This is a genomic window from Kitasatospora sp. NPDC096140 (assembly GCF_040303045.1).
Lineage (GTDB): Bacteria > Actinomycetota > Actinomycetes > Streptomycetales > Streptomycetaceae > Kitasatospora.
Genome location: NZ_JBEOUW010000035.1, coordinates 10,709 through 66,831 on the forward strand (window position 1 = coordinate 10,709; position 56,123 = coordinate 66,831).

Annotated in this window: 54 protein-coding genes and 1 pseudogene (1 of these 55 cut by a window edge); 23 read left to right on the forward strand and 32 right to left on the reverse strand. The window is 75.0% G+C overall.

The annotated features are described in order from the left end of the window. Window positions 1-68: 68 nt before the first annotated feature. From ABT048_RS29830 to ABT048_RS29840, 3 genes are all read right to left on the reverse strand, one after another. Window positions 69-1,130, reverse strand: a complete 1,062-nt coding sequence (locus ABT048_RS29830) for an oxygenase MpaB family protein (protein ID WP_350524723.1) — start codon at window positions 1,128-1,130, stop codon at window positions 69-71. A 5-nt stretch (window positions 1,131-1,135) separates the two neighbouring features. Further along, window positions 1,136-2,086 carry a DUF3048 domain-containing protein gene (locus ABT048_RS29835; protein WP_350524639.1) on the reverse strand — a complete coding sequence of 317 codons (951 nt, stop codon included), beginning with the start codon at window positions 2,084-2,086 and terminating at the stop codon, window positions 1,136-1,138. Between the two features lie 358 nt (window positions 2,087-2,444). Further along, window positions 2,445-3,086: a DUF4360 domain-containing protein gene (locus tag ABT048_RS29840; RefSeq protein ID WP_350524640.1), complete on the reverse strand. Its 642-nt coding sequence runs from the start codon at window positions 3,084-3,086 to the stop codon at window positions 2,445-2,447. A 330-nt stretch (window positions 3,087-3,416) separates the two neighbouring features. Here ABT048_RS29840 and ABT048_RS29845 point away from each other — a divergent pair, with 330 nt between their 5' ends. Together ABT048_RS29845 and ABT048_RS29850 are read left to right on the forward strand one after the other, a co-directional pair. Beyond that, window positions 3,417-4,757 (forward strand): aldehyde dehydrogenase family protein, encoded by a 1,341-nt coding sequence (locus ABT048_RS29845; protein ID WP_350524641.1) that lies wholly within the window; start codon window positions 3,417-3,419, stop codon window positions 4,755-4,757. A 224-nt stretch (window positions 4,758-4,981) separates the two neighbouring features. Next, window positions 4,982-5,926: a tetratricopeptide repeat protein gene (locus ABT048_RS29850; protein WP_350524642.1), complete on the forward strand. Its 945-nt coding sequence runs from the start codon at window positions 4,982-4,984 to the stop codon at window positions 5,924-5,926. A gap of 78 nt (window positions 5,927-6,004) precedes the next feature. On the opposite strand, the gene ABT048_RS29855 is transcribed toward ABT048_RS29850, so the two are convergent. Then, window positions 6,005-6,715, reverse strand: coding sequence for a COG4705 family protein (locus ABT048_RS29855; RefSeq protein ID WP_350524643.1), 711 nt, complete (start codon window positions 6,713-6,715; stop codon window positions 6,005-6,007). A 274-nt stretch (window positions 6,716-6,989) separates the two neighbouring features. Beyond that, window positions 6,990-7,607: a hypothetical protein gene (locus ABT048_RS29860; RefSeq protein WP_350524644.1), complete on the reverse strand. Its 618-nt coding sequence runs from the start codon at window positions 7,605-7,607 to the stop codon at window positions 6,990-6,992. Window positions 7,608-7,744: 137 nt separating this feature from the next. Here ABT048_RS29860 and ABT048_RS29865 point away from each other — a divergent pair, with 137 nt between their 5' ends. Together ABT048_RS29865 and ABT048_RS29870 are read left to right on the forward strand one after the other, a co-directional pair. Then, window positions 7,745-8,422 carry a response regulator transcription factor gene (locus tag ABT048_RS29865; protein WP_350524645.1) on the forward strand — a complete coding sequence of 226 codons (678 nt, stop codon included), beginning with the start codon at window positions 7,745-7,747 and terminating at the stop codon, window positions 8,420-8,422. Then, entirely contained in the window at window positions 8,415-9,923 is a 1,509-nt protein-coding gene (locus ABT048_RS29870; RefSeq protein WP_350524646.1) for an ATP-binding protein, read from the forward strand. The genes ABT048_RS29865 and ABT048_RS29870 overlap by 8 nt, the downstream gene beginning before the upstream one ends. Before the next feature lie 23 nt (window positions 9,924-9,946). On the opposite strand, the gene deoC is transcribed toward ABT048_RS29870, so the two are convergent. Further along, window positions 9,947-10,657: a deoxyribose-phosphate aldolase gene (gene deoC, locus ABT048_RS29875; RefSeq protein ID WP_350524647.1), complete on the reverse strand. Its 711-nt coding sequence runs from the start codon at window positions 10,655-10,657 to the stop codon at window positions 9,947-9,949. 254 nt (window positions 10,658-10,911) lie between these two features. Here deoC and ABT048_RS29880 point away from each other — a divergent pair. The 6 genes and pseudogenes from ABT048_RS29880 to ABT048_RS29905 form a co-directional block, all read left to right on the forward strand. Continuing rightward, window positions 10,912-11,106 (forward strand): annotated as a pseudogene (locus tag ABT048_RS29880) (GntR family transcriptional regulator); the annotation flags it as partial. A 66-nt stretch (window positions 11,107-11,172) separates the two neighbouring features. Continuing rightward, on the forward strand, window positions 11,173-11,625 hold the full coding sequence (locus ABT048_RS29885) for a GntR family transcriptional regulator (RefSeq protein ID WP_350524724.1): 453 nt from the start codon (window positions 11,173-11,175) through the stop codon (window positions 11,623-11,625). Between the two features lie 142 nt (window positions 11,626-11,767). Then, the gene (locus ABT048_RS29890) at window positions 11,768-12,988 is read left to right on the forward strand and encodes a zinc-dependent alcohol dehydrogenase (RefSeq protein ID WP_350524648.1); all 1,221 of its coding nucleotides are present in this window, start codon (window positions 11,768-11,770) and stop codon (window positions 12,986-12,988) included. After that, window positions 12,985-14,289 carry an MFS transporter gene (locus tag ABT048_RS29895; protein ID WP_350524649.1) on the forward strand — a complete coding sequence of 435 codons (1,305 nt, stop codon included), beginning with the start codon at window positions 12,985-12,987 and terminating at the stop codon, window positions 14,287-14,289. The genes ABT048_RS29890 and ABT048_RS29895 overlap by 4 nt, the downstream gene beginning before the upstream one ends. Then, a complete protein-coding gene (locus ABT048_RS29900; protein ID WP_350524650.1) occupies window positions 14,276-15,631 on the forward strand; it encodes an amylo-alpha-1,6-glucosidase in 1,356 nt (451 codons plus the stop codon). Before ABT048_RS29895 ends, ABT048_RS29900 begins: the two co-directional genes overlap by 14 nt. Before the next feature lie 2 nt (window positions 15,632-15,633). After that, window positions 15,634-16,608 carry a Gfo/Idh/MocA family protein gene (locus tag ABT048_RS29905; protein WP_350524651.1) on the forward strand — a complete coding sequence of 325 codons (975 nt, stop codon included), beginning with the start codon at window positions 15,634-15,636 and terminating at the stop codon, window positions 16,606-16,608. A gap of 154 nt (window positions 16,609-16,762) precedes the next feature. On the opposite strand, the gene ABT048_RS29910 is transcribed toward ABT048_RS29905, so the two are convergent. Further along, window positions 16,763-17,488 carry a GPR1/FUN34/YaaH family transporter gene (locus tag ABT048_RS29910; protein ID WP_350524652.1) on the reverse strand — a complete coding sequence of 242 codons (726 nt, stop codon included), beginning with the start codon at window positions 17,486-17,488 and terminating at the stop codon, window positions 16,763-16,765. A 363-nt stretch (window positions 17,489-17,851) separates the two neighbouring features. On the opposite strand from ABT048_RS29910, the gene ABT048_RS29915 reads away from it, so the two are divergent. Beyond that, the gene (locus tag ABT048_RS29915) at window positions 17,852-19,195 is read left to right on the forward strand and encodes an MFS transporter (protein WP_350524653.1); all 1,344 of its coding nucleotides are present in this window, start codon (window positions 17,852-17,854) and stop codon (window positions 19,193-19,195) included. A 13-nt stretch (window positions 19,196-19,208) separates the two neighbouring features. Here the strand turns inward: ABT048_RS29915 and ABT048_RS29920 are convergent, their stop codons facing one another. The 7 genes from ABT048_RS29920 to ABT048_RS29950 all read right to left on the reverse strand — a co-directional run bounded on the left by ABT048_RS29920 (window position 19,209) and on the right by ABT048_RS29950 (window position 27,119). Further along, the gene (locus ABT048_RS29920; protein ID WP_350524654.1) at window positions 19,209-20,084 is read right to left on the reverse strand and encodes a helix-turn-helix domain-containing protein; all 876 of its coding nucleotides are present in this window, start codon (window positions 20,082-20,084) and stop codon (window positions 19,209-19,211) included. 114 nt (window positions 20,085-20,198) lie between these two features. Then, window positions 20,199-21,041 carry a class I SAM-dependent methyltransferase gene (locus tag ABT048_RS29925; RefSeq protein ID WP_350524655.1) on the reverse strand — a complete coding sequence of 281 codons (843 nt, stop codon included), beginning with the start codon at window positions 21,039-21,041 and terminating at the stop codon, window positions 20,199-20,201. Next, a complete protein-coding gene (locus ABT048_RS29930) occupies window positions 21,038-22,537 on the reverse strand; it encodes a 4-hydroxyphenylacetate 3-hydroxylase family protein (protein WP_350524656.1) in 1,500 nt (499 codons plus the stop codon). The genes ABT048_RS29925 and ABT048_RS29930 overlap by 4 nt, the downstream gene beginning before the upstream one ends. Further along, entirely contained in the window at window positions 22,534-23,076 is a 543-nt protein-coding gene (locus tag ABT048_RS29935; protein ID WP_350524657.1) for a flavin reductase family protein, read from the reverse strand. The genes ABT048_RS29930 and ABT048_RS29935 overlap by 4 nt, the downstream gene beginning before the upstream one ends. Next, a complete protein-coding gene (gene asnB, locus ABT048_RS29940; protein ID WP_350524658.1) occupies window positions 23,073-24,908 on the reverse strand; it encodes an asparagine synthase (glutamine-hydrolyzing) in 1,836 nt (611 codons plus the stop codon). The genes ABT048_RS29935 and asnB overlap by 4 nt, the downstream gene beginning before the upstream one ends. Window position 24,909: 1 nt before the next feature. Next, window positions 24,910-25,785: a hypothetical protein gene (locus ABT048_RS29945; protein ID WP_350524659.1), complete on the reverse strand. Its 876-nt coding sequence runs from the start codon at window positions 25,783-25,785 to the stop codon at window positions 24,910-24,912. Between the two features lie 356 nt (window positions 25,786-26,141). Then, window positions 26,142-27,119 carry a LuxR C-terminal-related transcriptional regulator gene (locus ABT048_RS29950; protein ID WP_350524660.1) on the reverse strand — a complete coding sequence of 326 codons (978 nt, stop codon included), beginning with the start codon at window positions 27,117-27,119 and terminating at the stop codon, window positions 26,142-26,144. Window positions 27,120-27,759: 640 nt separating this feature from the next. Between ABT048_RS29950 and ABT048_RS29955 the strand changes: the two genes are divergently transcribed. The 7 genes from ABT048_RS29955 (at window position 27,760) to ABT048_RS29985 (ending at window position 35,059) form a co-directional block, all read left to right on the forward strand. After that, window positions 27,760-28,704 carry an ABC transporter permease gene (locus ABT048_RS29955; RefSeq protein WP_350524661.1) on the forward strand — a complete coding sequence of 315 codons (945 nt, stop codon included), beginning with the start codon at window positions 27,760-27,762 and terminating at the stop codon, window positions 28,702-28,704. 1 nt (window position 28,705) lies between these two features. After that, entirely contained in the window at window positions 28,706-29,587 is an 882-nt protein-coding gene (locus tag ABT048_RS29960) for an ABC transporter permease (protein WP_350524662.1), read from the forward strand. Then, window positions 29,584-30,366, forward strand: a complete 783-nt coding sequence (locus ABT048_RS29965) for an ABC transporter ATP-binding protein (RefSeq protein WP_350524663.1) — start codon at window positions 29,584-29,586, stop codon at window positions 30,364-30,366. Before ABT048_RS29960 ends, ABT048_RS29965 begins: the two co-directional genes overlap by 4 nt. Further along, on the forward strand, window positions 30,363-31,184 hold the full coding sequence (locus tag ABT048_RS29970) for an ABC transporter ATP-binding protein (protein WP_350524664.1): 822 nt from the start codon (window positions 30,363-30,365) through the stop codon (window positions 31,182-31,184). The genes ABT048_RS29965 and ABT048_RS29970 overlap by 4 nt, the downstream gene beginning before the upstream one ends. 12 nt (window positions 31,185-31,196) lie before the next feature. Beyond that, window positions 31,197-32,825 (forward strand): ABC transporter substrate-binding protein, encoded by a 1,629-nt coding sequence (locus ABT048_RS29975; protein ID WP_350524665.1) that lies wholly within the window; start codon window positions 31,197-31,199, stop codon window positions 32,823-32,825. Window positions 32,826-32,863: 38 nt separating this feature from the next. Beyond that, complete coding sequence (locus ABT048_RS29980; protein ID WP_350524666.1) at window positions 32,864-33,889, forward strand: LLM class F420-dependent oxidoreductase; 1,026 nt, start codon at window positions 32,864-32,866, stop codon at window positions 33,887-33,889. A gap of 75 nt (window positions 33,890-33,964) precedes the next feature. Further along, window positions 33,965-35,059 carry an LLM class flavin-dependent oxidoreductase gene (locus tag ABT048_RS29985; protein ID WP_350524667.1) on the forward strand — a complete coding sequence of 365 codons (1,095 nt, stop codon included), beginning with the start codon at window positions 33,965-33,967 and terminating at the stop codon, window positions 35,057-35,059. 36 nt (window positions 35,060-35,095) lie between these two features. Here the strand turns inward: ABT048_RS29985 and ABT048_RS29990 are convergent, their stop codons facing one another. Then, window positions 35,096-35,629, reverse strand: coding sequence for a signal peptide protein (locus ABT048_RS29990; protein ID WP_350524668.1), 534 nt, complete (start codon window positions 35,627-35,629; stop codon window positions 35,096-35,098). Window positions 35,630-35,896: 267 nt separating this feature from the next. Between ABT048_RS29990 and ABT048_RS29995 the strand changes: the two genes are divergently transcribed. The 3 genes from ABT048_RS29995 (at window position 35,897) to ABT048_RS30005 (ending at window position 38,263) form a co-directional block, all read left to right on the forward strand. After that, window positions 35,897-36,940 (forward strand): NAD(P)-dependent alcohol dehydrogenase, encoded by a 1,044-nt coding sequence (locus tag ABT048_RS29995; RefSeq protein WP_350524669.1) that lies wholly within the window; start codon window positions 35,897-35,899, stop codon window positions 36,938-36,940. Window positions 36,941-37,056: 116 nt separating this feature from the next. Continuing rightward, the gene (locus tag ABT048_RS30000) at window positions 37,057-37,359 is read left to right on the forward strand and encodes a hypothetical protein (protein WP_350524670.1); all 303 of its coding nucleotides are present in this window, start codon (window positions 37,057-37,059) and stop codon (window positions 37,357-37,359) included. A gap of 70 nt (window positions 37,360-37,429) precedes the next feature. After that, window positions 37,430-38,263, forward strand: a complete 834-nt coding sequence (locus ABT048_RS30005; RefSeq protein ID WP_350524671.1) for an ATP-grasp domain-containing protein — start codon at window positions 37,430-37,432, stop codon at window positions 38,261-38,263. A 32-nt stretch (window positions 38,264-38,295) separates the two neighbouring features. On the opposite strand, the gene ABT048_RS30010 is transcribed toward ABT048_RS30005, so the two are convergent. From ABT048_RS30010 to ABT048_RS30080, 16 genes are all read right to left on the reverse strand, one after another. Continuing rightward, window positions 38,296-39,024: a hypothetical protein gene (locus ABT048_RS30010; RefSeq protein ID WP_350524672.1), complete on the reverse strand. Its 729-nt coding sequence runs from the start codon at window positions 39,022-39,024 to the stop codon at window positions 38,296-38,298. Window positions 39,025-39,339: 315 nt separating this feature from the next. Then, complete coding sequence (gene hypE, locus ABT048_RS30015) at window positions 39,340-40,437, reverse strand: hydrogenase expression/formation protein HypE (RefSeq protein ID WP_350524673.1); 1,098 nt, start codon at window positions 40,435-40,437, stop codon at window positions 39,340-39,342. Next, window positions 40,430-41,554: a hydrogenase formation protein HypD gene (gene hypD, locus ABT048_RS30020; RefSeq protein ID WP_350524674.1), complete on the reverse strand. Its 1,125-nt coding sequence runs from the start codon at window positions 41,552-41,554 to the stop codon at window positions 40,430-40,432. The genes hypE and hypD overlap by 8 nt, the downstream gene beginning before the upstream one ends. Next, window positions 41,551-41,889 (reverse strand): HypC/HybG/HupF family hydrogenase formation chaperone, encoded by a 339-nt coding sequence (locus ABT048_RS30025; protein ID WP_350524675.1) that lies wholly within the window; start codon window positions 41,887-41,889, stop codon window positions 41,551-41,553. The genes hypD and ABT048_RS30025 overlap by 4 nt, the downstream gene beginning before the upstream one ends. Before the next feature lie 6 nt (window positions 41,890-41,895). Beyond that, the gene (hypF, locus tag ABT048_RS30030; protein WP_350524676.1) at window positions 41,896-44,214 is read right to left on the reverse strand and encodes a carbamoyltransferase HypF; all 2,319 of its coding nucleotides are present in this window, start codon (window positions 44,212-44,214) and stop codon (window positions 41,896-41,898) included. Next, window positions 44,211-45,005 (reverse strand): hydrogenase nickel incorporation protein HypB, encoded by a 795-nt coding sequence (gene hypB, locus ABT048_RS30035; protein WP_350524677.1) that lies wholly within the window; start codon window positions 45,003-45,005, stop codon window positions 44,211-44,213. Before hypB ends, hypF begins: the two co-directional genes overlap by 4 nt. Window positions 45,006-45,010: 5 nt before the next feature. Further along, entirely contained in the window at window positions 45,011-45,388 is a 378-nt protein-coding gene (gene hypA, locus ABT048_RS30040) for a hydrogenase maturation nickel metallochaperone HypA (protein WP_350524678.1), read from the reverse strand. 152 nt (window positions 45,389-45,540) lie between these two features. Then, window positions 45,541-45,645 (reverse strand): DUF6893 family small protein, encoded by a 105-nt coding sequence (locus ABT048_RS41740; RefSeq protein ID WP_396546524.1) that lies wholly within the window; start codon window positions 45,643-45,645, stop codon window positions 45,541-45,543. Beyond that, the gene (locus ABT048_RS30045; protein WP_350524679.1) at window positions 45,639-46,145 is read right to left on the reverse strand and encodes a hydrogenase maturation protease; all 507 of its coding nucleotides are present in this window, start codon (window positions 46,143-46,145) and stop codon (window positions 45,639-45,641) included. Before ABT048_RS30045 ends, ABT048_RS41740 begins: the two co-directional genes overlap by 7 nt. After that, complete coding sequence (locus tag ABT048_RS30050) at window positions 46,142-47,530, reverse strand: hypothetical protein (RefSeq protein WP_350524680.1); 1,389 nt, start codon at window positions 47,528-47,530, stop codon at window positions 46,142-46,144. The genes ABT048_RS30045 and ABT048_RS30050 overlap by 4 nt, the downstream gene beginning before the upstream one ends. Then, window positions 47,527-48,171, reverse strand: coding sequence for a DUF6084 family protein (locus tag ABT048_RS30055; protein ID WP_350524681.1), 645 nt, complete (start codon window positions 48,169-48,171; stop codon window positions 47,527-47,529). The genes ABT048_RS30050 and ABT048_RS30055 overlap by 4 nt, the downstream gene beginning before the upstream one ends. Continuing rightward, the gene (locus ABT048_RS30060; RefSeq protein WP_350524682.1) at window positions 48,168-48,815 is read right to left on the reverse strand and encodes a DUF5947 family protein; all 648 of its coding nucleotides are present in this window, start codon (window positions 48,813-48,815) and stop codon (window positions 48,168-48,170) included. Before ABT048_RS30060 ends, ABT048_RS30055 begins: the two co-directional genes overlap by 4 nt. Continuing rightward, entirely contained in the window at window positions 48,812-49,279 is a 468-nt protein-coding gene (locus tag ABT048_RS30065) for a NifU-related iron-sulfur-binding protein (protein WP_350524683.1), read from the reverse strand. The genes ABT048_RS30060 and ABT048_RS30065 overlap by 4 nt, the downstream gene beginning before the upstream one ends. Then, window positions 49,276-51,060 (reverse strand): nickel-dependent hydrogenase large subunit, encoded by a 1,785-nt coding sequence (locus tag ABT048_RS30070; RefSeq protein WP_350524684.1) that lies wholly within the window; start codon window positions 51,058-51,060, stop codon window positions 49,276-49,278. Before ABT048_RS30070 ends, ABT048_RS30065 begins: the two co-directional genes overlap by 4 nt. Window positions 51,061-51,148: 88 nt before the next feature. Next, entirely contained in the window at window positions 51,149-52,195 is a 1,047-nt protein-coding gene (locus ABT048_RS30075; RefSeq protein WP_350524685.1) for an NADH-quinone oxidoreductase subunit B family protein, read from the reverse strand. Window positions 52,196-52,327: 132 nt separating this feature from the next. After that, window positions 52,328-54,019, reverse strand: coding sequence for an enoyl-CoA hydratase-related protein (locus ABT048_RS30080; protein WP_350524686.1), 1,692 nt, complete (start codon window positions 54,017-54,019; stop codon window positions 52,328-52,330). Between the two features lie 381 nt (window positions 54,020-54,400). On the opposite strand from ABT048_RS30080, the gene ABT048_RS30085 reads away from it, so the two are divergent. After that, window positions 54,401-55,363, forward strand: a complete 963-nt coding sequence (locus tag ABT048_RS30085) for a hypothetical protein (protein ID WP_350524687.1) — start codon at window positions 54,401-54,403, stop codon at window positions 55,361-55,363. A 22-nt stretch (window positions 55,364-55,385) separates the two neighbouring features. Here the strand turns inward: ABT048_RS30085 and ABT048_RS30090 are convergent, their stop codons facing one another. After that, window positions 55,386-55,985 carry a hypothetical protein gene (locus ABT048_RS30090; protein WP_350524688.1) on the reverse strand — a complete coding sequence of 200 codons (600 nt, stop codon included), beginning with the start codon at window positions 55,983-55,985 and terminating at the stop codon, window positions 55,386-55,388. 119 nt (window positions 55,986-56,104) lie between these two features. Here ABT048_RS30090 and ABT048_RS30095 point away from each other — a divergent pair, with 119 nt between their 5' ends. After that, window positions 56,105-56,123, forward strand: partial view of an N-acetyltransferase gene (locus ABT048_RS30095; RefSeq protein WP_350524689.1) — the start only. It continues 485 nt past the right edge of the window; 19 of the gene's 504 nt are visible here — the first part of the coding sequence; its start codon is at window positions 56,105-56,107; its stop codon lies beyond the right edge, outside the window.

Below are 56,123 nucleotides of genomic sequence, written 5' to 3' on the forward strand. Positions count from 1 at the left end.
ACCGCGTACGGCTGCCAGCTGCGCAGCACGGCCGACAGCCCCTCGTGGTCGAGGAGGCCTCCCCGGCATCAGTCGGCCTCCTCCGGTACCGCGGTGGCCCGGGCGTACGCGGCGGCGCGGATCGGTGAGGGGCCGCAGGCCCACACCATGATCCGTCCACCGGTCCGCGCCAGCGGGCGGTCCCAGGACGCGCGGACCAACCGGGGCCGCCGGACGGCGAGTTCGGCCCTGGCCCAGGACGGCAGCAGGTCGATCGAGGCGTTCGTCAGCACCCGGACGGCGGCCCGCTCGCGGCGGCTCCGGCCGAAGCCCCGCAGCAACCGGAGCACGTCCAGGGCCGGCGGTGTGACCCGCAGCTCCGGCCGGATCCCGGCCAGATAGGCCGCCACCTCGGCGCGGGACCGCGGTACGTCCCGGGCGCCCAGCCGTTCGGCGACGCACACCGCCTCCGCGTAGTAGCGGTCGCACTCGGCGGGGGACAGCGGGGTGGCGGCGTAGGCCTGGTAGCCGGTCAGGAAGCAGTACACCTCGGCCGTGTGCACCCAGGTGAGCAGCCGCGGATCATCGGCGCGGTAGGGGCGGCCGTCCGGCGCCGTGCCACTGACCCGGGGGTGGATCCGCCGCACGGCCGCGATCGCCTGCTCGGCCGCCGCCGTCGAGCCGAGCGTGGTGGTGGTGACGAACCGGGCCGTGCGGTTGAGCCGCCCGGTCGGGTCGGCGCGGAAGTCCGAGTGCGCGTCGACGGCGGCCATCGCGAGCGGGTGCAGGGACTGCAGCAACAGCGCCGCGAAGCCGCCCACCAGCATCCCGGTCGGGTGCCCGTGCACCCGCCACACCACACTGTCCGGGCCGAACAGACCCGGGTCGCCGGCCGGACGGTCGTAGCGCTCCAGGTGCAGGTCCCGGCCGTGCACGGTCGCGTTGATCTCGGCCAGCAGCCTGGCGCGCAGCGCGGCGAGCGGCGTACGCCGCCCGGTCGACCCGATCCCCGACCCCACCATGCCCACCCCTTCCGCCCCGGCCACCACGGTACCGACGGGGCGGCCGACCTGGACGACCGGGGCGCGTGCGCACCGCTGCTCCGGGCCGGGCTCGTGTTCCGGGCCGGGCTCGTGCTCCGGGCCGGGCATGCCGCTCACGGCACCATGACCATCAGCACGGGCCCGGTGGCGAAGGCCATGGCGCTGCCGTCCGGCAGGGTGAAGGTCGTGCCCGCCGCCGGGTCCGGCCGGGTCCAGCGGGTGCTCCACTCCCGGCCGTCGCGCAGCACCTCCGCCTGGCCCGAGCCGGTGCTCACGGTGAACACCTCGTTGTCGGGGTGCCCGGCGTTGAAGTCGGTGAACAGGCCGGGACGGATGCTGACGTGCTGGGCGACCACCGTCGCCGTGCCGGACCAGGCCGGGCGGCCGTCCACGGCGACGTCATAGGTGCTGCCGTTGTACCGCACGCCGATGGACGCGGCCGGCAGGCGCCAGGTCATGGCGGCGGACGCATCGCCCCCGCCCGGTGCGGCACCGAACGTGAAGCCGGGCGAGCGGGCGGGGACGGACGGGTGCGCGGCGAGGATCCGGTGCGGGTCGATGAAGGTCGGGTCCACGGCGCGGTCGGTGAACACGTCGGGGTCGGTGAACGGGGTGACGTTGCGCAGGTCGGCCCGGTCGAGCAGCGGGATCAGCCCGCTGATGGCGCCGCTGTAGGCGAAGTCGACGTGCCCGTACTGCTGGAGCAGCGGGATGTCGGTCTGCCGGGCCGAGCGCACCGGGCCGATCAGGGCGGGCAGGTGGTTGGCGTCGTACACGGCGAGGAACCGGGACAGACCGCCCTCGACCTCCAGCCAATAGACGATGTCGGCCTCGGCGAGCCCGCGGTGGATCGCCTGCACCCGCGCACCGACGTTGTCGATCTTCACCGCGAGGGCGTCGCCGGCCGTTCCGATGTTGTCCAGCGGATTCGCCGACCGCTCCGGCCGCGCCCCCTGCCCGGACACGTGCGCGCCGCCTCCGCACCCCGCCACCGTGGCGACCCCGGTCACGACCACCGCGAGCACCGTCCCGCCCCGCAGGCCGACCGTACTGTGGGTGTCCACGACGCTGTCCCGCCGTTCCTTCTCGTGCCGTCGAACCGCCCCTCCCCAACCCTCTGCTTGCCCGCCCCGCGCACGGCAAAACCGCCCGGGAGGCCTTCCCCCGCAGCTGTCGTGCGGGCACCAACAATGTGCCCGGCCGGTCGGCCCGCGGGCGGCCGCGCCACCGCCTTCGAAAAGCCCGCGACCGCCACCCCGCACGCGCGGCAGACACAGCGCGTGTTCGGCCTCCGTCGACGGCATGGCCACCCTCCACGAGTCCGCCGCCCGCCCGGTCCGCGATCCCGACGCGCCCGCCCCGGCGGCGCCGAAGCGTCGCCGGGGCGGGGCACCGAGGGGCGGCCGATCGCCGGCCGGTTCGTCAGGGGCAGTGCTTCCAGGCGAGGTGGTAGACGGTGTTGATGTTCCCGTCCGTCGAGTCCATCGTCATGAAGCTGGTGGTCCGGGTCGGGTCCGAGCTGCCGGCCGAGACCCGCAGTTCGGTGTTGATGTTGAAGTTGCGCTCCTCACCGCAGGGGGCCCAGACCAGGGCGGCGACGTCGACGGTGTCGGTCCCCTGCCAGCTGTCGTCGTGCGGGCCGTCGAACCGGTGGGACTGGTAGGCGGTCTGGGCCTGGCCCTGGAAGTAGTAGTTGGCCCGCTCGGTGCCGCTCGCGCCCTTCTCCAGGTGGGCGAAGCCGCGGTAGTCGGCGGAGGCGATGGCGTAGGTGAAGCCCTGGGGCACGTGGACGCGCAGGTCGAGCTGGCAGTTCTTCCGGAAGTCGGTCGGCTTCGACCCCACGCCGACCTGGGCGAGGTACGCGCTGTAGGTGACGGTGAAGGCGGTGTTGTCCGGGGAGACGGCCACGGCGGCCGTTCCGGCCGGGCATCCGGAGCCGTTGACCGTCGCGACGTCGATGACGATCCGGTCGGGCGGGGTCGGGAGCGAGTCGAGGCCGAAGGCGGACGGGCCGGACAGTGACGCGGCGACGGCGGTCGCGGCGGCCAGCACACGGAGCAGCATGGGCTTCCCCTTCGATCGGGCACGGAGTCGGAGCCGGAGGCAGAGGCGGAGTCGGCGCGGTACGGTCCGGGCGCCGGACGCCTCGCGACTTGGCATGCATATGTCAGCACATTCGGAGGGCGCTGCCCAGAGGCTCGACGGCGGAGAACACATCGGCCCGACCCCATCCGCCCCGCGGGCGAACTCCGGCCCCAGGTGGCCGAGTTGATCGCCATAGGAGCGAGGGAGCAGCCGCTCACGACCGGGAACACGGAGCGCCCAATGCTTGACAAACTCAACCTTTCATCCCTAGGGTCGCAATTGTTCATGTAGTGAAAGTTCCATGTGCCAATGCACCCCGAACCCCAGGACCGCGAGATCCCCATGCACGAGAACGTTCCTTCAGTGGTCGCCCGCCTGCGGGCCGAGTTCACCACCGGCCGGACCAGGCCGCTCGCCTGGCGCCTGGACAAGCTGGCCGCCCTGCGCAGCCTGCTCACCGAGCAGACCGAGGTGCTGCAGCAGGCCCTGCACGCCGACCTCGGCAAGGGCGCCACCGAGGCGTACCGCACCGAGATCGGCTTCACCATCAACGAACTCGACCACATCGTGGCGCACCTGGCGCAGTGGCTGGAGCCGAGGCCGGCCGCGGTGCCGGAGTTCTTCCGCCCCGCCGAGGCCCGGGTGGTGCGCGATCCGCTGGGCGTGGTGCTGATCATCGCGCCCTGGAACTACCCGCTCCAGCTCGCCCTGGCGCCGCTGGTCGGCGCGCTGGCCGCCGGGAACACCGCCCTCGTCAAGCCCAGCGAGCTCGCCCCGGCGACCTCCGCGGCCATCGCCGAGCTGCTGCCGCGCTACCTCGGCGAGGAGGCGGTCGCGGTCGTCGAAGGGGCCGTGCCGGAGACCACCGCCCTGCTGGAGGAGCGCTTCGACCACATCTTCTACACCGGCAACGGCGCGGTCGGCCGGATCGTCATGGCCGCCGCCGCCAAGCACCTGACCCCGGTCACCCTGGAGCTCGGCGGCAAGAGCCCGGTCGTGGTCGAGCCCGGCGCCGACCTCGCCGTCACCGCCCGGCGGATCGCCCGCAGCAAGTTCCTCAACGCCGGACAGACCTGCGTCGCCCCCGACTACGTCCTCGCCATCGGCGACACCGCGGCCGGCCTGGAGGAGGAACTGGCGGCTGCCGTACGGGAGTTGTTCGGCGACGACCCGGCCGGGAGCACGGACTACGGGCGGATCGTCAACGATCGCCACTTCGACCGGCTCACCGCACTGCTCGACGACGGACGGACCGTCATCGGCGGCGACCACGACCGCGCCGCGCGCTACCTCGCCCCGACCGTCCTCGCCGACGTCCCGGCGACCGCCCCGGTGATGCAGGCCGAGATCTTCGGCCCGGTCCTGCCCGTCCTGACCGTCCCCGACCTCGACGCGGCGATCGCGTTCATCAACGAGCGCGACAAGCCGCTCGCCCTGTACGCCTTCACGGAGTCCGCGGACACCAAGCGGCGGCTGACCGAGGAGACCTCCTCCGGCGCACTCAGCTTCGGACTGCCGGTCTCGCACCTGGCGATGCCCGAGCTGCCGTTCGGCGGCGTCGGCGAGAGCGGCATGGGCCGCTACCACGGCGAGTACTCGATCGACACGTTCAGCCACACCAAGGCCGTCGTCGACAAGCCGCTCGCCTGAAACCGGGGACGCCGCCGGCGCCGCGTCCGAGCAAGGGGGGGGCGGAAATCACGGGGCCTCCGGGGCCGGTGGCATTCCCGCGGGCGACATACCCGAATCGGCATTCCGGCTATTACCGCAGGCCGATCGCCGTACGGAGCGGTACGGTCACCGCCTTCACCGGGATCGGAAAATTTCATTCCGGGGTCTGTCCGAAAATCGCCCATGGGCCTAGGCTGCGGCGCGTGTCGCTCTTCCGAAGAAACCGCGCCTCCGGCCCTGGCCTGCGCCCCGAGCTCGGCGACGCCGAGCTCGGCCGCGTACGGCGGCAGCTCAAGTCCCCTGGCCTGCCGGGCCAGAACGCCATCCAGGTCGACCAGGTCGAACGGTTGCTACGGGAGACCGGCCCCGACTGGGACCGGCGCGGGCACCGATTCGCCGTGCTCGCCGAAACCGCCGCGCCTTCCTCCCTGGCGCGAAACTGGCGGTTGCGTCGTGCCCAGAATGCGGACGCGCTGATATTCGAGGCGTGGGTCGAACTCGTCCGAGGCCGGTTCGCGGGCCGGATGGACGATGCCCGCGCGGCCGCGGACAACTGTTACACCGCGGCCGACCTCGCGCCCGAGGACCCGACGCCGTGGGTGGTGCTGCTCGGCATCCTGCGCGTGATGCGTGCCGACTCGCGCGAGCTGATCGCCGTCTGGCACGAGGTCGCCGAGCGCGACCCGTGGAACCGCGAGGCCCACCTGCAGATGCTGCGGTACCTCTCGCCGGAGGAGTGCGGGTCGCGCAGCGCCCAGCTCAACTTCGTCGACACGGTCCGGAGTTCGGCACCGCCTACCGCGCCGACCGCCGGGGTGGAACTGACCGCGCTGGTGGACGAGCACGCCCGCACGACCGCCGGGGGCGGCGTCGAGGCGCTGCTGGTCCGCCGCCAGTGGACGCACAACCGGGCGGTCAACGCGCTCGACACCGCCCTGCACGGGTGGTCCCGCCTCGGCGGCCTGCAGCACGCGGCGGCCGCCGCCGACCTCAACCTGCTGGCCTTCGCCCTGATCCAGTCGGGCCGCGTGGGCGAGAGCGGCGGCACGTTCCGGCTGATCGACAACGCGGTCACCGCCTGGCCCTGGTCGCTCATCGGCGATCCGCTCCAGGAGTTCACGTACTGGCAGTCGCGCGCGACGGCCTGACCCCGGGCGTGCCGGCGGGCCGTGACGATCCCGTCGTCACGGCCCGCTGGCATGCCCGGCGGACCGCCGGGCGGGAGGTCAGGCCGACCCGCGGGACGCCCGCCGCCCGGCGACGCCCAGCCACCCCACGGCCGCCAGGATGACCACCGCGAGGACGAGGCTGACCGGACCGGTGCCCAGATCCAGCCCGCCCCGTGCGCGGCTTACGCCGGCCCAGTCGGCGAAGCAGGCGCCGAGCGGCCGGGTCAGGACGTAGGCCCACCAGAAGGTCAGGACCGGCGACAGGCCCGAGAACCGGTGAGCGAGCGCGGGCACCGCGATCAGGGCCGCGAACAGCAGCCCCGAGGGGAGGTAGCCCCAGCCCAGGGTGGCCGCGGTCAGATCACCGACGGCCGTGCCGAGGGCGAAGGTGGCCATCACCGCGCACCAGTAGAAGACCTCGCGGCGCCCGCCCGCGACCGCCTCCACCGCGAGCGTGCCCTCCGTCCGCCGCCACACCGCGAACACCACGGCGAGCAGCCCGGCGAACGCGAGCGCGGAGGCGGCGTACGGCACCCCGAGGGCGACGTGCGCGACGTCGGCCGCCATGGTGCCGAACACGCTCACCATGATCACCGCCGTCCAGTACACCGCCGGGACGTAGCGACGGGAACGGGCCTGGACGACCAGCGCGGCGACGAGCAGCAGCCCGGCCGAACCGACCGCCGGGACCGGCCCCAGCACCGTGGCGAGGTAGTCGGAGGTGGTCTCGCCCATCCCGGTGGTGAGGATCTTGACGACCCAGAACACGGCCGTGACCTGCGGGACCTTGCTCAGGACGGACCCCGCGGGGGCCGCCGGGCGTCGGTGGCCCGAACCGGAGGTTGTCGCGGCGGGGGTTTCCGCGGCAGGGCTTGTCGTGGCGGGGGTTGTCGTGGCGCCCATGACGGACGGCGCTCCCTTCTCTGCGTCACTGTGTCTCTACGTCACTGCGTCATTGCGGCATTGCGTCACTGCGGCATTGCGTCACTGCGGCATTGCGTCTCTGCGGCAGGCACGGCGCGGGCCGCGCCCGGTCGGTGCGTCAGCCGCCCAGCACGGTGTTGCCGGTGACCGCGGCGGTGGCACCGTCCACGGTCACGGCGTGCCGCACGCCGTCCGGGCCGACGACCACGGCCCGCCAGGCGCGGCCACCGCCCTGTTCGGCCACCGTGGACAGGGACTCGACCCTGCCGCCCGCGACGGCCGCCGCGGCCTTCGCCAGCGCGTCGGCGGCGTCGGTCGACGGCAGCGGCGCCGGCGCAGCGGACCCGGCCGGGCCGTCCCCGTTCTCGTTCCCGTTCCCGTGTCCGTGTCCGTGTCCGGGAGCCGTGCGGCCCTGGTGGCCCTGGTGACCCCGACCGGCGTCCCGGCCGTCGCCCTGCGCCCAGCCGTGGCCGTCGCCGTGGCCCTCGCCCCGGCCGTCGTGGTGCTCCTGCTCACCCGCCGCCCACCGGCCGTCGCCGTGGCCCTCGTGCTCGTGGTGGAGCGCCGCCGCGGCCGCGCCGCCGCCGATCACCACCACGGCCGCGCCGGCCGCGACCCAGCGCACCGACCGGCCGCGCACCCAGCGCCGGGCCCGCCCGAGGCCGACCCGCGCCCTGTTCGGGCGGCTCGCCGCGTGGTCCTGCTGGGGCTGCACGCCTTCTCCGGGCTCGCTCACGTTCCGCACCACTCCTCGTCACGGCCCGGGCCTTCCCCGGGCGACCGCGCCAGGATGGCCGGGCCTTGCTGAAGATCGGCTGAAGACCGGGGGGCACCGTCGGCCGGCCCCGCCGACGACCTGCGACCCTGGTGGGCATGCGCGTACTGGTGGTGGAGGACGAACGTCGGCTGGCCCTGGCCCTGCAGCACGGGCTGACGGCCGAGGGGTTCACCGTGGACACGGCCCACGACGGCCCGTCCGGCCTCGCCAGGGCCATGGACCACGCCTACGACGTGATCGTCCTCGACATCATGCTGCCCGGCCTCAACGGCTACCGGGTGTGCTCGCGGCTGCGGGCCTCCGGCAGCGACGTCGGCATCCTCATGCTCACCGCGAAGGACGGCGAGTGGGACGAGGCCGAGGCGCTGGACACCGGCGCCGACGACTACCTGTCCAAGCCGTTCTCGTTCGTCGTGCTGGTGGCCCGGCTCAGGGCGCTGGCCCGGCGGATCGGCAGCCGTGCGCCCCGGCGCACCGTCCTGGGCGACCTGGTGGTCGACTCCGCGGCCCGCACCTGCACGCGGGCGGACACCGCCGTCGCCCTCACCCCCCGCGAGTTCGCCATCCTCGACCACCTCGCCCGCCGGGCCGGCGAGGCCGTCTCCAAGCGGGAGATCCTCGACGCGGTCTGGGACGGCGGCCCCGACAGCGATCCGAACACCGTCGAGGTCCACGTCAGCGCGCTCCGACGCAAGATCGACTCCCCGTTCGGACGGGCCGCGGTGCAGACCGTCCGCGGCACCGGCTACCGCCTGGCGGCCGACGGTGGCTGACCCGACCGCCGCCCGCCGGATCCGCGCGGCACTGCACCGGCGCCTTGCCCGCCACCCGGGGGTCGCGGCCCTCGTCGACCGGCTCACGCCGCGCTCGGTCCGGGCCCGCACCACCCTCGCCGCCTGCGTCAGCGTCGCCGTCGTCCTCGTCACCGCCTCGGCCGCCGTCGCGGTGCTGCTGCACGCCAACCTGGAACGCACCGTCGAAGCCGGCGCCCGCGAGCAGGCCCAGGCCGTCGCCCGCCTCGCCGAGGACGGGCGCCTGCCCGGCCTGCTCCCCCTCGACCACGGCACCGACTTCATCCAGGTCGTCGACGCGCACGGCACGGTGGTCGCCACCAGCCAGAACCTGACCGGCCACCCCTCGATCGCGCCCACCGGTCACCGGGACGGCCACACCACCTTCGACGTCCGCACCCTGGGCGACCAGCACCACCAGCGCGTCACCACGATCACCACCGCCACCCCGGCCGGGCCCGTCACCGTCCACGTCGGTGCGTCGCTGCGCACCGTCGACGCCGCCGAGGACCTCACCACCGCCGCGTTCGCCGCGCTGAGCACCGTCCTGCTGATCACCGTCGGCGTCCTCACCTGGCGTGCGACCGGCCGGGCCCTGCGGCCCGTCGAGGCCATCCGTGCCGAGGTCGCCGCCATCGGCGACCGCGACCTGGACCGCCGCGTCCCCGAGCCCCACAGCGACGACGAGATCGCCCGGCTCGCCGGCACCATGAACGCCATGCTCGGACGCCTCGAAGCCGCGGGCACCCGCCAGCGCCGCTTCATCGCCGACGCCTCCCACGAGCTGCGCAGCCCCCTCACGGTCCTGCGCACCCAGCTCGAAGTGGCCCTCGCCCACCCCGACCACGCCGTGCGCGCCGACCTGGTGACCGGCGCGCTGGAGGACACCGAGCGCCTCCAGGCCCTCGCCGCCGACCTCCTGCTGCTCGCCCGCCTCGACGCCGCCGGGCGCGACCGGCCCGGTGAGGCCGTCGACCTCGCCGAGCTGGTGCACACCACGGTCGCGGCCCGCGGCGCCGGGGCCAACCCCGTCGCCGTGCACACGGACTCCGCCGTCACGGTGGTCGGCAACCGCCTGTGGCTGGGCCGGCTCCTCACCAACCTGCTCGACAACGCCCACCGGCACGCCCGGCAGCACGTCACCGTCCGCCTCGACAGCGACCGGTCCACCGGCCACGCGGTCCTCGACGTGGCCAACGACGGGCCGCCGATCGAACCCGCCGACCGCGAACGGATCTTCGAGCGCTTCACCCGGCTGGACGACGCCCGCAGCCGCGACGACGGCGGCGCCGGGCTGGGCCTGCCGATCGCCCGCGACATCGCCGCGATCCACGGCGGCAGCCTCACCGTCCTCGCCGCGCCCGGGCCGACCACCTTCCGCACCCGGCTGCCGGCCGACCCGGACCACGCCGCCGACCCCGACCACGCTGCCGGCTCGGACCGCCCTGACCGGCCGGACCGCCCTGCCGCCCCGGCCTCCTGAAGGCCGGGGCGGGGGACGGGAGTTCAGCCGGCGGCCCGGCGGGCGGCCAGATCGTCCAGGATGGTGGCGGTGGCGGTCGCCCCGAAGCGTTCGGCGCCGGCGGCCACGAACTCCAGCATCCGGTCGAGGGTGCGCACCCCGCCCGCCGCCTTGACCCTCATGTGCGCGGGGACGTTCGCACGCATCAGCCGGACGTCCGCCAGGGTCGCGCCCCCGGGCGCGAAGCCGGTCGAGGTCTTCACGAAGTCCGCGCCCGCCAGGGTGCTGAGGCGACAGGCGCGCAGCTTCTCCTGGTCGTCGAGGTAGGCGTTCTCGAAGATCACCTTGGTGAGGGCGGTGCCCCTCGCCACATCGGCCACCGCCGCGATGTCCGCCCGCACCGCGTCGTCCTCCCCGCTGCGCAGCAGGCCGATGTTGAGCACCATGTCGAGTTCGGTCGCCCCCGCCGCCAGGGCGTCCACGGCTTCGCCCGCCTTGACCGCGGTGGTGGAGCCGCCGTGCGGGAAGCCGATGACGGTGCCGACCGCGACCGCGGTGCCGGCGAGGGCCTTGACCGCGAGGACGGTGTCGGCGGGGCGCACGCAGACGGAGGCCACGTCGTAGGCCGCGGCGAGCTCGCAGCCGCGCAGGACCTCGGTGGTGGTCAGTTCGGGCCGCAGGAGCGAGTGGTCGATCATCTTGGCGAGCTCCCGGACGGCGATGCCGGTGGGGTCGTCGATGCCGGTGTGGTCCATGAGCCTGTCCTAGGGGTGAGGCGTTCCGCGTCCCGCCGACCGGGGGAGACGCGCGGACAGTCCGACGATAACTTCGGGCCGTCTAGCCGTCTATACAGCTGTCCCGCCCGCCGACCGGGGCCGGGTGTGACGGGGATCACGATGCACGCCTCTTGCCCTTGGCGCATTTCACCGGGAAATGTCCCGCTCTGTACTGGTCTACGCTGGTTGACTAGACAGCCGGACGGCGTAGTCTCAATTTCGGAGGCCCCCTTTTGGAAACGGATTTCGCGCCCAGGTACCACCGGATCGAACAGGCCCTGAGAAACCGGATCGCCAAGCACCGGCCGCATGACCCCCTCCCCTCGGAGGCGGATTTGTGCGAGGAATTCGGAGTGAGCCGGATGACCGCCCGGGCAGCCGTTCAACGACTCGTCACGGAAGGTCTGGTGTACCGGGTGTCCGGGCGCGGGACATTCGTCGCGGAACCGCCGACCCACCGTCGCGCGGAGAACCTTGTCCGATTCAGCGAGGAAATGCGCAGACAGGGCCGGAAGCCCTCGTCACAACTGATTTCGGCGAGCCTCCGGGCCGCCCTGCCGGAGGAGGTCCACCGGCTGCGGCTGCGGAGGTCCGCCCGGGTCGTGGAGGTCGCCCGGGTGCGGCTGGCCGACGGGATCCCCACCGCACTGGAACGGGCGGTGTTCCCCGAGGGCCTGGCCGCGCTGCTGGAGGTCGACTTCCGCACGGCGTCGATGCACGAGACGCTCGTCGGGCTCGGCCGGACACCGACCCGCGGACACTCGTCCATCAGGGCCGCCACGGCCGGCGAGCGGGAGGCGGAGCTGCTGGCGGTGGCTCCGGGAACCGCGCTGCTCGTCGAGGAGCGCCTCATCACGGACCAGGACGAGCTCCCCCTGGAGCTCACCGAGACCCGGTACGTGGGCGACAGGTACGCGCTGGACGTCGCCTTCGAGGTCGATTCCTGAGCGCGGAGGCGTCTCCCGGGGGCGAACGGCGCCGACCGAACCACGCAGGATGAATTTCCGGCGGGGGAACTGCACGATCGGCGGGCGATCCCGCCCGCCGATTCCGGTGGTGGAATGACACACAGGCGTGGAGGGAAAAACCTTGTACGCGTACCTGATGACCTCGCCCGGGAAACTGGAACGCACCCCGGTGCCAGATCCGGAATGCCGCGAGGACGAAATCCTGCTGCAGACCGAAGCGGTTTCCATCTGCTCGACCGACGTTTCCTACTTCCGCGGCCACCTCTTTCCGGAGGACTGGCCGATCATTCCCGGGCACGAATACGTGGGAAGGGTCGTCGAAGTCGGGAAGCGGCTCCGGGACGACGTCCGGCCGGGCGACCGGGTGACCTACTGGGGGCAGACCGACTTCGGCGGCATGGCCGAGTACCGGGCGCTCCGACCGCTCTTCCCCGGCCGGCTCGGCGTCGAGACGGCCTGGTACACCGGCCGCAACTTCTACGACGCCGACCAGGCCGCGGCCGTCGTCCTGCCGCCGCACGTGCCCTCGGACCTGGCCTCCGTCATCGAACCGCTGACCTCGGTCCTGCGGTCGTTACTGCTCAACCCCCCGAAACCGGGTGACACCTGCGTCGTCCTCGGCTGCGGCCCCAGCGCCCAACTGGCCGTCCAGGTGCTGCACCGCCACCTCGGCGCCGGCCCGATCACCGTACTGGACCGCAACAGCGACCGGATGGCCGTCGCGCTGCGCCACGGCGCCTCCCGCGCCTTCAACACCGACACCCAGGCGGCGGAGCTCGAAGCGTACGTGCGTGAACACCACGACCAGTACGCGGACTACGTGTTCGACGCGCTGCCGCACATCGCGGCACCGCGTCGCTCCGCCGGGCAGGCCGACGGCCCGGGCAAGGACATCCGGGAGATCGCGATGGGCCTGCTGCGCCCCGGCGGCTCGTACGTCATCTACGGCGCGACGGCCGTCCCGCAGCGGCTCAACACCTGGATGATCCTGGCCAAGGGGCTGAAGCTGCTCTCCACGCCCTTCGACGTCCGCTCGTTCCCGATGGCCCGCTCCGCGCACGTCACCGCCGTCGCCCTGCGGCTGGTCGAGTCCGGCCTGGTCGACCCCGCCCCGCTGATCACCACCCGGGCCTGCCTCGACGACGAGGACGCCGTCCGCGAGGCGTTCACCGGCTACGGGCGGGGCGCCTCGATGAAGACCTCGCTGCTCGCCCCGTCCGTCCTGCTCGACCACGTACGCCGCTCGGCCGCGGCGGCCACCGCCGCCCCCGCGACCGCCACTGCCCCTGCCCATGCCCCCGCCGACGGAGCCTTCGCCGAGCAGGCCGGGATACCGGGGTGACCGGCACGTCGGTGCCGGTCGGTGCGGATCACCGCACACCCGTCTTCGTCCGGGACCGGCTGACCGCCACCGCCTACGCCGGCCTGGCCGTCTACGCCTACCTCCTGTACGCACTCGGCCCGCTGCTGCCGCTCCTGCGTCAGGACCTGCAGCTGTCCTACGCCCTGATGAGCCTGCACTCCACGGCCTTCGCGGCCGGCGCGATGCTCACCAACCTGCTGTTCCGCCGCCTCCGCGCCCGGCTGGGCCACCGGCTGCTCTTCTGGTCCGCGCTCGCCGCCCTGGCCCTGGGCTCGCTCCTGCTGGCGACCGCGCTGTCGGCCGCCGTCACACTCGGCGCGGCGGTGCTCGGGGGCGTCGGCGGGGCGCTGCTGCAGACGACGGCGCTGGCGGTGCTGGCCGAACACCACGGCGCGCAGGAGTCCCTCCGGGCGCGCGCCCTGGTCGAGGCCAACGCGGCCGCGAGCGTCAGCGCCCTCGCCGCGCCCCTGGTCGTCAGCGGCCTGGAGGGCGCCGGGGTGTCGTGGAACTGGTCCCTGGTGCTGCCCGCCCTCGCGCTCACGGCGATGTACCCGGTACTCCGCCACGAGCCGCTGCGCCCACGCCCCGCCGCCTCCGCCACCTCCGCCACCTCCGCCACCTCCGCCACGACCGCCGCCTCCGCCGCGCCCGCCCGGGGCGTGGTGGAGGCCCGGCGGCCGGCCGGCGCGTTCCCGCTGCGGGCCGCCCTGTGCGGCCTCGTCGTGGGTTTCGAGTTCTGCCTCGCCTACTACGCCGCCCCCCTGCTCACCAGCGCCTTCCACCTGACGGACAGTCAGGCGTCGGTGGCACTGGCGCTGTTCTACGGGGGCGAGCTGATCGGCCGCCTGGCGGGGAGCCGGCTCACGGCCGGCACCCGCCCCACCCGCTCGGTCGCGCTGGTGGCCGGCGCCCTGACCGTCGCCGCCGTCGGCTTCCTCGCCCTGTGGCTCGCCCCCACCACCTGGCTCGCCCTGGTGGGCCTGACCCTCGGCGGCCTCGGCGTCGCCAACCTCTTCCCCCTGACCCTCTCGCTCGCGGTGAGCACGGCGCCCGGCCGCACCGACCAGGCCACGGCCCGCGTCCAACTCGCGGTCAGCACCTGCATCATGCTCGCGCCCCTGCTGCTCGGCACCCTGTCCGACCACCTCGGCGTCCGTTCGGCCTTCGGCCTCGCCGGCTGCCTGCTGCCCCTCGCCGCGCTGCTGCTCGCCGCCGGGCGAAGCCGCCCGGCCGCCGCCGACGCGTCCCCCTCGGGAGTCACCCCGCATGTCCGTCACTGAGAGCTCCGCCAAGGCCCGCGACACGCTGGCCCGCAACCACCGCACCGGCTTCTCCCGGGCGGCCCAGCGCAGTTACGACTTCACCTGCCCCTCCCCCGACAGCTACCCCTTCCAGTGGGCCTGGGACAGCAGCTTCCACGCCGTCGCCCTCACCCACGTCGACACCCGGCGAGCCCGGGACGAACTGCGCTCCCTGCTCAGCGCGGTCACACCCACCGGCTTCCTGCCGCACATGGTCCTCTGGCAGGACGACCTCCGACCGCGCGCCACCGCGGACTTCAGGATCGACCTCTGGGAGGGGTGGCGGTCCGTCACCATCGCGCCGCCCGTGGTGGCCCGAGCCGTCGAGCGGGTGTACCGGGCGACCGGCGACGACCTCTGGCTGCGCCGCGTCCTGCCGCCGGCGCTCGCCTTCTTCCGCTGGCTCAGGGACCACCGGACCAGCCCCGGCACCGGGCTGCTGGAGATCTACCAGCCCGACGAGTCCGGACTCGACAGCAGCCCCAAGTACGATGCCGCGCTCGGCATCCAGGCCGTCCCCGAGGGTGCCGTGCACACCGCCTGGCACCGCGCCATGCGGTCGCTGATCACGGCCTACGCCTCCCCCGCCCGCACGCCCGAGGCCCCGCTCCGCGACCGGAGGCTGTTCGTCTGGAACGACGTGCTGGTCAACACCGTGTACGCCGACGGACTGGCCTGCCTGGCACGCCTCGCCCGGACCGCCGGACCGAACGGGCGCACGGCGGACCGGCTGGCCGAGGAGTCCCGCGCGATCGGCGCCGCGCTGATGCGGCACTGCTGGGACGAGGCCGACGGCGCCTTCCACGACCTCGACCTCGTCGCCGGGCGGCGCAGCGACGTCCTCACGGCGAGTGCGCTCCTGCCCGTCCTCCTCGACTCCGTGCCGGACACCGCCGCGCACCGGGTCATCGAACAACACCTCCTGAACGAGCGGGAGTTCTGGCTCCCCCACCCCGTCCCCAGCGTCGCCGCCACCGAGCCGTCCTACGACCCCTCGTTCCGCACCGGGGCCATCTTCCGCGGCTCCAGCTGGGTCAACCTCAACTGGTACCTGTACTGGGGCCTGCGCCGGCGCGGCTACCGCGCGGAGGCCGACACGCTCGCGACGCGCACCTGCGCCCTCGTCGCGGCCTCGGGCACCCGGGAGTGCTACGGCCCGGAGGACGCCGCCGGGCACGGCGCACGCTCCTTCGGCTGGAGCTCACTCGTCCTGGACCTGGCCGCCGCGACGACCGCCGAGCCGACGACGGCCAGCGGTCCGACGACGACCGCCGAGCCGACGACGGCCAGCGGTCCGACCGCCACGCCGGAGGAGGACTGACCATGGCCAACTGGGGTTTCCTGGGCGCCGGTTCGATCGCCGCCTCCAGCCTCGCACCCGCCGTCCACGCGGCCGACGGCCCGCGCCTGCACGCCGTCGCCGCGAGCGACCCCCGGCGCGCCCGCGCCCTCGACCCGGCCCGGGTGTACACCCGCTACCAGGACCTGCTGGACGACCCCGACGTCGACGTCGTCTACGTCGCGCTCCACAACAGCGCCCACCGCCCCTGGGTGGAGCGCGCCCTGCGGGCGGGCAAGCACGTGCTGTGCGAGAAGCCGCTCGGGCTCACCGCCGCCGAGGTGGGCGCCATGACCGCCACCGCCCGCGCCACCGGACGCCTGCTCGTCGAGGCGGCCTGGAACCGCTGGCATCCGCGCACCCGGGACCTCGAATCCATGATCACCCGCGGCGCGGTCGGCACCGTCCACACCGTCACCGCCCGGTTCGACGGCCTCGCCCCCGCCGCCGGCAACTACCGCCTCGACCCGGCCCTCGGTGGCGGCGCCCTCTACGACGTCGGCTACTACGCCGTCGCCGCCGCGCTCGCCGCCTTCGGGTGGCGGAGCCCGAGGGTCGTCCGGGCCGAACAGGACCACTGGCACCCCGGCTCCGCCGACTCCGCCACCCGCTTCCTGCTCGACTTCCCCGGCCGGGGCACGGCCGAGGTCGGCTGCTCTCTCGTCGGCGGCATGTCCGAGACCTTCACCACCACCGGTACGGACGGCTCCATCACCCTCACCCCGCCGGCCTTCTGCGCCGGCTCGGCCCCCAGCACGCTCACGACCAGCGGAACGCCCGCTGCCGCGGGCCACCACCGCCACTACCCGCCGCAGGACCCCTACCGCCTCATGGTCGAGTCGATGGACGCCGCGGCCCACGGCGACAGCGGTGCCCACCTCGTCCCGCTCGCGCAGTCGCTCCTCATCGCCACCACCCTGGACTCCGTCCGCAGCCGCCTCGCCCGGCGAACGGCCTGACCCTCGACCGCTGAGCCTCGACCGCCCGCCCGGGCCCCGCAGCCGGTGCGCCCCGCGCCCGCCCGGGCAGGCGGTGCGGGGCACCGGGCGCCGGGCACTGGGCGCCGGGCGCCGGGCACTGGGCACTGGGCACTGGGCGCCGGGCGCCGGGCGTTCAGAGCGTGCGGCGCACGCCCGCCTGGCGTTCCAGGTTGCGGAGCTGGACGGCCAGATCGCCGTGGACGGCGGCGCGGGCGGGGCCGCTGCGGCCGATCGGCAGCACCTCCTCGGCCCGCATGTCCTCCAGCATCAGGGCGAACGCCGCGTACGTCGCGACGAGCGCCACCAGGAGACCGAGCGCTCCGGACGTGCGCGTCAGCCACTCGGCGCCCGTGAGGCCGGCGAGCCCGGTGGCCGCCCAGCGGGGCAGCGAGGCCGCCAGTACGAACCAGAGCGCCCGCTTGGGCCGGGTCACGGCGGTCATCAGCGCCCCGAAGCAGAGGAACGCCAGGTTGAACACGCCCAGCACGCGCAGGCCGTCGGCCGCGCCGGTGAACATGACGAGCGCGTAGGCCAGCCAGCTGCCCGCGAACACCCCCATGAGCGTCGCCGCGATCACGTCGCGGGCGCCGAACGCCAGGACACTGACCAGGAGTTGCAGGGCGAAGGCGGGCAGCACGCACAGCGCGACGGCGCCGCGCGCCGGCGGCCCGAGGATCCCCAGCTGGAGGCAGCCGGTCATCACGGAGGCGATCGCGACCGTGAAGAAGCCCAGCGGCATGGGTGAGGCGATGGGACGCAGGTTGATCCGGGTCATCGACCGGAGGTCCGGTTCGAAGCGGCGTTCCCGGGGAGCGCCCGCCCGGTCGTCCGGTGCGTCGTCGGGGGAGGCTGTGGTCATCGTACGGATCCTCGTTCGGTGGTCGTCGCGGGGGCCGAGGAACCCGCCGCCCCGGCGGCTCGGCACGCCCCGACGCTACGACCGGCGGGCCGGCCCCGCTGTGCGCCCCGCGCCCGGAGGCCGGCACGACAGCGCACGACGACCAGACACCCCACGACAGCACACGGGCGGAGGCACCCCGCCACGAGGCCGCCGCGGCTCAGCCTGTGAGCCGGAGTCACAGGATCACCGCCTGTCTGGCTGGCCGCCCGAGCGGTCCGCAGGATGGCCGCATCGGACGTCCTGTCAGCCGTCGCGCGGCCGCTACCGCCCGCCGTCCGAGGGCCAGCCGCGCGCGCCCGTACGAGAAGGTGGTACTTCACCGTGAGCAGCATCTCCGACCCGCCCCTGCCCGACCGGGCCCAGGACGTCCCGCCGGTGGACACGCCGGCGCGGGGCTTCGACCGGTGGCGCTACGCCGGGGTGTTCCTCCTGCTGTTCCTGTTCGGCACGGAGACCTTCCTGGTCTCGCCGCTCCTGCCGACCATCGCGGACTCGGTCCACACCAGCGAGGCGGCCGCCGCCTCCAGCGTCACGGCGTACGTGCTGGTGTACGCCGTCGCCGCGCCCTTCCTCGGACTGCTGAGCGACCGCTTCGGCCGCCGCCGCACCCTCGTCGCGGGCAGCCTGCTGTTCGTCCTGTCCAACGCCGCGGCGGCGCTGTCCACCGGGCTGACCCTGCTGGTGGTCTCCCGCGCGGTGGCCGGGCTGGCGGCGGCCGCGGCCGGGCCGGCGATCTGGGCGCACATCGCCGAGACCGCGCCGGAGGCGGTGCGCGGGCGGGCGCTGGGCCTCGGGATGGCGCTGTTCTCCTGCGGCCAGGTGATCGGCGTGCCGCTCGGCGGCTTCCTGGCCGGGCTGGCCGGCTGGCGCTCGGCGTTCTGGGCGCTGGCCGTCGGCACCGCAGCGGCCGTGCCGCTGCTGCTGCGCCAGGTCCGGGGCCGTGCACCACAGGCGCAGGCCGAGGCCCGGGCGCCGCGGGTGGGTGCCGTCCGGGCGATCCTGGCCGGCTGGGCCGACCCGACCCTGCGCCGCGCCCTGCTGGTCAACACCGTGTTCAACACGGCCAACCTGGGCGCCTACACCTTCCTCGGCGCGGTGCTGGTGCAGCGCTTCGACCTGTCGGTGCAGGCACTCGGCCTGGTGGGCGTGCTGGTCGGCGCCGGCAGCATCGCCGGCTCGCTGCTGGGCGGCCGGCTCGGCGACCGGGCCAGGAGCGCCGGGCGCTCCGACCTGCCGCTGCTGCCGCTGTGGGGCGTCCTGCTCGCGGTGGGGATCACGGTCGCGGCCAAGGGTCCGGGCCTGGTGCTCGCCCTGGCCGGGGTGACGGTGTGGTTCCTGGCGTCGGGCGGCTTCGTGACGGACCAGCAGACGCTGGCGGGCACCGTCGCCCCCGAGCTGCGCGCGACCTCCAGCGCGTGGCTGACCTCGACCATGTACGCGGGCACCGGGGTCGGCGCCTGGGCGGTGGGCGCGTTCGGCGACGTCGCGGACGGCACGCTGCTGGTCGGCGGCGGACTGGCCCTGCTGGCCGCGCTCGGCGCGGCGGCGGTGAGCCTGGGGCTGCGCCGGGCGAGCGCGGCGAGCCCGGCCGCCACCACGACCCCGGCCACGGCCACCACGACCCCGGCCACGGCCACGGCCACCACGGCCACGGAGAAGGTCTGAGGCCCCGACGGGCTCAGCCCACCCGGCGCTCCTGCTCCGCACCGCCGACCGCGCGCAACGGATGCTCGACCAGTTCGGTCATCCGCGCCCGGTCGGCGTCGCCGCGCGGGGTGAACAGCAGCACCGTCGCCGAGGGGTCGTCCACCGGGTGGAAGGAGGACAGGGTCAGCCGGACCGGTCCGAGGCCGGCCGGCTCGACGGTGACGGTGCGGACGGTCAGCTCCGCCACCGAGTGGCACCCCCACCAGTGGCGGAGCTCCGGCGCGTCCTCGTCCAGGTGCCGGTAGACCTCCCGGGTGCGGGGGTCGGCGAGGGCGGGGCCGGCCTGGGCGCGGAAGTGCTGGAAGACGTTCATGGCGAGTGGTTCCCAGTCGCGCAGCACCGCGCGCACCTGCCGGTGGGCGGCCATCACCCACATCAGGTTGCGCCGGTCCGCGGGCACGCACTCGGGCGAGCCCCAGAGCGCCGCCCACGCGGCGTTCCAGCCGCGCAGGTCGAAGTGCCGGTCGAGCAGCACGGCCGGGCTGGCGGTCCAGGAGTCGAGGACGGGCTGGATGGCCTCGGCGATCCGGCCGCTGCCCTCCGGGCCGGCGGCCTGCGCGGGCTCGTGGTACCCGGCCAGGCGCAGGGCGTGCCGCAGGCCGGCGTCGTCCAGTCTGAGCACACGGGCGATGGCCTCCAGCACCTGCCGGGAGGCCGCGACCCTGCCCTGTTCGACCCAGGTGTACCAGGCCAGGCCGACCCCGGAGAGGGAGGCGACCTCCTCGCGGCGCAGGCCCGGGGTGCGGCGGCGGGTGGTCGCGGTGAGCCCGACGTCGGCGGGCTTGAGGAGTTCGCGGTGGGCGCGCAGGAACGCGCCGAGTTCCCGTCCGGCGGGGGGAGTTGACACGGGGGCTCCTCGGCCATGCAGGTCGGTCCGGTGGTGACAGGCCTCAGCGTAGGCGCAGCCCGCCGCTCCTCCCAGGGGTGAGCGGCGGGCTACACATGCTGTTAACGATCCGGGCTAACGGGGGGTCAGCGTCCAGAGCCGGACGGCCATGTGGCTGACGTGTCCGCGCTCCCGCTGCCGGCGCCACGCGCTCTCGCCGACGGCGCGGAAGAACGCGGCGCGCTGCTCCTCCGGCACCAGCCGGCTGTAGTAGTCGCCGAAGGTGGCGGCGTGGAAGTGCTCGTACTGCGCGGCGCTGTCGACGGTGACGACGGCGTCGCGCTCCCGGTGCGCGGCGACCGTGAGGTGTGGGGCGATCACCGCCGTGAGGCCGTCGACGGTCCTGGTGCGGGTCGCGATCGGCAGCACCCCGCCGCGGGCGAAGGCGCCGGGCACCTCGTCCTCGGGGGTGCCGAGGGCGACCAGGGCGTCGCGGACGAGCTCGTCCTCGCCGCCGAGGCCGTGCTCGTCCCGGGCGGGGTGGTAGGTGGTGAGCAGGAACGTGCCGCCGGGGGCGAGGTGGGCGGCGGCCCAGGCGAAGATCCGTTCCTCGTCGGGGTGGAGCCAGTGCAGCACCGAGGTCTGGGTGATCACGTCGGCGCGGAAGGGCAGCGGTTCGGGCGCGGTGAGGTCGGCCCGGTACAGGGCGGCCCGCTCGCCGTACGGCCGGAGCCGGGCCGCGGCCTCGTCGATGCGGTGCTCGGAGCGTTCCAGGCCGACGGCGCGCCGCAGCGTGGGGAAGCGTTCCAGGGCGGCCTGGAGCAGCTGGCCGATCCCACTGCCGAGGTCGATCAGGGTCTCGGGGGCGCCGGTGACCTGGTCGAGCACCCAGTCGCGGTCCTGGACCTGGCGCAGCCGGCTGGCGTCGGCGTACCCGGCGAGGGTGCGGGCCTGGATCTCGACGGCGGACGTGCTCACTTCTCGTTCTCCTCGGTGCCGGTGGGCCGGTCGACCAGGTCCAGCAGGCGCGCGCGGGCCCCGCTCTGGTCGTACCGCTTGAAGATGTTGATCCGGTTGCGCGTGAGGTCGCCGCGGTGCACGTACTCGTAGAGGTCCTGGCGCTGGCCGAAGCCATCGCCGGTGAGCTCCCAGGCGATCCGGAACAGCCGGGCCTTGCGTTCGGCGTCGATGCCGCGGCCGCGCATGTAGCGGTCCAGGTGCGGGCGCAGCCGGGGGTGGGCGAGGTCGGCGGCGGTGGGCTGGATGAGCAGGCCCGAGGCGCCGATCCGGCGGACGATCTCGACGGCGCTGCCGGCCACCTCGGCCGACCAGACCCGGGAGGCGGCGGTGTCGCCGGGGGCGAACAGGCCGCCGTCGGTGAGGCCGCCGCGGGCCTCGGCGGCGTCCAGGAAGTACTCGGTGAGTTCGGCGTAGCCGGCGAGGCGGCCGAGGTCCTCCTGGATGTTGCGGAAGCCGTCCACGCCGATCGACTCGGCGACGAGGGTGGCGGTGGCGAGCAGGGTGCGCAGGCGCTCGCGGTAGCGGACGTGGCCGATGTAGGCGCTCCAGGCGTTGATCCGGCCGAGGCCGAGCCGGGCGAGGGCGGCGTCGCGCAGTAGGAAGACGCGGTCCCAGGGCACCAGGACGTCGTCGAAGAAGAGCATCGCGTCCTGCTCGTCGTACCGCGCGCCGAGCGGGTGGGCGTGGCCCCAGGGGGCGCTGCCGAGCGGTTCGCGGGCGAGGGTGACCAGCCCGGGGGTGTTGAGCGGCAGGGCGAACCAGCTGACGAACTGCTCGCCGCGGCCCTCGGTGAAGGAGGCGGAGAGGTAGACGAGGACCTCGTGGGCGAGCGGGGCGAGGGTGGTGAGCTGCTTGGCGCCGCGCACCACGATGCCCCGGTCGTTCTCCTCGATGACGCGCAGGGCGAGGTCCGGGTCGTCGAGCGGGTCGGCGGAGCGGTCGATCTGGGGGTCGCCGAGGGCGTGCGAGAGGACGAGGTCGTTGGTGGCGCAGTACCGGTACCAGGCTTCGGCGTTGGCGCCGAAGCGCGGGTCGGCTTCGGCGAGCCGGTGCCGGAAGTCGTGGACGCCGACGGCGATGGAGGCCATGAAGGCGGGTGAGCGGCCTTGCTGCCCGAGGGCTTCAGCGTGCCAGAACTCGGCGCTGCGGCGCTGGAGCCGGAGGTCGTCGAGGGTGCGCGGGGGCTGGTAGGCGCGGGCGAGGCGCAGCCCGCTGTCCGGGTCCTGCCAGGTGAGCAGTTCGCGGTGGTCGGGGTCGTGCTGGAGGTCGAGCAGGCGGGCCAGCTCGTCGACGGCCGGTCGGAAGGCCGGGTGCCGGGCGGGGTCGGAGATCCGCCGGCCGTCGAGGTAGAGCTCGCGTCCGTCGTCGAGTTCGGCGCGGTAGCGGTCGCCGGTGAGCAGGCCCCGGGCGGTGGCGGGCGCGCCGCGGCCGGTGGTGGTTTCCAGCAGTGTCATGCGCGGACTCCGGTGGTGGTGAGGGGGGTCGGGGCCAGGAGGCGGTACTGGCCGTCGTGGTAGAGGAGGGGTTCGCCGTCGGCGCGGTCCGCGGCGGCGACCCGGCCGATCAGGATGGTGTGGTCGCCGCCGGGGAGGGCCGAGTGCAGCCGGCAGTCGAACCAGGCCAGGGCGGACTCGACGAGCGGCGCGCCGGTGGCGGCCGTCCGCATCGGTACGGTGGTGAAGGCGCCGCTCGCGCGTCCGGCCCCGGGGGTGGCGAACAGCCGGGCCACGTCGGCCTGGTGGGCCGTCAGGACGGACAGGCCGAAGCGTCCGGAGGCCTCGGCGGCGGCCACCAGCGGGCTGTGCCGGCCGACCGCGACGGTGACCAGCAGCGGGTCGAGGGAGAGGGTGCTGAACGAGGAGACCGTCTTGGCGAAGACCTCCTCGTCGGCGGTGGTGGTGACGACGGCGACCCCGGTGGTCCAGCCGCGGGAGGCGGCCCGGAAGTCCTGTTCGGTGGCGTTCCCGGCGGATCGGGTCAGGGCTCCGCTCATCGCAGCCCCACCCGGTAGGCGCGCAGCCACTCGTCGACCTGGACCAGGTGGTCGAGGCCGCCGACGGGGTTGGGCGCGGTGCGCGGACTGGGCAGCGGCCGGCCCTCGGCGAGCAGTCGGCGGACCAGCTCGCGGTCCACCAGCTCGAAGACCGGCGCGTTGGGGTCGGCCAGCAGTTCCTGCGCGCGGGCCGTGAGCACCTCGGTGTAGCGGACGGCGGGGGTGGAGGGGTAGCCGCTCTTGGGCCGGTCGGCGACCTGCGGCGGGAGGAGGTCCCGGACGGCGTCCCGGAGCAGGCCCTTGGCCCGGCCGTCCGGTGCCTTGAGCGCCCACGGGACGTTCCACAGGTACTCCACCAGCCGGTGGTCGCAGAACGGCACCCGCACCTCCAGGCCGACCGACATCGACACCCGGTCCACCCGGTCCAGCAGCGGCGGCAGCCAGCGGGTGAGCGCCAGGTGGAAGACCTCGCGGATCCGCGCGTCGCGGGCCGACTCGCCGTCCAGGCGCGGCACTTCGCCGAGCGAGCGGTGGTACGCGGCCGCGGTGTACTCCTCGGGGCGCACCTCGGCCCGGACGTCCGCGCGCAGCAGGTCCGCCGGGGTGGCCCTGCCGTGCAGCCACGGGAAGGTCGGGGCGGCGACCGCATCGGTGTCGTGGAAGTAGGGGTAGCCGCCGAAGATCTCGTCCGCGGCCTCGCCGGAGAGCGCGACGGTGGAGCGCCGCCGCACCTCCCGGAACAGCAGGTGCAGGGAGGCGTCCATCTCGCCCCACCCGGGGCGGTCGCGGGCGCGCAGGACGGCGTCGCGGGCGTCCAGCAGGTCGTCGTCGGGCACCAGGACGGTGGTGTGCAGGGTGCCGATGTGCTCGGCGGCGGCCTCCACGTAGGGGGCGTCGCGGGTGGTCCGCCAGGCGTCGGGGGTGCGGTCGGCGCTGCCGGGGAAGTCGACGGAGAAGCTGGTGATCTTGCCCTGGCCGGCCCGTTCGCGGGCGGCGGCGGCCAGCGCGGTGACGGCGCTGGAGTCGACGCCGCCGGAGAGCAGGGTGCACAGCGGCACGTCGCTGATCAGCTGGCGCTCGACGGCGTCGGCGAGCAGCTCCCGGACGGTCCGCCGGGTGGTCACGGCGTCGTCCCGGTGCTCGGCGGACTCCGGCCGCCAGTACCGGACTTCGCGGGTGGCGGTACGGGTGACGACCACCAGGTGGCCGGGCCGGACCTCGTGCAGGCCGCGGAAGAGGCCGTGGCCGGCGCTCGGCGCGGCGGGCAGCGCGAACAGCTCGGCGATGCCCTCGGCGTCCAGTTCGGCGCGGAACAGCGGGTTGGCGAGCACCGCCTTCGGCTCGGAGCCGAACAGCACGCCGCTGCGGTGGGCGTGCCAGTACAGCGGCTTGATGCCGAGGTGGTCGCGGACCAGCAGCAGCTCCGCGCGCCGGGTGTCCCACAGGGCGTAGGCGTAGATGCCGTTGAACCTGGTCGGCGCGGACCTGCCCCACTGGAGGTGGGCGCGCAGGACCACCTCGGTGTCGGAGCGGGTGCGGAAGACGTGCCCGAGGGCCTCCAGTTCGGTGCGCAGCTCGCGGTGGTTGTAGAGCTCGCCGTTGTAGGAGAGCACGGCCGTCGGGTCCGCTCCGGGGCGGTCGGCGAGCGGCTGCGCGCCGCCGTCCGGGTCGATCACCGACAGCCGGCGGTGGCCGAGGGCGGCGTGCCGGGAGAGCCAGAGGCCGTCCGCGTCCGGGCCCCGGCAGGCCAGGGTGGCGGTCATCTCCCGGACGGTCCGGGCCTGGTGGAGCAGGTCGGTGTCCCAGTCGATCCAGCCGGTGATGCCGCACATCTCAGGACTCCCCGGGTTCGTCGGTGGCGGTGGGCCCGGTCGTTCCGGCGGGCGGCCCGGGCTCGGTCGAGGTCGCGGTCGCGGTCGCGGGCTCGACGGCGGTCGCGGTCGTGGTCGCGGGCTCGTCGGCGGTCGTGGACTCCCAGCGGCAGCCGTGGCCGGTCGGGCCGTGGGTCAGCCGGTGCGCCGGCCGGTAGCCCTTGGCGCGGATGTTCGCGGACAGCGCCTCGGTGCAGTAGGTGCAGGGCGAGGCGAGGGTCAGCCGGACGCCCGAGCGCCGGGCCTTCTCCCGGTAGTCCCAGATCGCGCAGTGCGTGATGGTGAGCGCCGCGTGCTCGGGGCCGGGCGGCGCGTCGTCGTCGAACTCGTAGTGCGAGCCGTACAGTTCGGCCTGCCGGGCGATCCGGTGGATCGGGTCGGCGGCGCCCCGGCCGTGGTCGGGCTCGACCTCCCGGTGCACCTCGGCGTTGGACCGGGCCCAGTCGCCGAGCACCTGCTCGCCGTAGCGCAGGACGAGGAAACGTTCCATCAGCGCCTGGTCGCGGAAGAACACCCGCTGCCACTCGACGGCCGGCGCGTCCGGCCCGGGCAGGTCGGCGAAGAGCTCGGACTGCAGGACGAACCAGTCCGTGAGGTGCAGTTCGTCCCCGCGTGACACCAGGTACCGCGTCAGGCCGGCCTCCGCCTCGTGCAGCCGCTGCCGCCAGAGCGCGGACCGCTCGGCGTCCGGCATCCCCCGGTACGGGGACCTCGGCTGCTCCGCGCCGGGGTGCCGTTGGCTCGCGGCTGCCAGGACCGCCGTACGCGGGCCGGCCTCGCCGCCCGCCCGGGCAGCGGAGCCGGTCGGAGCGCCGGTCCCGTCGGACACACCCCCCATCGGGCCATCTCCCTTCGGCTGAACGATCCTTCGGACCGTCGTGTCGTCGTCGTTCCCGCCACGCTACGAAGCGGCCCGCGCGGCCCGGTAGCCCCGAACGGCGCCGGTCGGGGCGCCGATCGTCGCCGTGCGGATGCTCCGAAGGTCGCCCTGCGCGAGCCCTTCCCGCCCCTCCCGGGAACCGCGCGCCACCCGCCCGGCCCCGGCGCGACCGAGCACGGGCCCCGGGCACGACGAAGGGCGGGCCCCGCGTACCGGCGGGACCCGCCCTCGGGCGGTGACTGCGTGTCTGCGTGTCTGCGTGTCCGGGCGTCCGGGCGTCCGGGCGTCCGGACGTCCCCGTGGGGGCGGCGGGACTACCCGGCGAGCCCGTGGCGGTGGGCGTAGAGCGCGGCCCGCAGCCGGTCGGGCTGCCCGATCTTGCGCATGGCCTGGGTGAGGTGCTTCTTCACGGTGGCCTCGGCCAGGGCGAGTTCGCGCCCGATCTCGGCGTTGCTCAGCCCGAGGCCCAACTTGACCAGCACCTCCCGCTCCCGCTCGGTCAACCCGGCGCGCTGCGGCGGCAGTTCGCCGAGGTGCCGGACGGGGGCCGCCGCGTGGATCCGGGCGGGCGGCGGCGCCGGCAGGAACACCGACCCGCCGGCCGCGGCGAGTTGGACGGCGCCGATGATCCGCTCCCCGGCCAGGTCGAGCGGGAAGCACCCGCCCGCTCCGGCCAGCAACATCCGGGAGGCCTCGGCGGTCGACTCGGCCCGGCGCAGCAGCAGGACCCGCGCGTCGGGCGCCCCGTCCGGTCCGCGCAGTGCCACCACGGTCGCCAGGTCCTCCTCCAGGCTGGCGCCGCGGCCGAGCAGCACGACGTCGGGGGCGATCCGGCGCACGGCCGCCACCGCGCGCAGTGGGTCGCCGGTGGAGCCGACCACCGTCAGGCCGGGCGCGGTGGCCAGCACGCTGCGCAGTCCGGCGCTGGCGACGGAGTGCCGCTCGACCAGGAAGACCCGGGCGAGCGCGGTGCGGTCGCGGTCCTCGTCCACGCACATCGGGTGGCCGCAGCCGCAGCCGGCCGCAGCCCCGCCCGCGGCGGGCGGCGCCGCTTCGGCCAGCAGCTGGTGACCGGCGATCAGGTCCAGCGGGTTGTCGGTCTCGGCCTGCGGCCGGTCCGGGGCGGTGGCGGGGGCGGGGGCGGTGACGGGGTTGGTGACGGGGCTGGTGACGGGGGCGTCCCCCGCACCGGTGCCGCCGCAGGCGCCGCGGCGGGCGGGGAGCCGCCGGCCGCGCGGGCCGGTCGGGGCGGTCGGGGCGGTCGGCCCGGCGAAGGTGCTCACTGCTGCCATCGGGCACCTCCGGGGGCGGAGGCTGGACGTCTGTGGTGTGGCATGGCGATGCGGTCCCCCTAGCTGGCGGCCGGTCGGCCGCCATGGACGCGGTGTGCTGCGGCGGGGATCCGTCGGGGACGCGGACGGGCGTCGGGCGCGGATCCGGGAGAGGAGGGGGCGCCGACCGCGGCGGATGTGGACCGGGGCGGTCAGCGCGCGGCGCGCGGTCGACAGAGCTCGTCGAAGGACCTGCGGTGCCACGAGCCGCCGATCCCCACCAGGGTGAAGTCGGTCCGCCGGATAGCCATGCCGGGAACCCTAGGTCCGGTTCCTTGTGCAGGTCAAGGACGGGACCGGGCCCCGGCAGCCCCGGCAGTGGCGCTCCCGCCACCGCGGATCCTGTGACCACGGGTAACAGCATCAGGAACTGACTGGCTGTCCGGGCCGTCCGTCCGCAACGCTCCTCCAAGCGGCCGCGGCCGTCGCGACGGCGCCCCGACGGCGCCGGCGACCCCCGTCCCCTACGGCCGAACGCCCTTGCCCCGACGGCGTGATGACGGCCCGACACCCCGACCGGAAGGAACAGCACCGCCATGCCCGCGCCACCCCACCGGCCCGCCGCCGGCCCGTCCGGCGCCCCGTCCCGGAGGGCCGACGGGTGACCGGGTTCCTGCTGCGCCGGCTCCTGCCGGCCGTCCCCACGCTGCTCGGCGTCACCGCCGTCGTCTTCGCGACCGTCGCGCTCGTCCCCGGCGATCCGGTCGCCGCCTTCCTCGGTCCGGGCGCGCCGCCCGAGGCCCGCCGGGAACTCGCCGAACGGCTGGGCCTGGACCAGCCGTTGCCCGTCCGCTACGCCGACTGGCTCGGCCACGCGCTCACCGGCGACCTCGGCACCTCCGTCTCGGGGCAACGCCCGGTCGTCGACCTCCTGCTCCCCGCGCTCGGCCAGACGCTCGTCCTGACCGCGGCCGCGTTCCTGCTGGTCCTGGTCGGCGGGGTGGCGCTCGGCGCCCTCGGTGCGCTGCGCCCGCGCGGCCCCGGCGGCCGGATCTCCGGCGCGCTGTCCACCCTCGCGGTGTCCGCCCCGCAGTACTCGGTGGCGCTGCTGCTGATCGCCGTCTTCGCGGTCGGGCTGCGCTGGCTGCCGGCCGGCGGCACCCACGACGTGTTCGGCTCCGGCGGCCCGGCCGACCTCGCCCGGCACCTGGTCCTGCCGGCGGTCGCCGCCGCGCTCGTACCGCTCGGGCTGACCGCGCGGGTGTTCCGGGCGGCGCTCGGCACCGTCCTGGCCGGTGAGCTCGCCGACTCGCTGCGTGCCCGCGGCCTGCGCCCCGCCGCCGTGCTGCGGCACTGCGTGCACAACGCCTCGCCCGCGCTGCTGACCATCGGGGGCCTGCAACTCGCCTACCTGCTGGAGGGGGTGGTCTTCGTGGAGACCCTGTTCGCCTGGCCCGGCATCGGCCGGCTGCTGTACGACGCGCTCACCGCCCGCGACCTGCCGCTGGTGCAGGGCGGGGTGCTGGTGGTGGCGGTCGCGTTCGTCGGCGTCAACGTCCTGGTGGACGCGGCGCACGCGGCGATCGACCCCCGGGTGAGGATCTGACGTGTCGACTCCGTGGCTCAGACGCAACCTCGGCCTGGCCGTGCCCGGCACCCTCGCCGTGCTGCTCGTCCTGCTCGCCCTCGCCGCCCCGCTGGTCGCGCCGTACGACCCGGCCGCCGGACGGCTCGCGGACCGGCTGCTCGACCCGGGCAGCCCCGGCCACCCGCTCGGCACCGACGGGCAGGGCCGCGACCTGCTGAGCCGGCTGATCTGGGCCGGGCGCGCCTCGCTCACCGGCGGGCTCGTGCCGGTCACCGTCGCGACCGTCGCCGGCACGCTGCTCGGCATCACGGCCGGGCTCGGGGGCCGCCTCACCGAGCAGGCGCTGCTGCGCGCGCTGGACGTGCTCTACGCCTTCCCCGGTGTGCTGCTGGCGATCGCCGTCGCCTCGCTGCTCACCCCCGGCCTGGGCGCGACCGTGCTCGCGCTGTCCGTGGTGCTCACCCCCGCGGTCGCCCGGGTCGCCTTCACCGAGGCCCGGCGGATCCGCAGCTCCGAGTACCTGGAGGCCGCCCGGGTCAGCGGCGCCGGCCGGGGCGCGCTGGTGCTGCGCCAGGTCGCCCCCGTGGTGGCGCCGGTGGTGCTGGTGTACGCCTCCTCGCTGGTGGGGCTGGCCGTCGTGTACGCCGCCGGGCTGTCCTTCCTCGGGCTCGGCGTCGCACCGCCGACCGCCGAGTGGGGCGCGATGCTGGACGAGCTGCGGCCCGCGCTGCTCACCCACCCGTGGGTGGCGGTGCTGCCGGCCCTCGTCATCCTCGCCGTCTCGGTGGTGTTCAACACCCTCGGCGAGGCGCTGCGCACCCGCGTCGGCGACGGCGCCGCTCACCTGCCGCGGGCCGTCCCGGCGGCGACGCGACGGGCCGCGGAGCAGGTGGTCCGGTGAGCGCGCTGCTGGAGGTCGACGGCCTGTCCGTCGGGTACCCGGGAGGTGTCCGGGCCGTCGACGGGGTCTCCCTCGCCCTGCCGGCCGGCGGCGCCCTGGTGCTGCTCGGCGAGTCCGGCAGCGGCAAGACCACCGTCGCCCGTACGGTGCTCGGGCTGCCCGGGCGCGGCGCCGCCGTCACCGGGGCCGTCCGCCTCGCCGGGACGGACCTGCGGGCCCTCGACGAGCGCGCCCTGTGCGACGTCCGCGGCCGGCGGATCGGCTACGTGCCGCAGGACCCGGGCGCCTCGCTCGACCCGCTGCGCCGGATCGGCCCGCAGATCGCCGAGGTGCTGCGCCGGCACGGGAGCGCCACCGGTCGACGGGCCGCCCGCGCCGCCGTCCCCGGGCTGCTCGCCACCGCCGGCGTCCCGGATCCGGAGCGGGTCGCCCGGGCGTACCCGCACGAGCTGTCCGGCGGCCTGCGCCAGCGCGCCGCGATCGCCCTCGCGATCTGCTGCGGCCCGGAGCTGCTGATCGCCGACGAGCCGACCACCGCGCTGGACGCCCTGGTCCGCGGCCGGATCCTGGACCTCTTCGGGGCCCTGCGCGCCGACTGCGGCATCGCCCTGCTGCTGGTCACCCACGACCTGGCGGTGGCCCGCCGGATCGGCGGCACGGTGGCGGTCATGCGGGCCGGCCGGGTCGTCGAGCTCGGCCCGGCCGAGCGGGTGCTCCACCGGCCCGACCACGCCTTCACCGCCGCCCTGGTGGCCGCCGAACCGGGAGCCCGCCGGTGAACCACGACGCCTCGGCTCCCCTGCTCGCCCTGGACGGCGTCGGCAAGCGCTACGGCGACCGGACGGCCCTGCAGGGCGTCAGCCTCGCCGTCGCCCCCGGCGAGACCGTCGGCCTGGTCGGCGAGTCCGGTTCCGGGAAGTCCACGCTGGCCCGCCTCGCGCTCGGCCTGCTCGCCCCGGACTCCGGCACCGTCCGCTTCGCCGGCCGCGACCCGTACCGGCTGCGCGGCCGGGCCGACCGCGCGCTGCGGGGCCGGCTGCAGTTCGTCCCGCAGCACCCGCGCGGCTCGCTCAACCCGGCGCTGCGGGCCGGGGAGGCGGTCGGCTTCGCGCTGCGGCTGCACGGCACGCCGCGCGCCGAGCGTGCCGCGGCCGTCGCCCGGCTGTTCGCGCAGGTCGGTCTGGAGCCCGCGCTCGCCGCCCGCTACCCGCGCGAGCTGTCCGGCGGGCAGCTGCAGCGGGTGGCCGTCGCCCGCGCCCTGGCGACCGGGCCCGACCTGCTGGTCTGCGACGAGCCGACCTCCGCCCTGGACCGCGCCGCGCAGGCCCGCCTGCTCGACCTGCTCACCGAGCTGCGCGAACGCACCGGCCTGGCCTACCTGTTCATCTCCCACGACCTCGCCGTCGTGCGCCGCCTCGCCCACCGGGTGCTGGTGCTGCGGCACGGCCGGGTGGTCGAGGAGGGCCCCGCCGACCGGCTCTGGGACTCCCCCGCGCACCCGTACACCCGGGCCCTGCTGGACGCCGCCACCGGCGCCGCCCCGCCCGCACCCGGGCTCCCCCGCACGACGAACCACCGGACCACCGACCACATCTGACGAGGAACCACCATGACGCGCACCGCCCGTACCCGCTCCAGAGCCGTCGCCCTGCCGGCCGCCGCCGTCCTGCTCGCCGCGGCGGCCGGCTGCGCCGGGCCCGGCGGCGGCTCCGGCGACGGCTCCACCGGGGCGGGCGGCGGCACCGGCCGCGGCGGGACCCTGGTCATCGGCGCCACCGGCAAGCTGCCCAACACCGACACCGTGATCGGCGGCGCGGGCTTCGAGGGCAAGCGGCTGGTCTCCTTCCAGCTGTACGAGGGCCTCACCCGCTACGAGCTGCTGAAGGACACCGACAAGCCGCCGGCGGTCACCGGCGCCCTCGCCACCGACTGGCAGGTCGCGGCCGACCGCAGGACCTGGACGTTCACCCTCCGCAAGGGCGTGAAGTTCCAGGACGGCACCCCCTTCGACGCCGACGCCGTGGTCTTCAACCTGGCGCGCTACCTCGACAAGGGCAGCCCCGAGTACACCGACGCCCTCGGCGCCGCCGCCGCGGAGTACGCGGGCGACATCGCCTCCTACCGCAAGACCGACGCCGACCACGTGGAACTGGTCACCAAGGAGCCCAACGGCCACTTCCCGGAGGACCTCGCGCACGTCCTGATCGCCAGCCCCACCGCCGTCCGCAGGACCGGCTCGGCGGACTTCGCCCGGCACCCGGTCGGCACCGGCCCGTTCTCCTTCGTCTCGCAGACCGAGGGCCAGCAGATCGAGCTCGCCGCCAACAAGGACTACTGGCGCGGCGCCCCCAGGCTCGACCGGCTCGTGATCAAGGCCCTGCCGGACGCCGCCGCCCGCACCGCGGCCCTGCGCTCCGGCGGCGCGAACTGGATCGAGTACCCGAATCCGGACGACATCGACAGCCTGAAGGCCGACGGCGTCACCATCGCCACCAACAGCTACGACCACCTGTGGTACTGGATCCTGGACACCTCCAAGGCCCCCTGGAACGACCCGCGGGTGCGCCGGGCCGCCAACTACGCCATCGACCGCCGGGCCATCGCCGAGAAGCTGCTGCACGGCACCGCCGACCCCGCCTACCAGGCCGCGCCGCGCGCCACCGCCGCCTACGACCCCGCCGGCGACGCCTACTCCCACGACCCGGCCAGGGCCCGGCAGTTGCTGGCCGAGGCCGGCGTCCCGAACGGGTTCACCACCTCCGTCACCGTGCCCACCGGCGGCAGCGGCAACCTGCTGCCGGTGCCGATCGCCGAGGCCCTCCAGCGGGACCTCGCCGCCGTCGGCATCAAGGTCGAACTGCGCACCACCGACTGGACCACCCTGATCGGCGCCGAGGCCAAGGGCCAGGTGGCGCTCGGTTCCGATGCCGTCGCCCAGTCCACCACGCTGTTCCAGTCCGAGGCGCTGCTGCCGCTGTTCATCGGCTCCACGAGCCCGTTCTGGACCGGCCACTACGCGAACCCGCAGGTCGACCAGCTGCTCAGCGCCTCCGCCGCCGACGCCGACCAGGCCGCCCGGCAGGCCGGGTACCGCAAGGCCCTCGCGCTCGTCACCCAGGACGCGCCCTGGCTGTTCGTGGTCAACGACCGCAATCCGCGGGCCCTTTCGCCGAAGGTCCACGGACTCGTCCAACCGCAGTCCTGGTTCCTCGACCTGACCACCGTCTGGGTCGGCTGAGCCCCGCCCCCGAGTCCCACAGAACGGAAACCCGCCCGATGACCAGCCCGCACCCGCCGCACCACCACACCGAGACCGAGCCGCCCAAGTGGGGCATCACCCTGCCCCTGCCGGGCCTGACCATCGACCGGCACCGCTTCCTGGTCGAGCGCCTGCCCGACCTCGGGTACACCGACGTGTGGAGCGCCGAGGGCGGCGGCACCGACGCCTTCACCCCGCTGGCCGCCACCGCGGCGTGGTCCCCCTCGCTGCGGATCGCCACCGGCATCGTCCCGGTGCACACCCGCGGCCCGGCGGTGCTCGCCCAGACCGCCGCGACGCTCGCCCAACTGGCGCCCGGCCGGGTCCTGTTGGGCATCGGAGCGTCCGTCCCCGCGCACGTCACCGACATCAACGGCATCCCCTTCGACGAGCCGTTCAAGCGCACCCGGGACGTGCTGCGCTTCGTCACCCGGGCGCTGCGCGGCGAGTACGTCACCGGCGGGTTCGACACCTTCGACATCACCGGCTACCGGCTGCCGCACCCGCCGGCCGAACCGGTCAAGGTGATCCTGGGCGCGCTGCGGCCGAACATGCTCAGGCTCGGCTTCACCGAGGGGGACGGCGCCATCACCAACCTGCTGTTCCCGCACGACGTGCCGAAGATCCTGGACACCGTCGGCCCGCAGCCGCCCGGCAAGGAACTCGTGGTCAAGGTCTTCGTCTGCCCCACCGAGGACACCGACTACGCCCACCGCGCCACCCGGCCGTTCCTGGCCTGGATCCTCAACCGCGAGCCGTACCGGAAGTTCCACGAGTGGCTGGGCCACGGCGAGTTGCTCGCCGAGACGCACCGCCTCTGGGCCTCGGGGGACCCTGAGGGCGCCCAGAAGGCCCTGCCGGACGAGGTCGTCGACGGGCTCTTCGTCAGCGGCTCCCCGGAGGAGTGCCGCGAGCGCATCCTGGCCTACCACCGCCCGGGCGTCACCACCATCCAGCTGTACGTCTCGCTGCCGCCCGAGGTGTTCGTCAGCCGGGCCAAGCTGCTGGACACCCTGGCCCGGCTCGGCCCGGCCGCCCGCTGACCGCTGACCCGCCCCTCCCTCGTCCCGCCCGACTTCCCGTCCACCTTCCCGTCCGAGTTCCCCCGAGGAGAGCCCGTGCCCCTGGAGATCCGCGGCGGGGTCCGCGCCGCCCCCGTCCCCGGCAGCACCCCGCAGGAGCGCCAGGCCCTGCGCTGGGCCCCCGACGGCCGCGACCGCACCGCCGACCCCGCGTACGTCGCCCGCACCGCGCGCGAGAACGAGGAGGACGGACTGGACAGCGCCCTGGTGGTGCAGTCCAGTTCGTGGCCCGACCCCTGGCTGGTGGCCTCCTGGGCGCTGGCCGCCACCAGCCGGCTGCGCGTCGCCGTCGCCCACCGGGTCGGCACCACCGCGCCCACCGTGGCCGCCCGCACCCTGGCGACCCTGGACCGCCTCTCCGGCGGACGGGCGGCGGCGCACGTCATCATCGGCTCCAGCGACCGCGACACCGCCCGCGACGGCGACGTCCTCGACAAGGCCGGGCGCTACCGCCGGGCCGAGGAGTACCTCGACCTGTTCACCCGCTACCTGGCCGCCGACCGCGACATCGACCACGAGGGCGAGTTCTACACGGTGGCGGCCGCCCGTCCCGGCCTGCGTCCCGGACCGGGCGGCGAGCTGCTCTCCTTCGGCGGCTCCTCACCGCAGGGCCTCGACCTCGCGGCCCGGTACGCGCAGGTGTACGCCGTCGGCCCGCTGCCGCTGCCCGACACCCGGCGGCGGATCGCCGAGGCCCGCGCCGCGGCCGCCGTCCACGGCCGTTCGCTGCGGATCTGGCGGCACGTCACCGTCGTCCTCGCCGAGACCGACGAGGAGGCCCGCGACCGCGTCCGCCGACTGCGCCGGGACGCCCTGCGCCTCACCTCCGGCGGCGCCGGCGGCCGCTGGCGCGAGGCCGTCCAGCTCGACCGCGACCGCGAGCGCGGCCGCTCCGACCCCGACCACGGCGACGAGCAGGTGGCCGCCTACATCCGCCGCTCCCTCACCGCCGCCTACGCGGGCTCCCCGGCCACCGTCGCGGCCCGCATCGGGCTGCTCCGCTCGGCGGGCGTGGACATCGTCCAGCTCGACCTCTCCGTGGAGACCGATCACGACCGGGAGCTGCGCCGCGCCCTCGTCCGCCACCTGCGCGCCGGGCTCGGCACCCCGGCCGACCGCCGCGACTGGTGAACCGCACCGACCGCCCGTGCCGCGCGCCCGAGGGCGTCAGCCGTACAGCGCCACCCGGGGCTGGATGGTGCCCGGCGAGGCCTTCAGCACGGTGATCCGGTAGTGCTGGGTCAGAGTGTGGTGGCTGTGCAGGACCAGCTTCGCCGACGTCAGGGTGGTGAACAGCGTGCCGGTCTGGCTGCCCAGCGGCACCGTCCTCCAGTGGCCGCCGCTCAGCACCTCCAGCTTGACGTTCGCCGGGGTGAGGAAGGGCCCGTCGTCCGGCGACTCGACGAGGATCTGCGGGGCGACGGTCTGGTCCGCGGCCGTCGGGTTGCGGTAGGTGACGGTGATCCGGTGCGGCGCGTGGTCGGACGGCAGCGGGCGGCTCGGCAGGTCGACGAAGGACGTCGGTACGGCGACCGCCACCGCCTGCGGGGCTGAGGCGGCGGAGACTGCGGAGGCTGCGGGGGCAGCGGCGGCCGGGGCCGCGGCGGCGACCGCCGGCGAGGGCAGCGCGAACCCGGCGGCCGGCAGGGCGGCGAGGGCGGTCAGGGCCAGGGCCCGGCCGAGGAGCTTCCTGGTCGGCATGGCGGCCTCCTTCGATCGTTCTCGGCTCCCCCGGACGTCCGCCGGTGGCCGGATCTACCCGTCCACCCTGCACTCCGACGGCCCAACGCGCATCCGCGCCGGAACGGGCCGCCCGCCCGGGCCCGCCCCGCGAGGTCCGGGAGCCGCCCGGTGCCGGGGCGCCGACAATGGCGGTAGGGGTCCGTGCCGGGGTCCGTAGCCGGCGGGGGGCCGGATCCGTCGAACGGCCCGGCCCCGGGCCATCCCCACCGAAGGGTGTGAGCCGCCATGACCACCACCGTCGCCGCCTACGCCGCACCCGCCGCCAGGGCCCGGCTGGCGCGCACGACCGTCACCCGCCGCGCGGTCGGCGAGCACGACGTCCTGATCGACATCGCCTTCGTCGGCATCTGCCACTCCGACATCCACCAGGTCCGCGAGGGCTGGGGCACCGCGATCTTCCCGATGGTGCCCGGCCACGAGATCGCCGGGGTCGTCGCCGCCCGGGGCCCCGGCGTGGCGGCGTTCGCCGTCGGCGACCGGGTCGGCGTCGGCTGCATGGTCGACTCCTGCCGGGTGTGCCGGAACTGCCGGGCCGGCCTGGAGCAGTACTGCTCCGACGGCCCGGTGTGGACGTACAACGCCGTCGGCCGCGACGGGCAGCCCACCTACGGGGGCTACTCGCAGAAGATCGTCGTCGACGAGAACTACGTCGTGCGCATCCCGGACGCCCTGCCGCTGGACGTGGCCGCCCCGCTGCTGTGCGCCGGCATCACCACCTACTCCCCGCTGCGGCACTGGCACGCCGGCCCGGGCCGGACGGTCGCCGTCGTCGGCCTCGGCGGCCTCGGCCACCTGGGCGTGCAGCTCGCGCACGCGCTCGGCGCCCGGGTCACCGTGCTGTCCCAGTCCCTGCGCAAGAAGGACGACGGCCTGCGGCTGGGCGCCGACCACTACCACGCCACCGCCGACCCGGCGACCTTCGAGGAGCTCGCGGGCGCCTTCGACCTCGTCCTCAACACGGTCTCCGCGCCGCTCGACTTCGGCGCCTACTTCGCCCTGCTGCGCACCGACGGCGCGCTGGTCAACCTCGGCCTGCCCGAGGACCCGGTGCACCTCGAACTCCAGTCCCTGAACGGCAACCGCCGCAGTCTGAGCAGCTCGGGCCTCGGCGGCATCGCCGAGACCCAGGAGATGCTGGACTTCTGCGCCGAGCACGGCGTGGCGGCCGAGATCGAGACGATCCGCGCGGACCAGGCCGACGAGGCCTACGAACGGGTCCTGCGCAGCGACGTCCGCTACCGCTTCGTCATCGACACCGCGACCCTCTGACACCGCGACCCTCTGACGCCGCGCGCGCCGCCGGGAGCGGTGGCCGGGCGCGACCGCCGGGGCGACCCTGGAGGAGGCAGTCGACTGCCCCTGCACCGAGCCGAGGAGGCCGCCCCGTGAAGTTCATCCAGATCATCGAGTACCGGACGAGTCGCATCGACGAGTTCACCGCCCTGCTCGACAGCTGGGTCGAGGAGAACGCCGGCCACCGTCTGGCGGCCCGGGCCGTGCAGACCCGTGACCGCGACGGCCAGGACGTGTACCTGGACATCGTGGAGTTCCCCTCCCACGAGGTGGCGATGGAGAACTCCGCCCGCCCGGAGACCGCCGCGTTCGCGACCCGGGTCGCGGCGCTGTGCGACGGCCCGCCGACCTTCCGCAACCTCGACGTGCTGAACGAGCGGACCTTCCAGGACTGAGCCCCCGCGCCGGGCGGCCGCCCGCCCGGCCGGTAGATTCGCTCCCCCGCCACCGACCGAGGGAGCGCCCGTGCCCGACCGTCCCAGCCTGCTGTACGTGACCGATCTGGCCTACCCGGCCCGGGGCCGCCGCTACGGCGACGAGGACGTCCTGCTCACCTCCCGGCTGCGGGAGTGGTTCGACCTCGCCCTGTGCCACCCGCTCGACGCCCGGGCCCTGATGGGGCGCTTCGACGCGGTCGTCGTGCGCAACAGCGGGCCTGTGCTGCACTACCGCGAGGAGTACGCCCGCTTCCGCGCCGAGGCCGTGGCCGCCGGCGTCCGGGTGTACAACCCGCTGACCGGCCGCGGCGACATGGCCGGCAAGCGCTATCTGCTCGACCTCACCGAGGCCGGCCTCCCGGTCATCCCCACCGTCGACCGGCCGCAGGACCTCGCCCGGCTGCCCGTCGCCGACCGCTACGCGGTGAAGCCCGAGGAGGGCGCCGACAGCATAGGTCTGCGCTTCCTCGGCCGCGAGGAGCTGGACGGCCTCGCGTGGGGCGGCCTGCTGGTCCAGCCGCGGATCGACTTCCGCTACGAGGTCTCCTTCTACTTCGTGGACGACGCCTTCCAGTACGCGCTCCACGCGCCCGACCCGGACCGCCGCTGGGTGCTGGAGCCGTACGAGCCGAGCGCGGCCGACCTCGACTTCGCCCGGCGCTTCGTGGACTGGAACACCCTCGACCACGGGATCCAGCGGGTGGACGCCTGCCGGGCGCCGGACGGGCGCCTGCTGCTGGTCGAGCTGGAGGACCTCAACCCCTACCTGTCGCTCGACCTGGTGCCCGAGGAGACCCGGGAGCGCTTCGTCCGGGCGATGGCGGACTCGCTGCACCGCTTCCTCGGCCACCCGGCCGGCTGACCCGCCGTGCGCTGCGCCACCCGCCCGGGGCCTCACTGCTTGGGGACGCCCCCGACGAAGTCCTTCAGCGCGTCCATCCGGGTCCGCCGGCCGGGCGGGTAGCGGCGCAGCGCGCGCTCGGCCCGGCGCGAGCCCGGCCGGTAGCGCCAGCGGGCCCACGGCGACTCGGGTTTGGCCAGGCGCAGGCAGGCGACCAGCGACACCAGGGGCACCAGCAGCCCGATCACCCCGGTGGCCGTCTTGCCCTTGAGGATCGCCCCGACGGAGAACATCAGGTCGACCAGCAGCAGCGCGGCGAAGGCCACGTTGGCGGCGGTGCCCCGGCCGGTGTCGGAGAACGGGTTGAACCCGGCCACCAGCAGGAGTCCGACCGCCACCGCGAGGAACGCCGCGTCGACGGACTTGCGGCCCTCGCGGCTCCAGTAGACGTCCTCCAGGTGCAGCCACAGGGCGTACTCGTCGAGGGTGAGTGCGGCGCCGGCACCGAACAGCACGGCCAGGATCTGCGCCCCGGGGGTGTCCGGGCGGTAGGCGAACTCCATCGCGCCGGCCACCAGCATCGCGATGATCCCGTACACCTGGTGGTGCACGTGGGTGCCGCCGACCTCGACGTTGCGGAAGGGGCCGCGGCCCGCCCGGATCAGCCGGGTGATCACGCGGGTTCCCACGAAGGTGACGACGAACGCGCCGACCATCCACAGGCCGATGCCGTGGTTGGGCACGGTGATGACCACCTCGACCTCGGGGTCCGCGGTGCGCACGGTCGTGGTGTCCCGTCAGGCGCCGTGCGCGGGCGGCGCACCGGGCCGGGAGTGGGTTCCGGACCACCGGCCCCCGCACCGCCGCGGTCTGCTCTCCTCCGGCACCACGCACCTCCGCACCAGGCCGAACCGCTCCGTGCCGCCCGCCCTCACCGGGCGAGCCACCCGCCCGCACCAGGGCGAGCCGCCCCCTCACCGGGGGCGAGGGGCCTCCGTGCTCAGCGTATCCGGGTTCGGCGGACGGAGCCGGGCGAGCCCTCCGCGCGACCGCCGCCCCGGAGGCGCTCCCCCCGGGGCGGCGGTGCGCACGCGCCGTCAGCAGATCCGCGGCAGCTGTTCGCCCATCGGCAGGTCCACCACCCGGGTGCCGCCGAAGCCCGTTCGGGCGACGACCATGCCGGGGTGGTCCTCGACGCACTCGCCGATCACCACCGCCTCTGCGCCGAGCGGGTGGGCCCGCATCGCGGCGAGGACGGCGTCCGCCTCCCGGCGCGGCACGAAGGCGACGAGCTTGCCCTCGTTGGCGACGTACATCGGGTCCAGGCCGAGCAGGGCGCAGGCGTTGGCCACCGCGTCCGGGACGGGGACGGCCCGCTCGCTGAGCGTCACCCCCACCCCGGCGGCGGCCGCGATCTCGTTGAGCGCCGCGGCCAGCCCGCCCCGGGTGGGGTCGCGCAGCACGTGCAGGTCGGGGGTGACGGCGAGCATCGCCTCGACCAGGCCGCCGAGCGCGGCGCAGTCGCTGCGCACCTCGACGCCGAACTCCAGGCCCTCGCGGACGCTCATGATCGCGACGCCGTGCAGTCCGATCGGCCCGCTGACGATCACCACGTCGCCGGGGACGGCCCGCTGCGGCCGGATGTCGACCCCGGCGGGCACCAGGCCGATCCCGGCGGTGTTCAGGTAGACGCCGTCGCCGCGCCCGGCCTCGACCACCTTGGTGTCCCCGGTGACCACCTCGACCCCGGCCGTCCGGGCCGCGGCGCCGAGCGCCCGGGCCACCCGGTCGACCACGGGCATCTCCACGCCCTCCTCCAGGATGAACCCGCAGGAGAGGTAGGCCGGCCGGGCGCCGCTCATCGCCAGGTCGTTGACCGTCCCGTTGACGGCGAGGTCGCCGATGCTGCCGCCCGGGAAGAACAGCGGCCGCACGACGTAGGAGTCGGTGGAGAAGGCGAGCCGGGCGCCGCCGAGTTCCAGGACGGCGGAGTCGGCGAGCCCGGCGAGGGCCGGCCCGCCGAAGGCCGGGGCGAAGAGGTGCTCCACCAGTTCGGCGGACATCGCCCCGCCGCCGCCGTGTCCCATCACCACCCGGGGGTGGTCGCGCAGCGGCAGCGGGCAGCTCCAGCCGGAGAAGTCGGGCGCGGGCGAGGCCTCGGGGGCCGCGCCGGTGAGGGTCTCGGTGTCAGCCAACGGTGCTCACCGCCTCCGCGGCGACCGGCGTGCTCAGCCGCCGGTAGAGGTAGTACGCCGCGCAGGCCCCTTCGCTGGAGACCATGGTGGCGCCGAGCGGGGTGCGCGGGGTGCACAGCGTGCCGAAGGCCTCGCACTGGTGCGGCTTCAGCAGGCCCTGCAGCACCTCGCCGCTGCGGCACGCGGCGGGTTCGCGGGTGCTGATCCCCGCGACGTCGAAGCGGTGTTCGGCGTCGTGGTCGCGGTAGCGCGGCGAGAGCCGCCAGCCGCTGAGCGGGATCACGCCGATGCCCCGCCAGGCGCGGTCGGTCACCTCGAAGACGTCCTCCAGCATGGCGCGCGCCGCCGGGTTGCCCTCCGGCCGGACGGCCCGCTGGTAGGCGTTGTCGACGCTGTGCTCGCCGCGCTCCAACTGCCGTACGGTGCGCCGGATCCCCTCCAGGATGTCCAGCGGTTCGAAGCCGGTGACCACGATCGGCACCCGGTGCCGTTCGGCGAGCGCCGGGTACTCGTCGGTTCCCATGACGCTGCACACGTGCCCGGCGGCGAGGAAGCCCTGGACCCGGCAGTCCGGCGATTCCATGATGGCGTCGATCGCCGGGGGCACCCGGACGTGCGAGACCAGCATGCTGAAGTTCCGCAGGCCCTGCTTGCGGGCGAGGTGGACGGCCATGGCGTTCGGCGGCGCGGTGGTCTCGAAGCCGATGCCGAAGAAGACGACCTCCCGGTCCGGGTTCTCCCGTGCGATCCGCAGTGCGTCCAGCGGCGAGTACACCACCCGGACGTCGCCGCCCTCGCCGCGGACCCGGAACAGGTCGCGGTCGGTGCCGGGCACCCGCAGCATGTCCCCGAAGGAGCAGAAGACGACCTCGGGCCGGGCGGCGATCGCCAGTGCGCGGTCGATCACCTCCAGCGGGGTGACGCACACCGGGCACCCCGGCCCGTGGATCAACTCCACTTCTTCGGGCAGGAGTTGGTCGATGGCATGCCGGATGATGCTGTGCGTCTGGCCGCCGCACACCTCCATCAGCGCCCACGGCCGGGTGACCGTGGCCCTGATGTCCGCGAGCAGGCCCTCGGCCAGCTCCGGGTTCCGGAACTCCTCCAGGTACTTCACCGTCCGGCCTCCTCAGCCGCTCGTGCCGCGTCGGGCCCGCCCGCCGCCGGCCGCTCCCCGGGCGCCTGCCACTGCCCCGCCGCCTCCCACGGGTCGCCGAACTCCTCCTGCAGCAGCCCGAGTTCCTCGAACAGCGCGAGGGTGCGCCGGGCGGACTCCTCGTCCAGCCGCTGCAGCGCGAAGCCCACGTGGACGATCGCGTAGTCGCCCACCGCCAGGTCGGGCAGGTACTCCAGGCACACGTCCTTGACCACCCCGCCGAAGTCCATGACCGCCATCCGGGTCCCGTCGCGTTCGCCGATCTCCGTCACCCTGCCGGGCACTGCCAGGCACATCCGCTCTCACTCCTCCCGGGCGGCCGCCGCGCGGGCGGCCACCATCAGCTGGCCGAGCGCCAGTCCTCCGTCGTTGGGCGGCACCCGGCGGTGCCGCAGCACGGTGAAGCCGTCCTCGCCGAGGCCGCGCGCGCAGGCCGAGGAGAGCACGGCGTTGGCGAAGACGCCGCCGCTGAGCGCCACCGTGGTCGTGCCGTACCGCTCCCGGGCGGCCGCGCAGATCCGCCGGCACAGCTCGGCCACAGCGGTGTGGAAGCGCGCGGCGACCAGTCCGGCGGGCCGGCCGGCGACCACGTCCGCCACCACCGCGGCCAGCACCGGCCCGGGGTCGGCGGTCCAGCCGTCCGCCCCGGCGAGCAGCCCGAACCGGTAGCCCGGAGCAGGTCCGAACTCCGCGGCCGCGGCCTCCAGTTCGATCGCCGCCTGGGCCTCGTACCCGGCCCGCTGGCAGATCCCGGCGAGCGAGGAGACCGCGTCGAAGAGCCGGCCCATGCCGGAGCTCGGCACGGTGTTCAGCCCGCGTTCCAACTGCCTTTCCAGCAGGCGGAGTTCCTCCGGCAGGCAGGCCAGGACCGGCGGCAGTCCGGCGGTCCAGGGCAGCCCGGCGGCCCGCAGGTGCGCCAGCGCCGTCCGGTACGGGCGCTCGACCGCCGCGTCCCCGCCGGGCAGCGGCACGTAGGCGAGGTGGGCGAGCCGGCGGAAGCCGTCGTAGTCGGCCAGCAGCACCTCGCTGCCCCAGACCGCGCCGTCCTCGCCGTAGCCGGTGCCGTCGAAGGCCAGGCCGAGCACCGGCCGGCTGCCGTCCAGCCCGTGCTCGGCCATCACGGCGGCGATGTGCGCGTGGTGGTGCTGCACCCGGTGCACCGGCCGTCCGGCGGCGGTCCGCTCGGCGTGCCGGACCGAACGGTAGCCGGGGTGCCGGTCGGCGACCAGCAGTTCTGGCCGCACTCCGCTGACCGTGCCGAGCTGCTCGACGGCGTTGTCGAAGGCGCGCAGCGTGGCCAGGTCGTCCATGTCCCCGATGTGGCCGGACAGCCAGGCGTAGCCGTCGCGGGCCAGTGCGAAGGTGTTCTTCAGGTCGCCGCCGACCGCCAGCACCGGGCGGACGGGCACCGGCAGGGGCAGCGGCAGCGGGGCGTACCCGCGCGAGCGGCGCAGCGGCAGCTGCTCGCCGTCCACCACCCGCACCACCGAGTCCTCGCAGGGCACGTGGATCGGCCGGTCGTGGGTGAGCCAGCCGTCGACGAGCGGGGCGAGCTTCTCCAGCGCCTCCCGGTCGTCGGTGACGATCGGCTCGCCGGAGAGGTTGGCGCTGGTCATCACCAGCAGGTCCGGGCCGGGCGCGGCGAGCAGCAGGTGGTGCAGCGGCGTGTACGGGAGCATCACCCCGAGGTCGGGGCTGCGCGGGGCCACCGCCTCGAACCCGGGTGTCACCGTGCCGGTGCGGCGCAGCAGGACGATCGGCCGGACCGCGCCGGTGAGCAGTTCCCGCTCGACGGGGCCGAGCGGCAGCAGGCCCTCGACGGTGGCGAGGTCACGGGCCATCAGCGCGAAGGGCTTGTCGCCGCGCCGCTTGCGCCGCCGCAGCAGGGCGACCGCCGCGGGGTCGCGCGCGTCGCAGGCCAGGTGGTAGCCGCCGATGCCCTTGACGGCGAGGACCGCCCCGGCGGCGAGCAGCCGGCGGGCCTCGGTGAGGGCGTCCTCGTCGGCGAGGTCGGCGTGGCCGGTCACGGTCAGCGCGAGTCTCGGCCCGCAGGCGTGGCAGGCGACCGGCTGGGCGTGGAAGCGGCGGTCGGCCGGGTCGGCGTACTCCCGGGCGCAGTCCGCGCACATCGGGAAGCCGGCCATGGTGGTGTTGGCGCGGTCGTACGGCAGGCCGGTGACGATGGTGTGCCGGGGGCCGCAGTTGGTGCAGCTGATGAACGGGTGCCGGTGGCGGCGGTCGGCCGGGTCGGCGAGTTCGGCGAGGCAGTCGGCGCAGACGGCGACGTCGGGCGGGATCAGCGTGGCCCGGGGCCCGTCGGTGCGGGACGGGGTGATGGCGAAGCCCGTCGCGCCGGTGACGGCCAGCGGGGTGTGCTCGACGGAGGCCACGTACGCGAGCGGCGGCGCGTCGCCGGCCACCCGTCGGCAGAACGCCTCGACCGCCGCGCGGTTGCCCTCGACCTCGGCGAGCACGCCTTCGCCGGTGTTGGTGACGCTGCCGGCCAGGCCGAGTTCCCCGGCCAGGGTGAAGACGAAGGGCCGGAAGCCGACCCCTTGGACGAGGCCGCGGACGGCGACCCGGCGTCGCTCGCGGTCGAGTTCCGGGTGACCGGCCGTCACGGGGTCTCCCCGACCACCGCGGGCCCGTGTCCGTGTTCGTGCCGGTGTCCGTCCCCGTGCTCGTGCCTTCCCCCGTCCCCGTGGTCGTGCCCGTGCCCGTGCGGCGCGGCCGACATCACCGGCCGGTGCGGCTCGGCCCCCTCCAGCACCGCCAGCGCGCGCTCCAGCAGCGCCCCGACACCGTCCCCGGTACGCGCCGAGGTGTGCACCACCTCCACCCCGGGATTGACCCGGCGGACGTTCGCCGTGAACGCGGCCTCGTCGAACTCGGCCGCCGCGGCCAGGTCGGCCTTCGTCACCAGGACGAGGTTGGCCAGCCCGAAGGCGGTCGGGTACTTGAGCGGCTTGTCCTCGCCCTCGGTCACCGAGGCCAGCACCACCCGCAGGGACTCACCGAGGTCGTAGGAGGCCGGACACACCAGGTTGCCGACGTTCTCCACGAAGAGCAGCCGGCACTCCTGCGGCAGCCAGCCGTCCAGGTGCCCGGCGAGCATCCGCGCCTCCAGGTGGCACAGCCCGTCGGTGAGCACCTGCTTGACCGGCGCGCCCGAACGGGCCAGCCGCCGCGCGTCGTTCTCGGTGGCGAGGTCGGCGGTCAGGGCCGCGACCGGCACCCCGCGCCGCCGGGCCAGCCCCAGCTCGGCCTCCAGCAGGGCGGTCTTGCCGCTGCCCGGGCTGGACAGCAGGTTCACCGCGACCGTGCCCCGGGCGGCCAGTGCCGCCCGCAGCTCGCGGGCGCTGTCGTCGTTGCGGGCGAGGACCGCCTGACGGAGGTCGACCGTGCGGCACATCGGCATCAGCCTTTCTGTTCGGCCGGGACGTCCGGGCGCTCGGCCCACTCGACGTCGAGGATCTGGAGCTCGCGCCCGGACAGCAGCTCGACGCCGCCGCCGGAGCAGCTCGGGCAGCAGAGGTCCGGCGGCATGCCGACGGCCCACTCGGTGTCGCAGGGCCGGCACCGGGCCCGCGCCGTGACCGGCTCGGTGTGCAGCACCGCGCCCTCCACCAGCGTTCCGGCGCAGGCCAGTTCGAAGCAGAAGTCGAGGGCCTGCGGGACGACGCCGGCCAGTTCGCCCACCCGCAGCCGTACCCGCGCCACCCCGGCGGCCCCGTGGTCGCGCGCGGCCGCGTCGACCTGCTCGACGACGGCGGCGGCGATCGACATCTCGTGCATGGGTCCCTTTCCCTCGGCGGGCGGCATCGGGCCCGCCGACCGGGCGGGCCCCGATGCCGAGGCGCGCCCCATTACAAGGCGCGATGGCGGCGACGGCTCGAAGCCGCGCCGCCACCGCGCCCGGGGCTGCACCGTTCGCAGCAATGCGCGGGTCACATCCGCGAGATCTGCAGGTACCGCTTGAGGTCCGGCAGGCTCTGCCAGACCAGTGCGCCGATCCCCGCCAGCAGGGCCAGGCAGAACAGTTTCCTCAGCATGGTGTTGTCTCCCTCTCCGGCTGCGTGGCCTCGTCCACGACCCGCAGGACCACTCGGACCGCCTCCTCGACGGCGGCGGCGACGGGCGCGCTCAGCCCGATGCCCTCCTCCAACGACGCCGGCTCGCAGCCGACCACCAGCACCCGCCCGGGCGGCTCGCCGCCGGTCCCGGCCGCGAGCGTGGCCAGCAGGGCGAGCACGGCGTCCGGCCCCATCCGGTGCCCGTCCAGCAGCGGCGCCTCCAGCGGCTCGTCGGCCGCCTCGATGAGGTAGACCGTGCCGGGTGCCCCGCCGCGGCAGGTGGCGTCCACCAGGACGGCGGTGCGGTAGCCGTCGAGCAGCCGGTACGCCAGGTCGACGCCGCGCACGCCCACGTCGACCGCCTCGACGCCGTCCGGCAGCGGGTGCCCGGCGAGCCGCCGGACGGTCTCCACGCCGAACCCGTCGTCGCCGAGGAAGATGTTGCCCACCCCGGCGACCAGCACCTGACGGCTGTTCACGACCCCTCCGGCACGTCGTCGCCGTCCAGCGGGGTGACCTCGTCGGGCTGGAAGTAGCGGAACCGCCCCTGGGCCCGCCACAGGTCGGCGCCCGGGTCGTCCTCCACCGTCACGGCCAGGTGCACCGAGCCGTCGACGTCGTGCAGCACCGCCTCCACCACGCCGGTGCGCCCGTCCAGGAAGAGGTCCTGGGCGTCGGTGCGCCGTCGTCCGGGCCGCAGCACGACCCGGCTGCCGGCGCCGACGGCGTGGCCGCCGAGCTGCACCCGGTCCCGCTCGGGGTCGACCGCCGGGTCGTTGCCCGGGTCCCACCAGGGCTGTTCCCCGTCGGCGGCGCCGCCGGTGAGGTCGCGCAGCCCGCGGATGGCGCCGTGCAGACGCTCCAGCACCTCGGGCGGCATGGACTCCGCGAGGTCGATCACGGCCGCGGCCCGCTCGTCGGTGCCCCGGGCCTCCCGCTTCTCCTCCTCGGTCAGGGCCGCCGTCCGCAGCGCCAGGATCTCGTCGATCTCGGTGGCGTCGTACAGGGTGCCGAGGCTCTCCGGCGCGACCTTGGGGTGGTCCTCCAGGATGATCGGCGAGGACAGCACCACCCCGCGCTCGCCCGGCGGCCCGGCCAGGACCGGCCAGGTGTGCCGGCTGCGGCACCGTTCGACCTCGGCGCGGGCCCACTCGGGCGGGTCGGTGGCCGACACGAAGCGGCCCTGCTCCAGGCCCAGCAGCAGGTGGGCGGAGACCAGCGAGCGCGGCAGCGCCTCCTCGCGGCTCGCCCGTCGGGGCGGCATCCAGGCGGAGACGTTCTCGACCACCACCGTCAGCCGCTGGGCCCGGTACCGGCCGGGCAGTTCCTCGGCGGTCACCCGTACCAGGCCGTCGACCTGTTCGCGGCGGCGCACCAGCCGTCCGACGGCGGTGCCGTGCGCGCGCAGCAGCTCGGTCTCGCCGACGCCCGGCAGCCGGAACGCCCGCTCCACCCCGACGCCGGTCAACTCCTCGACCGGGAAGAGGAGTTCGATGCGTTCCTCGACGCCCTCGTCCCACTCCGTGAACACCCGGTCGGCCAGCTCCAGCCGCTCCACCGGCTCGAACCCGCCGACGGCGGTCGCCTGTTCGACGGTCCGCCGCTGCACCCGCAGGAAGCGCAGCTCGACCGCCAGCCGGTCCCCGGCACGGGCCTCCATGACGCACTCGGTGCGCTGGTGCGAGTGCTCGCCGCCCTGCGCGGTGTACTCGGGCGGCACCAGGACCCCGAACTGCCAGCGCAGCCGGTTCTTGGCCGCCGAGGCGCGGTACGGGTAGAGCACGTAGCCCTCCAGCAGCACCGCGTCGGCGATCTGCCGGGCGGCCGCGAAGCCGCGCTCGATCCCGGGCGGGAAGGCGCTCACCGGGCCACCTCCTCGATCGCGGCCGCCGCGAGCAGTTCACGGACCGTCGCCTCCCAGGAGGGCAGGGCCCGCCGGGAGCGGTAGGCCAGCAACCGGTCCATCAGGTCGTCCGGCAGGCGCAGCCAGCCGCAGCCGGGGAAGTGCTGGTCGATGGCCTCGCGCCAGACCCGCACCGGCATCCGCACCGCGGCCTCCTTGTCCCAGGGCACCGGGGCGACCTGGAAGCCGCCGGGGCCGGCGAAGGCGGTGCCGGAGAAGAGCAGCAGCAGCGGCACCTCGCCGCCGTCGAGCGCCCGGAAGTAGCGGGCGGAGGCCACCTCCAGGTCGTAGCTGCACGGCACCACGAGGTCGGTCTCGGTCTCGCCGGTGAAGCCGGGCACCAGCAGCGGCACGGTGGCGAACTGGATCGGGTTGAGCGTGTTCGCCCAGCGCTCCCGTTCCCCGAAGAGGTCGGCCAGCCGCTCGCCCTCCGGCTCGGCGTACGACCGCCGGCCCGGTTCGATCCGCAGCTGGCAGCGGAGCGCCAGGGCGTGCACCCGGGTGTCGGCCGGCCCGGTGATCCGCAGCCGGAAGACCAGGGTCGGCACCGCCGCGTACGGGTCGGACCGCACGCCGGTGCAGGCGAAGGCGAGCGCCGTCACGCCGTCACCGCCGTGGGCAGCGGGCGGGCGCGGGCGGTCAACCGCTCGAAGAACGCGTCGAGTTCGGCCCGCGCCTCGGCGCCGCCGTCGAAGCCGTGCCAGCACCGCCGCAGCCGGCCGACCAGCTCGTAGCAGACGTCGATCGGCACCAGGAAGCACTCGACGCGGTGGTCGTGGCGGCGCAGCAGCAGGGCCTCCACGTCGGGCTCCAGGACGGCGGCCAGCCGGCTGCCGCCGAGGGCGCGCTCCCAGGCCTCCTCGTCCACCTCGCTCTCGGTGGCGCCGGCCGGGCCGGGGTAGAAGGCGAGCAGCCGGTCCAGCAGGGCGTTGCGGAACAGGAACGCGGTGCCGACCGGGATGCCCAGCACCGACCAGGCCCGCTCGTCCAAGCCGCCGTCCGGGTCGGCGAGGTAGCGGTCCGGCACGGTGCGGAAGCGGCCGCCGGCCGCGCCCGGCTGCTGGAACAGCAGGCCGCAGGCGGTGCAGGTGCAGGCCAGCGCCCGCTCCTCGACGTCCACCAGGTGGCGGTGGCCGGCCGGGATGTCCCGGCCGCAGAAGCCGCACTGCTCGGGCCGCGGCGGCGCCGGCTCGCGCAGCCGGTGCAGCAGGGCGGTCCCGTCGCGGGAGATCCGGCGGGTGTTCATCGCACCTCCGCGGCCTGCGGCGGGCGGGTGCCGATCTGCAGCAGCTTCGGGGCGCGCTCCAGCTCCACGGCCGTCACCTCGGGCGCGTGGCAGGCGAGGACGGCCTCGACGTCCCCTTCCGCGCAGCCGCAGCCGGAGGCGGTCCGGCGCAGCCGCAGGACGCCGGTGCCCGGGTCGAAGCCGATCGGCTCGACCCGTTCGGGCAGGGCCGCGAGCGCCCGGTCGATCCGGGCGGTGACGTCCTCCGGGTGCAGGTCGTGCAGCAGGAGCAGCCCGGCCACCGCCGGGTCGTCCAGCATCCGTTCCAGGGCGGGCGGGGGCAGCGCCGGGACGATCCTGGCCAGCCCCTCGCCGTAGAAGTCCATCAGGTCGCGGACCAGTTGCTCGCCCGCGCTCTCGGCCCCGCTGCCGGCCAGGGCGTCCAGGGCCTCCTGGATGCGCAGCCCGGTCTGCTCGGCCGTCATGCGGTGAGCCCGCTGAGGCCGGTGGGCACGTGCATGGTCTGGACGGTGCGCCCGCCGACGTACATGTGCACGCCGCAGGGCAGGCAGGGGTCGAAGCTGCGCACCGCGCGCATGATGTCGATGCCCTTGAAGTTCTCCGGGGAGTTCTCCTCGAAGATCGGGGTGTTCTGCACCGCGTCCTCGTACGGGCCGGGCGTGCCGTAGCTGTCGCGCACGCTGGCGTTCCACGGGGTGGGCGGGTACGGGTGGTAGTTGGCGATCTTGCCGTCGCGGATCACCATGTGGTGCGAGAGCACGCCGCGCACGGCCTCGGTGAAGCCGCAGCCGATCGACTCGTCCGGCACCTCGAAGCGCTCCCAGGTCTGGCTGCGCCCGGCCCGGACCTCGTCGAGCGCCTTCTCGGCGAAGTGCAGGGCGGCGGCGGCCGCGTACGCCTGGAAGTAGGTGCGGGCGCGGTTGCGTTCGAGGGCGTTGCTCCACTGCGGGATCTTCCACTCGAAGGTGACCTCGGGCTTGGTCATCGAGCGGGGCAGGTTGATCTGCACGCTGTGCCCGGTGGCCTTGATGTAGCCGATGTCGACCAGCCCGGACAGCGCGGTGGACCACAGCCGGGCGATCGGGCCGCCGCCGGTGTCCAGGGCGAGGTGCTCCTTGCCGTCGAACCAGCGCGGGGACATCACCCAGCTGTACTTGTCGTCGAAGTTGCGCTTCTGCGGCTGCGGGATGGTGTGCTGGTTCCACGGGTGCCGGGGGTCGACCGGGTTGCCCAGCGGGTCGTGGGTGACGAACAGCTCCTTGCCCTGCCAGTCCTCGTAGTAGGAGCTGCCGAGCAGGATCCGGATGCCCAGGTTGATCTCGGTGAGGTCGTTGGTGACGAGCTTGCCGTCCACGACGACGCCGGGGGTGACGAACATCCGCCGGCCCCAGTCCGTCATGTTGCGGTACGTGAAGTCGCAGTGGTCCGGGTCGTTGAGGCTGCCCCAGCAGCCGAGCAGGACCCGCCGCCGGCCGACCTCCTCGTAGCCGGGCAGGGCCTGGTAGAAGAAGTCGAAGAGGTCGTCGTGCAGCGGCACGACCTTCTTCATGAACTCGACGTAGCGCATCAGCCGGGTCAGGTAGTCGGTGAACAGCTGCACCGTGGCGACGGTGCCGACGCCGCCCGGGTAGAGGGTGGAGGGGTGCACGTGGCGGCCCTCCATCAGGCAGAACATCTCCCGGGTGTACCGGCTGACCTGCAGTGCCTCGCGGTAGAACTCGCCCTCGATCGGGTTGAGCGAGCGCATGATGTCCGCGATGGTCTTGTACCCGTGGTCGGCGGCGTGCGGCGCCTCGGTGCGCTCGGCCTGTTCCAGGACGCCCGGGTTGGTCTCGCGGACCATCTTCTCGCAGTAGTCGACCCCGACCAGGTTCTCCTGGAAGATGTTGTGGTCGAACATGTACTCGGCGGCCTCGCCGAGGTTGATGATCCACTCGCCGAGGTGCGGGGGCTTCACCCCGTACGCCATGTTCTGGGTGTAGACCGAACAGGTGGCGTGGTTGTCGCCGCAGATCCCGCAGATCCGGCTGGTGATGAAGTGTGCGTCGCGCGGGTCCTTGCCGCGCATGAAGACGCTGTAGCCGCGGAAGACCGAGGAGGTGCTGTAGCACTCCGCGACGCGCTTCTGCTTGAAGTCGATCTTCGTGTGGATGCCGAGGCTTCCCACGATCCGGGTGATCGGGTCCCAGGACATCTCGGTCAGGCCGCTGCCGTCGCCGGCCGCCCTCGTCGTCGGTGTCGCCATCGTGTTGTCGTGTCCTTCTCTGAACGGGGGCAGGGGGCGGGGCGGCGGCGAGGGGCCGCACGCCGCGGGGGCGTGCGGCCCTCCGGCGTCACCAGGGCGGGCGGTAACCCGTGGTCAGGTGGCGGCCGGTGTGGCGCCACTTCGGTTCCTTGTCGACGGTCGCCAGCGTGATCGCGCGCAGCCGACGGATCAGCGAGCCGTACGCGTTGCTGGCGCCGGTGGAGACGCGGGAGCCGGGCGGCGGGTCCATGAAGGGCATGAACTTGTCCGGGAAGCCCGGCATGGTGCAGGCGATGCAGATGCCGCCCACGTTCGGGCAGCCGCCGATGCCGTTGGTCCAGCCGCGCTTGGCGACGTTGCACTTGACGACCGGTCCCCAGCAGCCGAGCCGCACCAGGCACTCGGGGGTGCCGTAGTCGGTGGCGAACTGGCCCTGCTCGTAGTAGCCGCCGCGGTCACAGCCCTCGTGGACGGTGGCGCCGAACAGCCAGGCCGGCCGCAGCTTGTCGTCCAGCGGGATCATCGGCGCGGAGCCGGCCAGCTGGTACAGCAGGTAGGTGAGCGTCTCGGCGAAGTTGTCGGGCTGGATCGGACAGCCCGGCACGCAGACGATCGGCAGCCCGGCCTTGGACTTCCAGTCCCAGCCCAGGTAGTCCGGCACGCCCATCGCACCGGTCGGGTTGCCGGCCATCGCGTGGATGCCGCCGTACGTGGCGCAGGTGCCGATCGCGACCACGGCGGTCGCCTTGGGGGCGAGCCGGTCCAGCCACTCACTGGTGGTGATGGGCTGGCCGGTGGCCGGGTCGTCGCCGAAGCCGCACCAGTAGCCCTCCTTCTTGATCTTCTCGTTGGGGATGGACCCCTCGACGACCAGGACGAACGGTTCGATCTCGCCGCGGTCGGCCTTGAAGAACCACTCGACGAAGTTGTCCGCGCCCTGGACCGGGCCGCACTCGAAGTCGATCAGCGGCCAGTGCACGGCGACCTTGGGCAGGCCGGGCAGTGCGCCGGTGACGATCTCCTCGATGCTGGGCTGCATCGCGGCGGTCAGCGAGACGGAGTCGCCGTCACAGCTGAGGCCGGCGTTGATCCAGAGAATGTGCACCACGTCGGTGTCGGTTGTTGCAGCACCCATGAGGATGCCTCCTCGGGGATGGGAGCCGGACGTAATGGCTCAAACACAGTCATAGCAACAGTCCGGTTCCGACGCCGGTCGGAGCGGGCGTCGGAGCGGCGCGGGGGGCGCAAGCCGGCGGGGCCGTTCGGGTCACGTCCCGGCGAGGAGCCCGGCGGGCGCGGGGCGCTTGCCGACGAACGCGGACCGCAGTGCGTGGTACGGCGATTCGGGGGTGAAGAACTGCCGGTGCATCACCGCCAGCTCCTCCTCGCGGTAGGCGGCGAGCGGCTTGGCCTGCTCGTCGGCCTCGCGCGCGGCCTTCTTCGCCGCGATCCGCCGCCGGGCGAGCGGCGAGGCGGCGAGCAGCCCGGCCAGGTGGGCGGCGGCCGGCCCGAACTCCTGCGGCCCGCAGTCCAGGACGCGGTCGACCAGGCCGATCCGCTCCGCCGACGCGGCGGACACCGGCACGGCCTGCCGCGTCAGCCGCTCGGCCTGCGCCGGGCCCACCCGGCGCGGCAGGGTGTACGTCCAGTACTCCGAGCCGTACAGCCCCATCAGCCGGTAGTGCGGGTTGAGCACGGAGCCCCGCCGGCACCACACCTCGTCCGCCGCCAGGGCCAGCATCACCCCGCCGGCCGCCGCGTTCCCGGCCACCGCGGCGACCACCAGGCGGTCGGTGGTGGTCAGCACCTCGGCGACCAGGTCGTCCATCGCGGTGATGTTGGCCCAGGACTCCGCGGCCGGGTCCGGCGCGGCCTCGATGACGTTGAGGTGGATGCCGTTGGAGAAGAAGTCCCGGCTCCCGCCGAGCACCAGCACCGAGGTCGGCCGGCCGAGTGCGAAGCGGTACGCCGCCAGCAGGCGGCGGCAGTGGTCGGTGGACATCGCGCCGCCGGGGAAGGAGAAGCGCAGGAGGCCGACCGGGCCCTCCTCGCGGTACTCGACGTCCGTCCAGGCGGGCTCCCCGTCCCGTTCCGCCGTCAGCGGCGCCGGGACCTCCGGCACCGGGGGCAGCAGGGCGCCGAGCGCCGTCACCGCCGGGAGCTTGAAGGTCGCGGGCCCGCCGGGTGCGCGCCGGCGCCGGAGTTCGGGGATCCACACCGCGCCGTCCACGGTGGCCCGGCACACCGCACCGGCGCGGGTGGCGATCAGCTCGCCCGGACGCCCGCGCAGCTGCGGCTCCGGGTGCCCGCCGTGCAGGTACCACTCGTCGGCCCCCAGCGTGTCGAGCACCCCGGGCTGCGAGTCGGCCGCCCGGAGCCTGCGCAGGACCGTCCCGGTGGAGTCGGCCGCCCAGTCGATCCGGCGCTCCGCCTGGCGCAGGAAGGGGCGGACGCGCACCGGCTCCCGCCAGGAGGGGCCGTGCTGCGGCTGCGGCGCGTACGAGCCGGAGGCGAAGCGCTCGACGGCCCGCAGCGCGGCCAGGACGGCGGCGTCGGCGACCTCGTTGCGGTACAGGTCGCTCTTCCCGAGCGCCGGCAGCCGGCAGGGCTCCCAGGCCCAGACCGGTCCGGCGTCCATCTCCGCCTCGGCCTGGAGCACCGTCACGCCCCAGTCGGCGACGCCCTCCTGGACCGCCCGGTCCAGGGACGAGGGGCCCCGGTCACCGGGCGGGCCGGGGTGGACGACCAGACAGGTGAGCGCCGACCAGACGTCCGCGGGGATCGCGGTGCGCAGCATGGGCGCCAGCAGGAGGTCCGGCGACAACCGGCGGACCGACGCCCGCAGCTCCTCGTCGTCCCCGGCGAGTCGGACGTCCACGGTGTGCCGCCGGTCCCGCAGTTCGGCGTGGAGGCGCTGGCTGAGGCTGTTGAAGGCGCTGGCGAGGAGCAGGATCCGCATGTCTGCCTCCGGGGTGCGGGCGGCCGGGAACCCGGCGATCATCACCCCCGGTCCGGCGGCGCCCCGGCCGGTGCGGCGTGCCGCGCCGCCCGTTCACCCGGGTGGCGGGCCCACGGGCGGGTCAGTACGCGGGGGACGACGGTCGGCGGCAGCGCGCGGGGGGCGACGGCCGGCAGGCGCTCCGGGCTCCCGGCGACGGCGGCGGCGATGGCGGCGGAGCCGTGGTCGGGCGTCCGCTGCTCGTACTGCCCGACGGCGTCCGGGAGTTCGGCCGCACCGTGCCGGCCGGCGGCATGGTGGGGACGGCCGCGGCGGGCCCGGCGGAGGCTGCCCGTAGCATGGCGGCTTCCGGAACGAGCGGTGTGAGGAGAGGAACGGGACGTGCGCGGGGGCGAGCTGGTGGGCGGACTGGGACGGCTGGTCGGGGCGGCGGCCGGGGCGGCGGCCGGGGCGGCGGCGGGGGCCGCGGCCGGGTTGGGCGAGGCCGGGCGGCAGGCCGTACGGCGGGGCGGACGCGGCGCGGCGGCGGGCGGGCGGTGGGCGTACACGGCCCTGACCTCCGTCATGCCGCCGGAGGTACCGGCCACCGAGCCGTGGAAGCTGTCGGTGGGCACCCTGATCGGCCGCCACCCGCTGACCCCGGCCGTGGTGCACAAGCTGCTCGGGCTGCTCGACGGTCTCGGCGCCGTCCACCTGGGGCCGTCGAAGGTCGGCTTCGACGGCGAGGAGGTCGAGTGGGACAAGGTCGTCGAGATCCGCACCCGCAACGCCTTCGAGGTGCTGACCACCACCGCACTGGAGCAGGAGGTGGACCGGATCCGGGAGTTCCTGCCGCCGGTTCCCGGCCGCAAGTGGGTCGTCACCAAGGCGGGCGAGGCGCTGGCCACCGTCGTCCTCGCCGCCCTCGAACGCGGCTCGGACGACCAGCGCCTGGACGAGCTGACCGTCCCGGCCCGCATCGTCTGCCGCGGGCTGCTCGGCCGCCGACGCACCCTGGACGCGGGCGCGTTCGCCGCCGCGACGCTCGTCCTGGCCGACCGGGCCGGCGAGAGTCTGATCGCCACCGCCCGCAAGCGCGGCATCCCGGTCCTGCCCGTGGACGAGCTCGCCGAGCCGACCGACGCCGCCCGGGTCGCGGTGCTGCGCGAGCGCACCGACTCCGTCGCCCGGCTGCTGGACCGCATCGAGCGGAGCGACCCCGGGGCAGCACCCGCCGGGGACGCACCGACCGGGGCCGTGCAGGCAGAGGCCGGGGCCGTCCGGGCAGAGGCCGGGGCGGCGCAGCCGCCGTTGTCGCTCGACAAGGGTGCGGGCGACAACGGCGGCGCGGTGCAGCCGAGTTGAGCAGCCGCGCGGACGGACGCGGTCAGTGGCCGCCGCGCGGCTCCTCGCAGTCGGTGCCGTCCGGGTAGCCCGCGAACGCCTCCGCGGTGGTGACGGCGCTGTTCATCGTGCCCTCCAGGCACAACCCGGTGGCGTCGACCAGGAAGGCGATGCCGGTCGGGCCGTTCTGGGTGACCTTCACCTTGGCGGCCTGGTAACCCAGCCCGGTGAGCTGTCCGCGGGTGCTGTCGGGGGCGAAGTCGCCCCGGGTGCGCAGGGGTTCGAGGACGCCCTTGATGCGCTTCACGGCGTCCAGGCCGTCGCAGCGGCGCCGGCCGTGGAGCGGGATCGGCACCCGGAAGCCGTGGTTCTCGGCGTAGTGGTCGACGGGCGGCCCGGTCGGGGCCGCGCTGCTCGCGGTCGGGGTCGGGGTCCTGGTCGGCGTCTCGCCGGGGCAGGGGTAGTCCGCCTCGGCGGTCGGCACCGCCGCGGCCGTCGACGGCACCGCCGTCACGGCCGCCGCGGGCGCCCCCGCGCCACCGGCCGCGCCCACGTGCTCCGTCCCGCACCCCGCCGCCAGTACGGCCAGGGCCGCCACCACCGGTGTCCGGAGGCGCCCCCACCTGGTCCTGATCATCGTCATCCGGTGATGATGCCCCGGCGGCGGGGTCGGCGTCATCCCGGCCGCTCGGGTCCCGGGGCCCGGGACCCGGACCGATAATCCGCGCGGCGCGGGCCGGTTCTCGGCTAGCCTCCAGGCCCATGACCTGGTTGCCCGCCG

Excerpts from the sequence above, each read along its gene's own strand:
- ABT048_RS29830 (WP_350524723.1), bottom strand. The coding sequence starts at position 1,130 with ATGCCCGGCCCGGAGCACGAGCCCGGCCCGGAACACGAGCCCGGCCCG.
- ABT048_RS29840 (WP_350524640.1), bottom strand. The coding sequence starts at position 3,086 with ATGCTGCTCCGTGTGCTGGCCGCCGCGACCGCCGTCGCCGCGTCACTG.
- ABT048_RS29845 (WP_350524641.1), top strand. The coding sequence starts at position 3,417 with ATGCACCCCGAACCCCAGGACCGCGAGATCCCCATGCACGAGAACGTT.
- ABT048_RS29865 (WP_350524645.1), top strand. The coding sequence starts at position 7,745 with ATGCGCGTACTGGTGGTGGAGGACGAACGTCGGCTGGCCCTGGCCCTG.
- deoC (WP_350524647.1), bottom strand. The coding sequence starts at position 10,657 with ATGGACCACACCGGCATCGACGACCCCACCGGCATCGCCGTCCGGGAG.
- ABT048_RS29885 (WP_350524724.1), top strand. The coding sequence starts at position 11,173 with ATGCGCAGACAGGGCCGGAAGCCCTCGTCACAACTGATTTCGGCGAGC.
- ABT048_RS29900 (WP_350524650.1), top strand. The coding sequence starts at position 14,276 with ATGTCCGTCACTGAGAGCTCCGCCAAGGCCCGCGACACGCTGGCCCGC.
- ABT048_RS29905 (WP_350524651.1), top strand. The coding sequence starts at position 15,634 with ATGGCCAACTGGGGTTTCCTGGGCGCCGGTTCGATCGCCGCCTCCAGC.
- ABT048_RS29910 (WP_350524652.1), bottom strand. The coding sequence starts at position 17,488 with ATGACCACAGCCTCCCCCGACGACGCACCGGACGACCGGGCGGGCGCT.
- ABT048_RS29930 (WP_350524656.1), bottom strand. The coding sequence starts at position 22,537 with ATGACACTGCTGGAAACCACCACCGGCCGCGGCGCGCCCGCCACCGCC.
- ABT048_RS29935 (WP_350524657.1), bottom strand. The coding sequence starts at position 23,076 with ATGAGCGGAGCCCTGACCCGATCCGCCGGGAACGCCACCGAACAGGAC.
- asnB (WP_350524658.1), bottom strand. The coding sequence starts at position 24,908 with ATGTGCGGCATCACCGGCTGGATCGACTGGGACACCGACCTGCTCCAC.
- ABT048_RS29945 (WP_350524659.1), bottom strand. The coding sequence starts at position 25,785 with ATGGGGGGTGTGTCCGACGGGACCGGCGCTCCGACCGGCTCCGCTGCC.
- ABT048_RS29950 (WP_350524660.1), bottom strand. The coding sequence starts at position 27,119 with ATGGCAGCAGTGAGCACCTTCGCCGGGCCGACCGCCCCGACCGCCCCG.
- ABT048_RS29975 (WP_350524665.1), top strand. The coding sequence starts at position 31,197 with ATGACGCGCACCGCCCGTACCCGCTCCAGAGCCGTCGCCCTGCCGGCC.
- ABT048_RS29980 (WP_350524666.1), top strand. The coding sequence starts at position 32,864 with ATGACCAGCCCGCACCCGCCGCACCACCACACCGAGACCGAGCCGCCC.
- ABT048_RS29990 (WP_350524668.1), bottom strand. The coding sequence starts at position 35,629 with ATGCCGACCAGGAAGCTCCTCGGCCGGGCCCTGGCCCTGACCGCCCTC.
- ABT048_RS29995 (WP_350524669.1), top strand. The coding sequence starts at position 35,897 with ATGACCACCACCGTCGCCGCCTACGCCGCACCCGCCGCCAGGGCCCGG.
- ABT048_RS30025 (WP_350524675.1), bottom strand. The coding sequence starts at position 41,889 with ATGTGCCTGGCAGTGCCCGGCAGGGTGACGGAGATCGGCGAACGCGAC.
- hypB (WP_350524677.1), bottom strand. The coding sequence starts at position 45,005 with ATGTGCCGCACGGTCGACCTCCGTCAGGCGGTCCTCGCCCGCAACGAC.
- hypA (WP_350524678.1), bottom strand. The coding sequence starts at position 45,388 with ATGCACGAGATGTCGATCGCCGCCGCCGTCGTCGAGCAGGTCGACGCG.
- ABT048_RS41740 (WP_396546524.1), bottom strand. The coding sequence starts at position 45,645 with ATGCTGAGGAAACTGTTCTGCCTGGCCCTGCTGGCGGGGATCGGCGCA.
- ABT048_RS30060 (WP_350524682.1), bottom strand. The coding sequence starts at position 48,815 with ATGAACACCCGCCGGATCTCCCGCGACGGGACCGCCCTGCTGCACCGG.
- ABT048_RS30065 (WP_350524683.1), bottom strand. The coding sequence starts at position 49,279 with ATGACGGCCGAGCAGACCGGGCTGCGCATCCAGGAGGCCCTGGACGCC.
- ABT048_RS30070 (WP_350524684.1), bottom strand. The coding sequence starts at position 51,060 with ATGGCGACACCGACGACGAGGGCGGCCGGCGACGGCAGCGGCCTGACC.
- ABT048_RS30075 (WP_350524685.1), bottom strand. The coding sequence starts at position 52,195 with ATGGGTGCTGCAACAACCGACACCGACGTGGTGCACATTCTCTGGATC.
- ABT048_RS30080 (WP_350524686.1), bottom strand. The coding sequence starts at position 54,019 with ATGCGGATCCTGCTCCTCGCCAGCGCCTTCAACAGCCTCAGCCAGCGC.
- ABT048_RS30090 (WP_350524688.1), bottom strand. The coding sequence starts at position 55,985 with ATGACGATGATCAGGACCAGGTGGGGGCGCCTCCGGACACCGGTGGTG.